General features: G+C 67.1%; 58 protein-coding genes and 2 pseudogenes (1 of these 60 cut by a window edge). 28 read left to right on the top strand and 32 right to left on the bottom strand.

Going from position 1 to position 55,780, the window contains the following annotated elements; translation table 11 throughout:
- Positions 1-243: 243 nt before the first annotated feature.
- Entirely contained in the window at positions 244-651 is a 408-nt protein-coding gene (locus OHB26_RS23235; RefSeq protein ID WP_330179373.1) for a hypothetical protein, read from the bottom strand.
- Positions 652-968: 317 nt separating this feature from the next.
- Here OHB26_RS23235 and OHB26_RS23230 point away from each other — a divergent pair, with 317 nt between their 5' ends.
- Together OHB26_RS23230 and lexA are read left to right on the top strand one after the other, a co-directional pair.
- Complete coding sequence (locus tag OHB26_RS23230) at positions 969-2,180, top strand: IS110 family transposase (RefSeq protein WP_330178653.1); 1,212 nt, start codon at positions 969-971, stop codon at positions 2,178-2,180.
- Positions 2,181-2,402: 222 nt separating this feature from the next.
- Positions 2,403-3,104, top strand: a complete 702-nt coding sequence (lexA, locus tag OHB26_RS23225; protein WP_330185756.1) for a transcriptional repressor LexA — start codon at positions 2,403-2,405, stop codon at positions 3,102-3,104.
- Positions 3,105-3,171: 67 nt separating this feature from the next.
- Here lexA and OHB26_RS23220 read toward each other — a convergent pair whose 3' ends face one another.
- The 5 genes from OHB26_RS23220 to OHB26_RS23200 all read right to left on the bottom strand — a co-directional run bounded on the left by OHB26_RS23220 (position 3,172) and on the right by OHB26_RS23200 (position 7,834).
- Positions 3,172-3,633: a DUF2231 domain-containing protein gene (locus OHB26_RS23220; protein ID WP_330179372.1), complete on the bottom strand. Its 462-nt coding sequence runs from the start codon at positions 3,631-3,633 to the stop codon at positions 3,172-3,174.
- Positions 3,634-3,765: 132 nt separating this feature from the next.
- Positions 3,766-4,398 (bottom strand): hypothetical protein, encoded by a 633-nt coding sequence (locus tag OHB26_RS23215; protein WP_330179371.1) that lies wholly within the window; start codon positions 4,396-4,398, stop codon positions 3,766-3,768.
- Positions 4,399-4,560: 162 nt separating this feature from the next.
- Positions 4,561-6,243, bottom strand: coding sequence for an alpha/beta hydrolase (locus tag OHB26_RS23210; RefSeq protein WP_330179370.1), 1,683 nt, complete (start codon positions 6,241-6,243; stop codon positions 4,561-4,563).
- Positions 6,244-6,352: 109 nt separating this feature from the next.
- The gene (locus tag OHB26_RS23205) at positions 6,353-6,661 is read right to left on the bottom strand and encodes a hypothetical protein (protein ID WP_330179369.1); all 309 of its coding nucleotides are present in this window, start codon (positions 6,659-6,661) and stop codon (positions 6,353-6,355) included.
- Between the two features lie 225 nt (positions 6,662-6,886).
- Positions 6,887-7,834, bottom strand: a complete 948-nt coding sequence (locus OHB26_RS23200; RefSeq protein WP_442943035.1) for an acyl-ACP desaturase — start codon at positions 7,832-7,834, stop codon at positions 6,887-6,889.
- Between the two features lie 432 nt (positions 7,835-8,266).
- Between OHB26_RS23200 and OHB26_RS23195 the strand changes: the two genes are divergently transcribed.
- The gene (locus tag OHB26_RS23195; protein ID WP_330179367.1) at positions 8,267-9,304 is read left to right on the top strand and encodes a lysylphosphatidylglycerol synthase transmembrane domain-containing protein; all 1,038 of its coding nucleotides are present in this window, start codon (positions 8,267-8,269) and stop codon (positions 9,302-9,304) included.
- Positions 9,305-9,350: 46 nt separating this feature from the next.
- On the opposite strand, the gene OHB26_RS23190 is transcribed toward OHB26_RS23195, so the two are convergent.
- Complete coding sequence (locus OHB26_RS23190) at positions 9,351-9,620, bottom strand: hypothetical protein (RefSeq protein ID WP_330179366.1); 270 nt, start codon at positions 9,618-9,620, stop codon at positions 9,351-9,353.
- A 103-nt stretch (positions 9,621-9,723) separates the two neighbouring features.
- Positions 9,724-10,710, bottom strand: coding sequence for an oxidoreductase (locus OHB26_RS23185; RefSeq protein WP_330179365.1), 987 nt, complete (start codon positions 10,708-10,710; stop codon positions 9,724-9,726).
- Positions 10,711-10,829: 119 nt separating this feature from the next.
- On the opposite strand from OHB26_RS23185, the gene OHB26_RS23180 reads away from it, so the two are divergent.
- Positions 10,830-11,300: a phage holin family protein gene (locus tag OHB26_RS23180; RefSeq protein ID WP_330179364.1), complete on the top strand. Its 471-nt coding sequence runs from the start codon at positions 10,830-10,832 to the stop codon at positions 11,298-11,300.
- A 4-nt stretch (positions 11,301-11,304) separates the two neighbouring features.
- Entirely contained in the window at positions 11,305-11,901 is a 597-nt protein-coding gene (locus OHB26_RS23175) for an SRPBCC family protein (protein ID WP_330179363.1), read from the top strand.
- On the opposite strand, the gene OHB26_RS23170 is transcribed toward OHB26_RS23175, so the two are convergent.
- Entirely contained in the window at positions 11,898-12,803 is a 906-nt protein-coding gene (locus OHB26_RS23170; protein ID WP_330179362.1) for an SDR family NAD(P)-dependent oxidoreductase, read from the bottom strand. The two genes, OHB26_RS23175 and OHB26_RS23170, sit on opposite strands and share 4 nt — an antisense overlap.
- Before the next feature lie 100 nt (positions 12,804-12,903).
- Here OHB26_RS23170 and OHB26_RS23165 point away from each other — a divergent pair, with 100 nt between their 5' ends.
- Positions 12,904-13,884 (top strand): SDR family NAD(P)-dependent oxidoreductase, encoded by a 981-nt coding sequence (locus OHB26_RS23165; protein ID WP_330179361.1) that lies wholly within the window; start codon positions 12,904-12,906, stop codon positions 13,882-13,884.
- A 3-nt stretch (positions 13,885-13,887) separates the two neighbouring features.
- Positions 13,888-14,010, top strand: a complete 123-nt coding sequence (locus tag OHB26_RS23160; protein ID WP_330179360.1) for a hypothetical protein — start codon at positions 13,888-13,890, stop codon at positions 14,008-14,010.
- Between the two features lie 51 nt (positions 14,011-14,061).
- Here OHB26_RS23160 and OHB26_RS23155 read toward each other — a convergent pair whose 3' ends face one another.
- Entirely contained in the window at positions 14,062-14,838 is a 777-nt protein-coding gene (locus OHB26_RS23155) for a GntR family transcriptional regulator (protein ID WP_330179359.1), read from the bottom strand.
- Between the two features lie 115 nt (positions 14,839-14,953).
- Here OHB26_RS23155 and OHB26_RS23150 point away from each other — a divergent pair, with 115 nt between their 5' ends.
- From OHB26_RS23150 to OHB26_RS23140, 3 genes are all read left to right on the top strand, one after another.
- Positions 14,954-16,402, top strand: a complete 1,449-nt coding sequence (locus tag OHB26_RS23150; protein WP_330179358.1) for an ABC1 kinase family protein — start codon at positions 14,954-14,956, stop codon at positions 16,400-16,402.
- A gap of 105 nt (positions 16,403-16,507) precedes the next feature.
- Entirely contained in the window at positions 16,508-17,674 is a 1,167-nt protein-coding gene (locus OHB26_RS23145) for a TDT family transporter (protein ID WP_330179357.1), read from the top strand.
- Positions 17,675-17,746: 72 nt separating this feature from the next.
- Positions 17,747-18,874 (top strand): serine hydrolase domain-containing protein, encoded by a 1,128-nt coding sequence (locus OHB26_RS23140; protein ID WP_330179356.1) that lies wholly within the window; start codon positions 17,747-17,749, stop codon positions 18,872-18,874.
- Between the two features lie 20 nt (positions 18,875-18,894).
- Here OHB26_RS23140 and OHB26_RS23135 read toward each other — a convergent pair whose 3' ends face one another.
- Positions 18,895-19,830: an LppP/LprE family lipoprotein gene (locus OHB26_RS23135; protein ID WP_330179355.1), complete on the bottom strand. Its 936-nt coding sequence runs from the start codon at positions 19,828-19,830 to the stop codon at positions 18,895-18,897.
- A gap of 836 nt (positions 19,831-20,666) precedes the next feature.
- Between OHB26_RS23135 and OHB26_RS23130 the strand changes: the two genes are divergently transcribed.
- Positions 20,667-21,845, top strand: a complete 1,179-nt coding sequence (locus tag OHB26_RS23130) for a L,D-transpeptidase (RefSeq protein ID WP_330179354.1) — start codon at positions 20,667-20,669, stop codon at positions 21,843-21,845.
- A gap of 169 nt (positions 21,846-22,014) precedes the next feature.
- On the top strand, positions 22,015-23,028 hold the full coding sequence (locus OHB26_RS23125) for an NADP-dependent oxidoreductase (protein ID WP_330179353.1): 1,014 nt from the start codon (positions 22,015-22,017) through the stop codon (positions 23,026-23,028).
- An 18-nt stretch (positions 23,029-23,046) separates the two neighbouring features.
- Here the strand turns inward: OHB26_RS23125 and OHB26_RS23120 are convergent, their stop codons facing one another.
- Together OHB26_RS23120 and OHB26_RS23115 are read right to left on the bottom strand one after the other, a co-directional pair.
- The gene (locus OHB26_RS23120) at positions 23,047-23,700 is read right to left on the bottom strand and encodes a hypothetical protein (RefSeq protein WP_330179352.1); all 654 of its coding nucleotides are present in this window, start codon (positions 23,698-23,700) and stop codon (positions 23,047-23,049) included.
- 70 nt (positions 23,701-23,770) lie between these two features.
- Positions 23,771-24,418, bottom strand: a complete 648-nt coding sequence (locus tag OHB26_RS23115) for a hypothetical protein (protein ID WP_330179351.1) — start codon at positions 24,416-24,418, stop codon at positions 23,771-23,773.
- A gap of 283 nt (positions 24,419-24,701) precedes the next feature.
- Here OHB26_RS23115 and OHB26_RS23110 point away from each other — a divergent pair, with 283 nt between their 5' ends.
- The gene (locus OHB26_RS23110) at positions 24,702-25,907 is read left to right on the top strand and encodes a PucR family transcriptional regulator (protein ID WP_330179350.1); all 1,206 of its coding nucleotides are present in this window, start codon (positions 24,702-24,704) and stop codon (positions 25,905-25,907) included.
- Between the two features lie 222 nt (positions 25,908-26,129).
- Here the strand turns inward: OHB26_RS23110 and OHB26_RS23105 are convergent, their stop codons facing one another.
- Positions 26,130-27,035, bottom strand: a complete 906-nt coding sequence (locus OHB26_RS23105) for a LysR family transcriptional regulator (RefSeq protein WP_330179349.1) — start codon at positions 27,033-27,035, stop codon at positions 26,130-26,132.
- 79 nt (positions 27,036-27,114) lie between these two features.
- On the opposite strand from OHB26_RS23105, the gene OHB26_RS23100 reads away from it, so the two are divergent.
- Positions 27,115-27,771, top strand: coding sequence for an SDR family oxidoreductase (locus OHB26_RS23100; RefSeq protein ID WP_330179348.1), 657 nt, complete (start codon positions 27,115-27,117; stop codon positions 27,769-27,771).
- 105 nt (positions 27,772-27,876) lie between these two features.
- Positions 27,877-28,116, top strand: coding sequence for a hypothetical protein (locus tag OHB26_RS23095; RefSeq protein WP_330179347.1), 240 nt, complete (start codon positions 27,877-27,879; stop codon positions 28,114-28,116).
- Between the two features lie 33 nt (positions 28,117-28,149).
- On the opposite strand, the gene OHB26_RS23090 is transcribed toward OHB26_RS23095, so the two are convergent.
- Positions 28,150-28,476 (bottom strand): zinc-binding dehydrogenase, encoded by a 327-nt coding sequence (locus OHB26_RS23090; protein WP_330179346.1) that lies wholly within the window; start codon positions 28,474-28,476, stop codon positions 28,150-28,152.
- A 276-nt stretch (positions 28,477-28,752) separates the two neighbouring features.
- Between OHB26_RS23090 and OHB26_RS23085 the strand changes: the two genes are divergently transcribed.
- Together OHB26_RS23085 and OHB26_RS23080 are read left to right on the top strand one after the other, a co-directional pair.
- On the top strand, positions 28,753-29,091 hold the full coding sequence (locus OHB26_RS23085) for an MFS transporter (RefSeq protein ID WP_330179345.1): 339 nt from the start codon (positions 28,753-28,755) through the stop codon (positions 29,089-29,091).
- 12 nt (positions 29,092-29,103) lie between these two features.
- Positions 29,104-30,057 (top strand): annotated as a pseudogene (locus OHB26_RS23080) (MFS transporter); the annotation flags it as partial.
- A 3-nt stretch (positions 30,058-30,060) separates the two neighbouring features.
- On the opposite strand, the gene OHB26_RS23075 reads toward OHB26_RS23080, so the two are convergent.
- A complete protein-coding gene (locus OHB26_RS23075; RefSeq protein ID WP_330179343.1) occupies positions 30,061-30,588 on the bottom strand; it encodes a hypothetical protein in 528 nt (175 codons plus the stop codon).
- 153 nt (positions 30,589-30,741) lie between these two features.
- Between OHB26_RS23075 and OHB26_RS23070 the strand changes: the two genes are divergently transcribed.
- Positions 30,742-31,200, top strand: a complete 459-nt coding sequence (locus tag OHB26_RS23070) for a hypothetical protein (RefSeq protein WP_330179342.1) — start codon at positions 30,742-30,744, stop codon at positions 31,198-31,200.
- Here OHB26_RS23070 and OHB26_RS23065 read toward each other — a convergent pair.
- The gene (locus OHB26_RS23065) at positions 31,166-31,573 is read right to left on the bottom strand and encodes a hypothetical protein (RefSeq protein ID WP_330179341.1); all 408 of its coding nucleotides are present in this window, start codon (positions 31,571-31,573) and stop codon (positions 31,166-31,168) included. The two genes, OHB26_RS23070 and OHB26_RS23065, sit on opposite strands and share 35 nt — an antisense overlap.
- A 124-nt stretch (positions 31,574-31,697) precedes the next feature.
- A complete protein-coding gene (locus OHB26_RS23060; RefSeq protein WP_330179340.1) occupies positions 31,698-32,048 on the bottom strand; it encodes a nitroreductase/quinone reductase family protein in 351 nt (116 codons plus the stop codon).
- Positions 32,049-32,203: 155 nt separating this feature from the next.
- On the opposite strand from OHB26_RS23060, the gene OHB26_RS23055 reads away from it, so the two are divergent.
- Positions 32,204-32,752, top strand: coding sequence for a nitroreductase/quinone reductase family protein (locus tag OHB26_RS23055; RefSeq protein ID WP_330179339.1), 549 nt, complete (start codon positions 32,204-32,206; stop codon positions 32,750-32,752).
- Here the strand turns inward: OHB26_RS23055 and OHB26_RS23050 are convergent.
- The 7 genes from OHB26_RS23050 to OHB26_RS23020 form a co-directional block, all read right to left on the bottom strand.
- Positions 32,734-33,246: a hypothetical protein gene (locus tag OHB26_RS23050; RefSeq protein WP_330179338.1), complete on the bottom strand. Its 513-nt coding sequence runs from the start codon at positions 33,244-33,246 to the stop codon at positions 32,734-32,736. The two genes, OHB26_RS23055 and OHB26_RS23050, sit on opposite strands and share 19 nt — an antisense overlap.
- A gap of 161 nt (positions 33,247-33,407) precedes the next feature.
- Entirely contained in the window at positions 33,408-34,553 is a 1,146-nt protein-coding gene (locus tag OHB26_RS23045) for an acyl-CoA dehydrogenase family protein (protein WP_330179337.1), read from the bottom strand.
- A gap of 160 nt (positions 34,554-34,713) precedes the next feature.
- Complete coding sequence (locus tag OHB26_RS23040; protein WP_330179336.1) at positions 34,714-35,562, bottom strand: lysophospholipid acyltransferase family protein; 849 nt, start codon at positions 35,560-35,562, stop codon at positions 34,714-34,716.
- A 146-nt stretch (positions 35,563-35,708) separates the two neighbouring features.
- Positions 35,709-37,211, bottom strand: a complete 1,503-nt coding sequence (gene hflX / locus OHB26_RS23035) for a GTPase HflX (RefSeq protein WP_330179335.1) — start codon at positions 37,209-37,211, stop codon at positions 35,709-35,711.
- A gap of 114 nt (positions 37,212-37,325) precedes the next feature.
- Positions 37,326-38,243: a diaminopimelate epimerase gene (dapF, locus tag OHB26_RS23030; protein WP_330179334.1), complete on the bottom strand. Its 918-nt coding sequence runs from the start codon at positions 38,241-38,243 to the stop codon at positions 37,326-37,328.
- Positions 38,244-38,268: 25 nt separating this feature from the next.
- A complete protein-coding gene (locus tag OHB26_RS23025) occupies positions 38,269-39,090 on the bottom strand; it encodes a TrmH family RNA methyltransferase (RefSeq protein ID WP_330179333.1) in 822 nt (273 codons plus the stop codon).
- Between the two features lie 294 nt (positions 39,091-39,384).
- Positions 39,385-39,957, bottom strand: a complete 573-nt coding sequence (locus OHB26_RS23020) for a peptide deformylase (protein ID WP_330179332.1) — start codon at positions 39,955-39,957, stop codon at positions 39,385-39,387.
- 45 nt (positions 39,958-40,002) lie between these two features.
- On the opposite strand from OHB26_RS23020, the gene OHB26_RS23015 reads away from it, so the two are divergent.
- Entirely contained in the window at positions 40,003-40,548 is a 546-nt protein-coding gene (locus OHB26_RS23015) for a PadR family transcriptional regulator (protein WP_330179331.1), read from the top strand.
- Between the two features lie 3 nt (positions 40,549-40,551).
- Here OHB26_RS23015 and miaA read toward each other — a convergent pair whose 3' ends face one another.
- Positions 40,552-41,454, bottom strand: a complete 903-nt coding sequence (gene miaA, locus OHB26_RS23010) for a tRNA (adenosine(37)-N6)-dimethylallyltransferase MiaA (RefSeq protein ID WP_330179330.1) — start codon at positions 41,452-41,454, stop codon at positions 40,552-40,554.
- Complete coding sequence (locus OHB26_RS23005; RefSeq protein ID WP_330179329.1) at positions 41,451-42,200, bottom strand: hypothetical protein; 750 nt, start codon at positions 42,198-42,200, stop codon at positions 41,451-41,453. Before OHB26_RS23005 ends, miaA begins: the two co-directional genes overlap by 4 nt.
- A gap of 176 nt (positions 42,201-42,376) precedes the next feature.
- Between OHB26_RS23005 and OHB26_RS23000 the strand changes: the two genes are divergently transcribed.
- On the top strand, positions 42,377-43,801 hold the full coding sequence (locus OHB26_RS23000; protein ID WP_330179328.1) for a DUF349 domain-containing protein: 1,425 nt from the start codon (positions 42,377-42,379) through the stop codon (positions 43,799-43,801).
- A 191-nt stretch (positions 43,802-43,992) separates the two neighbouring features.
- On the top strand, positions 43,993-44,784 hold the full coding sequence (locus OHB26_RS22995; protein WP_330179327.1) for a phosphatase: 792 nt from the start codon (positions 43,993-43,995) through the stop codon (positions 44,782-44,784).
- Positions 44,785-44,795: 11 nt separating this feature from the next.
- On the opposite strand, the gene OHB26_RS22990 is transcribed toward OHB26_RS22995, so the two are convergent.
- Positions 44,796-45,806 carry a GlxA family transcriptional regulator gene (locus OHB26_RS22990; protein WP_330179326.1) on the bottom strand — a complete coding sequence of 337 codons (1,011 nt, stop codon included), beginning with the start codon at positions 45,804-45,806 and terminating at the stop codon, positions 44,796-44,798.
- Positions 45,807-45,900: 94 nt separating this feature from the next.
- On the opposite strand from OHB26_RS22990, the pseudogene OHB26_RS22985 reads away from it, so the two are divergent.
- Positions 45,901-47,334, top strand: a pseudogene (locus tag OHB26_RS22985) (MFS transporter); the annotation flags it as partial.
- A 27-nt stretch (positions 47,335-47,361) separates the two neighbouring features.
- Here OHB26_RS22985 and OHB26_RS22980 read toward each other — a convergent pair.
- Complete coding sequence (locus OHB26_RS22980) at positions 47,362-47,943, bottom strand: Rv2732c family membrane protein (RefSeq protein WP_330185755.1); 582 nt, start codon at positions 47,941-47,943, stop codon at positions 47,362-47,364.
- Between the two features lie 363 nt (positions 47,944-48,306).
- Positions 48,307-49,872, bottom strand: a complete 1,566-nt coding sequence (gene miaB, locus OHB26_RS22975; RefSeq protein WP_330179325.1) for a tRNA (N6-isopentenyl adenosine(37)-C2)-methylthiotransferase MiaB — start codon at positions 49,870-49,872, stop codon at positions 48,307-48,309.
- Between the two features lie 220 nt (positions 49,873-50,092).
- Between miaB and OHB26_RS22970 the strand changes: the two genes are divergently transcribed.
- From OHB26_RS22970 to OHB26_RS22950, 5 genes are all read left to right on the top strand, one after another.
- Positions 50,093-50,821 (top strand): amino acid ABC transporter ATP-binding protein, encoded by a 729-nt coding sequence (locus OHB26_RS22970; protein WP_330185754.1) that lies wholly within the window; start codon positions 50,093-50,095, stop codon positions 50,819-50,821.
- 46 nt (positions 50,822-50,867) lie between these two features.
- On the top strand, positions 50,868-51,701 hold the full coding sequence (locus OHB26_RS22965) for a glutamate ABC transporter substrate-binding protein (RefSeq protein WP_330179324.1): 834 nt from the start codon (positions 50,868-50,870) through the stop codon (positions 51,699-51,701).
- Between the two features lie 86 nt (positions 51,702-51,787).
- Positions 51,788-52,468 carry an amino acid ABC transporter permease gene (locus OHB26_RS22960; protein WP_330179323.1) on the top strand — a complete coding sequence of 227 codons (681 nt, stop codon included), beginning with the start codon at positions 51,788-51,790 and terminating at the stop codon, positions 52,466-52,468.
- The gene (locus tag OHB26_RS22955) at positions 52,465-53,355 is read left to right on the top strand and encodes an amino acid ABC transporter permease (protein WP_330179322.1); all 891 of its coding nucleotides are present in this window, start codon (positions 52,465-52,467) and stop codon (positions 53,353-53,355) included. The genes OHB26_RS22960 and OHB26_RS22955 overlap by 4 nt, the downstream gene beginning before the upstream one ends.
- A gap of 151 nt (positions 53,356-53,506) precedes the next feature.
- Positions 53,507-53,779: a hypothetical protein gene (locus OHB26_RS22950; protein WP_330179321.1), complete on the top strand. Its 273-nt coding sequence runs from the start codon at positions 53,507-53,509 to the stop codon at positions 53,777-53,779.
- A gap of 18 nt (positions 53,780-53,797) precedes the next feature.
- Here OHB26_RS22950 and OHB26_RS22945 read toward each other — a convergent pair whose 3' ends face one another.
- Both OHB26_RS22945 and recX read right to left on the bottom strand, forming a co-directional pair.
- Positions 53,798-54,445 (bottom strand): hypothetical protein, encoded by a 648-nt coding sequence (locus tag OHB26_RS22945; protein WP_330179320.1) that lies wholly within the window; start codon positions 54,443-54,445, stop codon positions 53,798-53,800.
- 272 nt (positions 54,446-54,717) lie between these two features.
- On the bottom strand, positions 54,718-55,780 hold the 3' portion of the coding sequence (recX, locus tag OHB26_RS39740; RefSeq protein WP_442942705.1) for a recombination regulator RecX. The gene runs 683 nt beyond the window's last position; only the last 1,063 of its 1,746 coding nucleotides appear in the window; its start codon lies off the right edge, out of view — the gene reads right to left on this strand; its stop codon occupies positions 54,718-54,720.

Genomic DNA, 55,780 nt, shown 5'->3' with positions numbered 1-55,780 from the left:
GGAGTGTTGCGGCTGTCACACTCGAGGCACCGTAGCAACGTGTTTCAGTTTTCAATCTGCATTTACGGCCACTCGCATTGGCCGTCCACCCCTATTCGAAAATCCGGTTCGACCTGCCGGTTATCGGCGGCCGCTCCCGGCCGACGCTCCGCTAATGCGTGGTGACCGCGCCCGCAACCCCACGGCGACCGCACCGCCATCCCCTGTGGTGCGGGCCCGCCCGATAGCGCCGGGCGCACCGGACTAATGCGCGGGCGCGGGCACCACATCGACGACCGAGGTCGTCTGCGCACCGAACTCACCGGAGCGCAATTGCGCGAGGGCGACCAGCCCGGCGACCGCGAGCGCGGTCATGAGCGCGGTGATCGCGAGTGCCGCGAAGCCGATCTGCGCGCGCTGCACGCGATTCAGCGGATGCGCGCCCAGCGGACGCCCCACGGCCCGGCGTGTCACGACATGCGGGCGGCCGACGCGCGCACGGTCACGGCTCACCGGTCGCACGCGCGCACGGCACGGGCGACGATCCATCACGGGCTGCCATGTCGCCTCGGCAACATCGACCGGGGCAGGTTCGGCCCGCAGCTCCCAGGGGAGGCTGTCGAAGCCGAAATCGCTTCCGATGGTGTCGAATTCGCTGATCACAGTGCGCATCGAAGAAACCTCCTGGCTGATGTACCGGGTGACTCTGGACGGTTGACTCGCTCATGTGTTCGAAGAACTGATGTTCGAATTTCTACCACGAACCACCGACACTGATGATGTTTCAGGGCCTTGACCGCTGTATCTCTCCCACCGACTGTCGCCCTGCTGGGCTGACCATCACTTGGTCTGATCGGTAGTCAAGGCTCCCGCTCGCCGGCCGGGCGGACATGACTTAATAAGAGCCTGGCGAAGCCTCATCAATGTCCTGTCTGCTCGCCCGACCGGCGTCGACCCACCGAAGTCGTTACGGGAAGGCAGTATCAAGCATGGCAGCGTCGCGGCCGGTCACCAATATCTCGCTCGTGGCGGGAGCCGATACCCACGCCGACACCATCCACGTCGCGGCCCTGGACGCGGTGGGGCGGGAACTGGGCGATCACGAATTCCCCACCACCGCAACCGGATACCGGGACGCCCTGGAGTTCTTGGCCTCCCACGGAACTGTGGATGTCGTCGGCATCGAGGGCACCAGCTCCTACGGGGCAGGGTTCACCCGCGCGGTCCTCGCGGCGGGAATCGAGGTCCGCGAGGTCATCCGGCCCGAACGATCCGTGCGGCGGATGCACGGAAAATCCGACCCCATCGACGCCTACCAGGCCGCCCGCGCGGTCTTGTCCGGGCGCGCGAACGCCGCACCCAAGACCGAGCAGATCGAGGCGCTGCGCGCGTTGAACAACGCCCGCCGCTCAGCGGTCAAAGCCAGCACCGCCGCGATGAACCAGATCCACCACATGCTCATCACCGCCCCAGCCGCGATCCGGGAGAAGTACCGGCACCTGAAGGACAAAGCACTGGTCACCGCGCTCGCAGCCTGCCGACCAGACAGAGCTGATCCGGTCGTGCGGGCGGTGCTGACCGCGCTCAAGACCCTGGCCCAACGACACCGCTTCCTCACCACCCAGGCCGACGATCTCCAGAAACAGGTCCGCGAGCTGGCCACCGCCGCCAACCCCCACCTGATGTCTCTGCACGGGGTCGGCCCCAACACCGCCGCCCAACTGCTCATCACCGCCGGAGCCAACCCCGAACGACTTCGCAGCGAAGCATCCTTCGCCGCCTTATGCGGCACCGCCCCGGTTCCTGCATCCTCGGGCAAGACCACCCGCTACCGGCTCTCCCGAGGCGGTGACAGACACGCGAACTGCGCCCTGCACACCATCGCACTGGTCCGTATGTCCTCCGACGCCCGCACCCGCGAATTCGTTCGCGCACAACGTGATAAAGGCCGCAACCCCGCCGAGATCCTGCGCATCCTCAAACGCGCGATCGCTCGCGAGGTCTTCAAATCCCTCACCCGCGGCCTGGCCGCTCCCGGACTCGAAGACCTGCGCCCAGCACGGCAAGCCAAGAACATTCCCCTCAGCATCGCCGCAGCCGCTATGGGCACCTACGTCACCAAGATTTGCCGCACCGAACTGGGCACCTACCCCGATTACGAACTCGCCCAACGCTACCGAGCATGGCTCGCCGCAGCATGACTTGACACAAATAGGAGCATCAAGGTCACGCATTTCCACGACATGCGTCGAACAGATGTTTGATCAGTCGGGACTCTCGGTCTACAGTCGAGGCACGAGATCTCCGGAGGGCGGCGCGAGTCGCCACGGAGGCCAATTCCGGTGAGACACAGCGGTGAACGGAGGACTGCGGCGGTGAGCGAACACGGCGCTGTGGAGGGTGACAACGGTCCAGCCGACCAGATCGGAGACGGTACCGAAACATCCGGCACGGGGACGGATCTCACCGTCCGCCAGCGCAAGGTGCTGGAGGTCATCCGGAGCTCGGTGAGCGACCGCGGTTATCCCCCGAGTATTCGGGAGATCGGTGATGCCGTCGGCCTCACCTCCACCTCCTCGGTGGCACATCAGCTACGCGCCCTGGAACGCAAGGGCTATCTGCGCCGCGATCCGAACCGCCCCCGCGCGGTCGATGTGCGCGGTTTGGACGAGACGGCGATGCGCGCGGGTTCCGGTGTCGCACAGCTACGTTCGGTGAGCACCGAGCCGGACAGCACCAGCGAGCACCCGATCCCCACCTATGTACCGGTCCTGGGTCGAATCGCCGCCGGTGGTCCGATCCTGGCCGAGCAGGCGGTGGAGGATGTCTTCCCGCTGCCGCGCGAACTGGTCGGCGAGGGTTCGCTGTTCCTGCTGAAGGTCGTCGGGCAGTCCATGATCGAGGCCGCCATCTGCGACGGCGACTGGGTGGTCGTCCGCCAGCAGAATGTGGCCGACAACGGCGATATCGTCGCCGCCATGATCGATGGCGAGGCCACCGTCAAGACATTCAAGCGCACCGGTTCCCAGGTGTTGCTGATGCCGCACAACCCACTGTTCGAGCCGATTCCGGGCAATGACGCCCAGATCCTCGGCAAGGTCGTCACGGTTATCCGTAAGGTCTGACCGTGCCGGATTGCCGTGACCCGGCGCCCGCCCGCAGACCGGGCGCCGGGTCACGACATTCTCCGGCTCAGCTCACCACGCCGTTCCAGACCGCATGCGCGCCGGAGTCGCCGACACGATAGGTCTGCACCGTGGCCGCGGCGCCGGCCGCCACCGCGAGTACCGCGACCGCGACGAGCACCGCTCGCCCGATCGGTTTGCCCCGTCCCTCCCGAGTGTGGACCAACGCCAGCAGTGCGGCCGCAATCAACAGGGGGACAACGAAATACAGCATCTGACCGCCCAGCCGCACATGCTTTTCGATCGCGGGTGTTGAGCCGAGCCGCTGTTGCAGCCACTCCCCCGCCTCGGCGGTCACCGGCGTCAAGACCGTCACCAGTACCGCGAGAGCGGCCGTCGGCCAGATGAATCGGCGCCGGGCCGCGGGCCAGAGCGCGCATACGATCACCAGCGCCGCCGTCATCGGCACCAGCACGACAATGCCGTGGACGAGCAGGACATGGACGGGCAATCCGCTGACTGACCACATGAATTCGGCACCCTCGCTTCGGCGATTCGCTGTTGGTACCAGAACAACGTAGTGGGACCGTGTGCGGTTCGGCCGCAGCTCGGCACGCCCTTCCGGGAGCGCGGGTCATGCGCCGATTTCCGGCGCGTCGTATTAGAGCTGTTCTCCGGTTTCCGGAGTGTTTTCGCCGGTGGGGGCGGGCTCGCGGGTGATGCGCTGGGTCGGAGCCTCGACGCGGGAGATCAATTGTGTGGTCTCGTTGTCGGCCGGGGGTTCGATGACGGGTGCGAGCAGGACGGTCTGCTCATTCACGCTCGGTGTCTCGAATGTGCCGGGCGGCGGGACCGGGCGCAGGTAGCCGAGCATTTCGTATTGCGCGCCGATGGTCATGGCGGCCGAGGTCTTGTCCTGGGAGATGAAGCCCTGATTCGGGCCGATCACCCGGCGCAGCGACTCCAGCCAGCGGTGGTCCAGGACCCGGCAATCCGCCCACGGGAAGTACTCCAGACCGGTGCGCAGAAAGAATCGGTCGCCAATGCGGCCGTGTCGCAGCAACTCCAGCAACCAGGCGTCTATCCGATTGGGCTGGGCATTGCGATAGATACGGGTATAGGGCTCTACGGCAGCGTTGGCGAACTCTCCGAAGGAGTTCAGCAACTCTGCCGGAAACTCATCGACTCTGACAAAACCGACGACATCAAGACCCTGCAACTGCTCCGGAAGTTGCGCGGCAATCCTGCGCTCGTCATGCAGTTTGAACTTCCTGTTGATGTTCTCGGTGCGCATTTGTCTCCGATTTCCCGCCTGTACTGCCGGGAACCCTAGCATGAACCCAACCGTTTCAAACCAAGTCGGTCACCTGGCCATTTCATGCTTTACTTGCACTCCCGCAATGACTCCGCAACTGCCCTGTGCACCGCTGGCGGCCGGTATCGCGGTCGGTGGCGATCAGGGCTGATAGCGTCCGGCGATGATCTCGCCCTGAGTGCGCAGTGCCGGATTCGCGGTATCCCAATAGTTGCCATGCGCCCACGGATCGATCGGAAGTTCACGCAGTAGCGGCAGATTCAGCGTCGCGCCCGCGGAGCCGAAAACCGTTGCGCCGAAATCGGGATCGGTCGGATCGGTGCCATGAATGAAATGTCCGAATTTCGGGATGGGATCGGCCGGATCGGCGGTGGCGAAGACGTGCTCCCGATTGTGGACGGGATCGATTCCGGCCAAACGCAATTCGGTGACGCGGTCGACCTCCACGCCCGGTGAACCGACAAAGATCACATTGTCGGCGGCGAGGGAATTGCCGTGACTGGCCGCCACGCCGATCAGTGTGCTGCCGTAGCTGTGTCCGATAACGGTGATATCGGCGGGCAGGGCATCGTGGGTGGCGCGCAGTCCGGCCTCGAAATTGTCCAGGGCGGGTGCGCCGTCATCGGCGTAGCGGTTGCGCAGGGCACTGCCGAGCGCGGGCGGGGTGTCGTAGCCGTACCAGGCGATGACCGAGGTGCGGGCGGTGCGATCGGCTTTGACGGCGGCATCCAGCAGGGCGCGGGCCCGGCCGACCCCCGCGCCGATACCCGCCAGCGGTGAGCCGGTGCCGGGGACGAAGGTGGCGATATTGGCGGCCGTATCCGGATTGTTCAGCCCGACCGCGCCATGACCTCGATCGTCGACCGTGAGCAGAAACCTTGGCGGAAGACCGGATTCGGACGGCGCGATGGCCGCGGTCAGGGCCGCGTAGTCGGCGAGGCGGGTGCGGTCGCGCGTGCGCTCATCGTCCCAGTCGTCGAGTACGCGCCAACCGTGCGGGGTATCCGGGAAGCCCTTCTCCCGTGCCCAGTCCGGGTGCTGGGCATCGAGGGCGTCCAGGTCGGTGGTGGCGGCGGCGCGCAATCGCTCCAGATCGGCGCGGTTGTAGAAGTCCCGCGCCACCACGGGCAGACCGTCACGATCGCCGATCGCGGGGTCGTAGGCGAACAGGGCGTCCTGATCGGCGGGTGTGAGCGAATCCCACAGCATGGCAAGGGCTTTCGGGTCCTCGGGCAGGAAGGCATTGCCGTCGAGAATCGCGGTCACCCGTGCATCGCGCTGCCCACCCCGCGGATCCGCGCGCAGGGCGGTCAATGCCTCGACCGCGGCGGTCAGACGCGCGCCGACCCGCTGGTCGGTCGCACCCGCGCAGTCCAGGAGTGGAATGAGTCGGGCCTGCAGGGTCGAGGCCTTCGCTTCGAAACACGCTTGCAGAACGAGATCCAGTACGCCACTTCCGGTATCGGCCTTCGGGGCGGTCACGGTGCCGTCCTCGGCGATCACACAGCCGTTGGCGGTCGCATCGCTCTCGATCTCGCGGACGATCGCGCAGAGACGGGCCAGGGCCGCGCCATCGGCGAGGGCGTCGGCGATATCGACGATCGCCGCACCGATATGGTTCGCGCTCCACTGCGCCGCGAGCGCCCGCAACTCCCCCGCCGTGGCCGCGGCGCCCTGCCATCCGAGCACCACCGCATCCATCCGCCGCGCCACCGCGTACATGGCATCGGTGAAGCAGCGGTTCGCTTGCACGAGGGCGTCACCGGCGACACCGGCGCTCTCCGGATACCAGCCGCGCACCTGCGACATGGTGGCCCGACCCACCCCTGCTCCTCTCGGTACCTAGAACAACCTGCGCACCCGCCGACGAACCGCGATCGGCACCCGTTACCCGGCGATGGCTGTTCGATCCGGCAGAGCGCTACCCGCCTGGCTACGGCAGCCGGTGCGTATAGCTGTCGAGTTGGTTACCCAGCGCCGCGTCCACCTCTTCGTATGACTTCACCCCGTGCTCGACCGCACCCGATAGCGCGGTCAGCCGATCGGCGAGGTCCCGCAGCGCCGCCACAATCGGTCCACCCACTCCGGCGGCAGCCGAGCCGATCACCGAATTGGGCATGGACCGGCCGACTTTCGCGATCGGATCCACCGGGTCGATCCCGGCGATCGTCTCCGCCTCGCCCCGCACGGCCGCCGCCATGACGCGTAAAGCGTCCAGATCGGCGCGCAATATCTCCCCCATGGGCTCCCCCTCTGTCGAAACTCGACGATAGATCGCGCGGAGACAGCGGGGTGGGCGCGAATCCGGAATGTGGATAAACGATCCGCCATCCACAGGCGCGGGACGGCACGACGAACTCGGACGCGGAACGACTCGCGATTACCGTGTGGATCCCGGCCGAAACCCTGCCGGGATGACGAGGGGCGCAGCCCGAATGGTCGAGGCGGAGATGGAAGACGGGTGGGCTCAGACCGATTCGCGGTCTCGGCGAGCCGCCTCGCGGGCGAGGGCGCGATCGCGTTGTTCTTCGAAGCGGATGACGTCCTTGGCCAGCTGGTCGAGGTGCGCTGCCAGGGTTTCGCGGATTCGTTCGCCGCGCGGGGTGAAGTCGGTGCGGTCGAAGATGTTCCATTTGCGCAGGACGGGTAGCAGGACATCGTCCAGGTGCTGGCGGAGGTCGTAGATGCCGTGTTTGGCGATCAGGACGCTGTTGCGGCGGAAGTCGGGCATGCCCGCGCCGGGCATGCGGAACTCGAGGATGACGTCGGTGATGGCCTGGAGGGTGTCGTCGGGGACCAGGTCCAGGGCGGCGGCGCAGATATTGCGGTAGAAGACCATGTGCAGGTTCTCGTCGGTGGCGATGCGCGCGAGCATGCGATCGGCGACGGGGTCCTGGCAGACCTTGCCGGTATTGCGGTGTGAGACACGGGTGGCCAACTCTTGGAAGGTCACGTAGGCGACGCCGGGCAGCACACTGTGATCGCCGGTGCCGGTGGGATCGTCCACGCCCTGGGAGACGCAGATCATGCGGGCGTTCTCCAGGGCCACCGGGTCGACGCCGCGGGTGACCACCAGATAGTCGCGAATGGCGATACCGTGCCGGTTCTCCTCGGCGGTCCAGCGATCCACCCAGGCGCCCCAGGCGCGGTCGCGGGAGAACGCATCCGAGATGAGCCGGTGATAGGAGGGCAGATTGTCCTCGGTGAGCAGATTGGTCACCATGGCGGCGCGTGCGACCGGACCCAGCTTGGATTGTTCGGGCTCCCAATCGGTTCCGCCCATGGCGGCGAAATTGCGACCCCGCTCCCAGGGCACGTAGTCGTGCGGATGCCACGGCTTGGCCAGGGATAGATGCCGGTTCAGATTGTCCTCCGCAACCGGCTCGAGCTCACGCAATAGTTCCAGCGGTGTCATGGATTTGCCCACGGTGGTGGTCCTGTCATTCTCCGTTGACGGCCGAATCCCTTGTCCGCGAGCCTACCCGGATTGCGCGCCGGCTACCGCGGCCCGCAACAAGACGACCGTTACGCAGCCTTACGCCGTCGAAAGACCCGATCCCGCAGGCGCGGTCGCGGTGCGAGCCAGATCCGCACGCGCCCGAGCCTTGATTGCCAATTGTCCCAGACAGCACTACCCTGGTTGCGGCCCACGGACATCCGGTGCGTACCCCACCGAATACTCGCGGGCTATCGGGGGCGATCCGCATCGAGTACCGTTGTCCGGCAGTGCCCACTGTTGTGCCGGAATGTGGGTCGCCCCCTCCCCGAGCACGTTAATGTCGGTGGCCCGGCCCGCGATTCACAGGTCGATGACGACATCCGCAATACCGCAACACAAGGAGAGCCGATGGCCCCGGCCATTCCCGCAACCGCGAGAAAGGCGCTCCCGACCGTTATCTGCACCGTGGTGGTCATCGCCGCGGCACTCTGGCAACACGAGACGGTAGCCGCGGGAATGCGCGCACTGCTCGCCGCCGATCCGGGCTGGCTGGCCGTCGCGCTCATCGCCACGCTGGGACTCTGGCCCACCTCGGTCTGGATGCTGCGCGGATCGATTCCCGCCCAACCCTCCTCGGCCCGGCTCTTCGCACTGCAGCTCGCGGTGCCCGCCATCGGTTTGATCCCGGCCGCCTCACTGCTCATCCGGCTGCGCTTCCTGCGCCGCGAGGGCCTGAGCCACAGCGCCGCGGTCGCCTCCATGACCCTCTTCGGTTTCGCCGCACTGGTGGTGCGCATCCCGCTGGTGATCATCGCCATCCTGGCGACACCGAGCCTGATCGATCGCACCAATGGGCAACCGCCCTGGCACGATCCGGGTCCACGCCTGTCCGCCTGGTGGCAGCAGACCACCGCGAACAGCTGGCACGCCGCGGGAATCTTGGCCATTGTGGTACTGATCGGCGGTGCGCTCATCGCGGCCGCCACCATCGGGCTGCGCCGCTGGATCGCCGGGCGCGGCGGCTGGCACGGCCTGGCGCATCACGCCCGCGCGGGGCGTACCGATGCCGAGTTCGCCTGGAAATCGGTCGCCGCCACCGCACTTCGGCCCGGCCGCGCCGCACTGCTGTGGGTCTGCGCACTGGCGCAACCGCTACTGATGGTGGTCGCGCTCTGGGCGGTATTGCATGCGGTGGGCGCCGGTTTGAGTCTGGCGGACACCTTCGTGGTCCAACTGGTGACGGTCGCGCTGGCCCCGCTCATGCCCTCCCCCAGCGGGGTGGCCTCCAAGGAGATCACCCTGGCGGCCGGGCTCACCGCCCTCGCCGGCCTGACCGGTGGCGTGGCCGTCGGCGCGGCGCTCGGATTCCGGCTACTGACCTTCTGGTTCCAGATTCCGCTGGGCCTGGGCTCTTTCGCCTATCTCAATCACCGCCGCGCCATCTGACGACGGGCGCGCGGCCCGAGCTCCCCGCGGCCCGGGTCACCTCGGATCAGACCGATTTGCACTCGATCGTCGAGAACTTGGCCACACCACGCCATGAGGTCTGCGCCTGCCCCTTCGCGGCCCGGACGCCGCCGCGCGCCGATATGTTGACCGCCGGCAGCTCCTCACCGGCGTAGGTCTGACCGGTGCAGGTGTAGTTGAACGCCACACCCGGCCCGGACGGCGCCGCCTGCGCGGGCGCGGTTCCGATCGCGGCGAATACCGGCGCGACCGCCAGCACCGCGACCGGTACACCCATCCACAACCTCGAGCTCACAAGCATCTCCTCACGCGCAATCGGAAAAGCGGTAACAGCAGCCGAATTCTCGCATGGGGAGTCGGACCGCGCCCCTCGGTCGGATGATCTCGGGGCGCGTGCATCACGGCCAGTCGGGCCAGGGGTAACGGATATCGGTGAGGGTTTCGCTCAATCGCCACAGGGCCCGGGCCTGGGTTCGGCTGAAGGCGAGCGGGTTTCGCAGGGTGCGGCGCGGATAGCCGAAGGTCTCCAGTCCGGGGCCCAGATAGGCATTGCCGGGCAGGTTCGGCATGGTGGCGGCGTACAACTGCGGGAGCGCGCCCATACGATCGGATTGCGCCATCGCCACCAGTGCGCGCTGCTGCACCGCCGCGAGCGCCCCGGACAGACCCCGCTCGGCAGCGGAGTCGTAGAGGTGGGTGGCGGAGAGCCCCGGGTGCGCGGCCACCGCGGTGAGGTTGGTCCCATGCGCGCGGGCCCGGCGATCCAGCTCCGCCGTGAACAGCAGGTTGGCCAGTTTGGATTGGCTGTACGCGAGCCAGCGGACATACAGCACACGCCAATTGGGATCGGACCAGTTGATGAACCCGCCCCAGGCCGCCACCGAGGAGACCGTCACCACGCGCGGTGCGGTGGCGCGCAATAGCGCGGGCAGCAACAATCCGGTCAGCGCGTAGTGACCCAGATGGTTGGTGCCGAATTGCGCGTCGAAGCCCTCGGCGGTGCGAATATTCCTGGGCAGCGCCATGACTCCGGCATTGTTCACCAGAATGTCGATGGCATTGTCGCGGGCGTCGAGGTGATCGGCGGCGCGCCGGACCGAGCTCAGATCGGCCAGATCCAGCGGCAGCACTTCGGGTTTCGGGCCGGTGGCGGCTGCGCTCACCTGCTCCAGCGCGGTGGCGGCCTTGAGTTCGTTTCGGCAGGCCATGAGCACATGCGCACCCTTGGCGGCCAAGGCTTCGGCGGTGCGCAGACCCAGCCCGCTGTTCGCGCCGGTGACCACCGCGGTCTTACCGGTTTGGTCGGGAATATCAGCCACGCCCCAGTGTCGCGGGAGCAGCGGGAGCCGCGCCGCCTTGGTCCGGTCCGAGAGCACTTTGGCCATTCCGTTCACCCTCCTCGGGAGAATTTACCGTCTGAGACAATCTACTCGATCGTGTTAGGATGCGACAGTTCCGGCGGCAAGCGGTCGCCGACGAGGAGATCGATTCAAGGGGGCCGCGGATGGCGGACGACCAAACCGGTTACGACACAGCGATCGAGCCGCAACCCGGACAATTCCAGCAGATCGTGCGGCTGCTGCTCGCGGAGTTCACCGCTTGGGCGGGGCCCCGGCTCCACCGGGCCGGAAAACTCTTCCTCGCCGAGCTCGTGCGCGGCGTAATCGCCTTGGCCGCACTGGGTTTCGCGCTCACCGCGGCGGCATACGGCACCGTCTACTTCTTCCGCTTCCTCACCGAACTGCTGGCGCAGTGGATGCCGCGCTGGGCGGCGCTGCTCACCACCTCCGGCCTCATGCTCATCCCCGCCGGACTCGCCGCCCTCTTCGGACTCCGGCAGCTCCATCGCATGCGCAGCGTGCGCGCCACCGCCACATTCGCAGCTCAGGCGAGCAGCGCCACCCGGGCCTTCGTCCGCCGAAATCGTCATGGCGGCAACGAGTTCCGACCATACGGTCGCATCGAGAAGGAATAGCCTCATGCCCACTGCCATCATTGTCGCCGTCATCGTCATTGTCGTCCTCGGTGCGCTCGGCGCGGGTGTCATCGCGCTACTCATGCGCGGATGGACCAGGGATGTGCTGGCCGGGAAGGGTTTCCGAACCCAACCGCTGTCCTCGGATCGCATCGACGAATACCTGGCCGACAAAGGCACTTTCACCGTCACCGCCACTCGCGAGTTCGCCGCACCGCCGGCGAAGGTGTGGGATGCGTTGCAGCTCAACGGAACCTTCTCCTGGCTGCCCCTGGTCAATGGCATTCACTACCAGGACGAGGCCCGCCGCGAAGGCGCGCTGCGCATCTTCGACGGCACGCTCTTCGCGGTGCAGGAGCGGGTGGTGACCTTGGCGCCGCATCAGCGGATCACCACGAACGGCACCACGATCTCACTACCTGTTGTCGTCAAATCCTTTGTGCAGGATCTGCGACTCACCGAGACCGCGAACGGGACCGAACTGGCCTGGACCATCGCCTTCCGCCCGCGCATCGGCGCCTTCCTGCCGCTGCGCTGGGCCGCCCCGTTCGTCCGGCCCTTCGCCTCCTACGCGCTCAAAGGACTCGCCGCTCGCCTCTAACGCTCCAGTTTGCGCGCCAGATAATCGTCGATACGGGACAGTACGGCCGGGCGGGCGAGGCGGGCACGCAGTCCGGTCAGCCTGTCCGGCTTGATGACTCGCGCCGCCAGGCGCGCACTGCCGGGCGATACCCTCGCCGCCAGATACAGCGCCCGCGCCTCGATGGGCGTGGGCACCACGGCGGGATTGCGCGCGGCCACCCGCACGATGGTGCGCGCGATACTCTCCGGACCGTGCACCACGAAGGGCTCGGCGAGCGCTGGGACACGCGATGCGCGCGCGATATCCGCCTCGGCATCGAACTCATCGGCGCTGTCCTCGTAGATACCGGTGTGCACCAGTGCCGGACATACCGCGGTCACACCGACGCCGGTGCCCGCGAACTCCAATCGCAGTCCCTCGGTGAGCATTTGGGCCGCCGCGCGACTGGCGCAGTACGGCGTGCCGAGCGGAATCGGAGTGAAGGCCGCCACCGAGGTGACATTGATAATGCGCCCGCCGCGCCCGGACTCCACCATCTGCCTGCCGAAGTGGGTGCAACCGTGCACCAGCCCCCAGACATCCACCCCTAGCAGGCGCTCCCAGTCCCGCAGGGTGTGCTCCAGAAATGGTCCGGCCGTGCGGTATCCGGCATTGTTGACCAGCACCCGGGGTATACCGAATTCGGTCCGCACATCCTCGGCGAAGGATTCCATGGCGGCCGCGTCGGACACATCCACCGCGTAAGGCGTTGCGTCACCGCCGAATGCCTCGATGGACTCCACGGTCCGCACCGCGCGCGCCTTGTCGATATCGGCCGCGACGACCATGGCCTTCCGACGCGCGAAGCGCTGCGCCACGGCGCGGCCGATGCCCGCACCGGCGCCGGTGACGACCACCACCTGATGCTCGAAGCCTGACATGAGGATCCCCTGATTCCGCGGCCGCCGCGCTGCGTTCACATGCGTCTGCTGTCCCAGACAGAGTACACTCCGACGCATCAGCGGAGGAGCGGACCAGCAGATGAAACCCTTCCACCCGGAGATCGCCGTGGTGACCGGTGCGGGCAGCGGCATCGGCCGCGGCACCGCCAAGGCCCTGGCGGCCCGCGGGGCCACCGTGATCGTCGCCGATATCAACTTCGCCACCGCGAAAGATACTGCGGCGCTCATATATTCGTCGGGTGGACGGGCATTTCCGTACGCCCTCGACGTCGCCGATCCGGTCTCGCTGGTGGCACTGGCCGAGTACGTTCGGAGCATGCACGGCGTGCCCGATGTGGTGGTGAACAATGCCGGAATCGTGGTCGGCGGACCATTCTTCGACATCCGACCGGCAGACCTGCAACGAATCGTCGATGTGAATCTGACCGCCGTCGTGCACGGCTGCCGCCTCTTCGGCGCGCAGATGGCCGAGCGCGGTGCCGGCGGTCAGCTGGTCAATATCTCCTCGGTAGCGGCCTTCGCGGCCATGCGACTGGGCACCCCGTACTGCTTCACGGCGGCCGGGGTGAAACATCTGAGCCAGGCGCTGCGAGTCGAACTGGCGCCGCACGGCATCGGAGTCACGGTGGTGTGCCCCGGACTCATCGCCACCAACCTGGCCGCCACCGCCACCCTGGCCACGCTCAGTACCGAACAGGTCGCCATCACCCGGCAGATCGTGGTCAAGGGGATGACCCTGCTCGGTATGCATCCGGACAAGGCCGGGCGCAAGATCGTCGAGGCCGCGGCGGCCGATCGCGCCATGCTGCCGCTGCGATTGGAATCGCGGCTGATCCACTACTTCACCCGCGCCTTCCCGAACTTCACCCGGGCCCTCATGCGGGCCGGCAGCGGACCCGAGGTGGAGCGGGCGGCGCGCTTCGTCATCGACCATCCCGGGTTCGTCGGCGTCGCGCGCGAGGCGGCCGAGTTGATGCCGCAACGCCCCGGTTTACAGACCTATTGGGAACCACCGGAATACGATGATCCGCCATCGCCGCCCATCCCACCGAGGAGATGAATCATGGACCGGAGAGAGCCCATCCCGGCCGAGCCGCCCACCCGCCGGAATCTGCTGATCGTGGTGGCCATGGCGCTCACCGTGATCGCCGCGCTGATCGCCGCCGCGGCCGTGGTCGCGGGCTGAGCAGTCCCGGCAGACCGGAACCGAGTGTCCCATGCCGTCTCAGACGGTTGGTCAAACAGCCTCTCGCGCAGCGCTTCCGGCGCTCTCCGCATCGAGGCCGACCAGTTCGTCGAAGCGCGCCACCACCTTCTCGTGGTACATGCCGAACAGATCCTCGAACAGCGACAGCTGCGCCTCGGACGGACCGCTCCCGGACTCCCACACCGCCAGCAGGGCGCGCCAGACCAGCACGTGCATATCCGGGGACACCGCGAAGATCGCTCGTACCGCCTCGGGCACCTCGAAGAGCATCTCGCCCACCGAATTCAGCACCGCGCGCCGCATACTGTGCCCGAGCTCGGTGAGAAGGTCTCGGACCAGGCCGATTTCGATCTCGAGCAGGAGGGCGTAATCGGGTTCGGCGGCGCGCGCGAGAGATTCGAGCTCGTCGACGGTCCCGTGCAGGGCGCGGGTATCGGCCCCGGATTCCAGCTCGGTGTAGTCCAACAGCGCCTCGAGTACGATGGCGCGTTCGGTGGCGACGATATCGCGGAACATTTCGGCGGCCAGCTCCGGCTCGGGCATCGAGAGGCGGAACAATCTTCGGTAAACGTCCAGGCCACCGACCCTGCGCACATCGCGGACGGTGAAGCCGCGACCGCGGTGCGCGTCGACGAGTCCATGGGACTCGAGCCGTCCGAGCACCAATTGCGCTGTGGCCCGGTTCATCCCGAACTCCTCGGCGACCTGGCGCACCGACGGCATCAGATCACCCGGCGCGTACACCCCCGTGGCGACCCTGCGCGCGAGCTCGTCGGCGACATCGGCGACGACCGTCCGGGCACCCATCTGTCACCTTTCCACAACTTTCGGATACGTCCCAGACAGTTTATGCTCTCGTATGCCAAACTGCACGTGCGCGCACCCGCACCGTCGCGTGCCGCGCACACAATGAGGTGAGCACATGACCGAGCGGCGAACCAGCAGTCGTTCAAGGGGTACCGGCGGCACGCCGCCGGTTCGGACCGCGGTTCGCAATGCCAAAATCGCGTCACTGCCCATCGCATTCGCCGGGCGGCAGGCGGCCGGGGTCGCCAAACGGGCGCGCGGGAAATCCTCGGCCGAGGTCAATCAGGACATCCAATTGCGCACGGCCCAGCACATTTTCGAGGTGCTCGGCGAGCTCAAGGGCTGCGCCGCCAAACTCGGACAGCTGCTCGCGCTGTACGAACTGGCACTGCCGCCGGAGTTGGCCGAGCCGTATCGGAGAGCGCTCGCCCAGCTGCAGGACTCCACACCGACCATGCTGCCCGGCAGCGTGCACGCGGCCATGGCCGCGGAGATGGGCGCGAGTTGGCGCTGGCATTTCCGGGAATTCGACGATCGCCATGCCGCGGGCGCCTCCATCGGGCAGGTGCATCACGCGGTGTGGCGGGACGGCCGCCAGGTCGCGGTGAAGGTCATGTATCCGGGTGCGCATCAGGCGGTGCTCGGCGATCTGGAGCAGCTGCGACGGCTGTCGATACTGGCGACGGTGTTCGTGCCCGGGGCCGATGTGCCCGCGGTGACCGAGGCCATCTGCACCAGCGTGGCCGAGGAGCTCGACTACGCGGCCGAGGCCGAACATCAGCGGGTATTCGCTGCCGCCTTCGCCGATGATCCGGATTTCGTTGTGCCCGAGGTGATCACCCAGCGCGGGGATGTGATCGTCAGCGAGTGGCTGCACGGGACACCGGTGACACGGATCATCGAATCCGGTGCGCCACAGGAGCGTAGCCGGGTCGGGATGTTGATTCTGCGGTTCCTGCTGTCGTCCTGGGCGCGCACCGGACTGCTCTACTGCGATCCGCATCCGGGGAATTTCCGGGTGCTGCCGGACGGGCGGCTCGGTGTGGTGGATTTCGGCGCCTGTGTGGCCTGGCCGCAGGACGGATTCACCGAACTGGTCATCGAGGTGGTGGAGACCGCGCTCAATGGCACCGTCGCCGATCTGGATGCGGCGCTGCGGCGGCACGGGTTCGTCGAACCCGGCCGCTCCTACGATGTCGAGGCGATTGCCGAGGGTATCGCGGTGGTCACCGAACCGCTGGCGCAGAACGGCTTCCGTTTCACCAACGACTGGCTGCGGCGGCGGGTGCGCTATGTGATGGATCCGCGGCTGAGCAATGCGCATCGGCAGATGACGATTCCCGCGTATGTGACACCGTTCGCGCGGGCGCTGCTCACCGCCATGGGCGTGCTGTGCGCGCTCGATACCGACGGGCCGGTGCGCGGTGAGTTCGCGCGCTGGTTCCCGCAGTTGGCCCCGGCGTTCGAGCGCTATGACAATCACCGGTCCCAGCCCACCGATCTCGGGCTGGTCCGCCGGTTGCGGGCCGATCCACCGACCCGGCGGTTCTCCGTGGTCAGCTGAGATCGCAGGTCATAGGGTCACCCGGGGCCCGGCATAGAACGGCTCTATGTATCCATCGATTCATGGCCGGTACCGGGGAGTTTGCGTACGGCAGATGCTGGATTCATGACCACATTGACCTTCCGCCCCAGCGCAGACGCCCAGTCACCTGTTGTGGAGTCGCGGGCGGCCGCGCCGTCGCGCCGTGTGGTCCAGCCTGCGGGTGCGCCCGGCGACGCGCTGCGCGGGCTCGCACCCAACTGGTTCGCCGTGGTGATGGGCACCGGCATCATCGCCAATGCCGCCGCCACCCTGCCCCTGCAATTTCCCGGTATGCGCGGCTTCGCCACCATCGTGTGGGCACTGGCCGCACTGCTGCTGGTCGGACTCTCAGCCGCCTGGGTCGCCCACTGGCGGCGGCACCCCGAGGTAGCCCGCTCGCACGGTGCCAACCCCGTGATGATGCAGTTCTACGGCGCTCCCCCCATGGCGCTCATGACCGTCGGCCTCGGCACCCTACTGCTCGGCGGCGATGTGATCGGCATGTCCGCCGCGGTCACCATCGACTGGGTGCTCTGGAGCGCGGGCACCGTCCTGGGTCTGATCTCGGCCTGCGGCATCCCCTTCCGCATGATCACCCGCCACAGCTTCGACGCGGACGCGGCATTCGGCGGCTGGCTCATGCCCGTCGTACCCCCCATGGTCTCGGCCGCCACCGGCGCGATGCTCATCCCCCATACCCCCGCGGGCCAGCCCCGGATGACCCTGCTCTTCGCCTGCCTGGCCATGTTCGGACTGAGCCTGATCGCCGCCTTCATCACCATCACCATGATCTGGTCCCGGCTGATGCATCACGGCCTCCCCGCCGCGGGCATGGTCGCCACCGTCTGGATCGGCTTGGGCCCCCTCGGCCAATCCGTCACCGCCGCAGGCCAACTCGCCAATGTCGCCGATACCGCCCTGCCCGCCCGCGAGGCCGCCGGACTGGACGTCTTCGCCCTCGTGTTCGGCGTGCCCACCTGGGGCTTCGCCATGCTCTGGCTCGGTATCGCGATCGCGGTGACACTCCACGCCCGAAAGGCCATGTCCTTCAACATGACCTGGTGGGGCTTCACCTTCCCCCTCGGCACCTGCGTCACCGGCAGCACCGTCCTCTACGCCCACACCGGAGCCATCCTCTTCGCGGTGGTAGCGGTAGCCCTCTTCGCCCTGCTGCTCACCGCCTGGATCGCCGTGGCCGCCCGCACCGTGCACGGGGCCCTGCACGGCAACCTGCTGCGCCCCGCCGCCTGATACTCCGGTCCGATGCGCGGGTAGTACCCCGGTCCAATGCGTTTGCGGGACCGGGGTTTCTACCGTCGGACCGTGCGTACCCCAGCCTTCGTCATCCCGATCTGCGCAGTAGCGATGCTGCTGTCCGGCTGCTCGACCGGCACGGTCGAATCCTCCGCTCAACCGTCGGAAACCGCTCGTGTGGACAGCGTGCGCGGCGATCTCGACGCATTGATCCGCTCCGGCGCGGTCGGGGCGCTTGCCACGCTCACCGGTAACGGTGTCACGACCGTCCTGTCCGCCGGTCTCGCCGATATCGCCGCGCGGTCGCCGATTCCGACCGATCGTCCCCAGCATGTCCGGGTGGGGAGTATCACCAAGACCTTCACCGCCGCGATCGTGCTGCAACTGGTGACCGAACACCGGGTCGATCTCGATCGGCCGGTCGAGGCCTATCTGCCCGGTCTGCTCGTCGGCGACGGGATCGACGGGCGGGCCATCACCGTGCGCCAGCTGCTGGGTCATCGAAGCGGGCTACCCGAGCCGATCGAACCCGCGGGGCTGAACGAGTACGAGGCGGCGCGCGGCGGTGTCACCTACACCCCCGCGCAGGAGATCGCCCTCGCCCTACGGCGACCCGCGCGGTTCGCGCCCGGTGCCCGATTCGAATACACCAATACCAACTACCTCGTCGCCGGGATGTTGATCGAAGCGGTGACCGGGCGCCGCTACACCGATGAGCTGCGCGATCGGATCGTGACCCCGCTCGGCCTGTCCGAGACCTACCTGCCGGGCACCGGGGAAACCGGCCTGCGCGAACCGCATCCGATCGGCTACGCCACCGTCGAGGGCACCGTGACCGACGAGACGATGATGGAGCCGTCTATGCCGTGGACATCGGGTGCGCTGGTCAGCACGGGAGCCGATTTGAATCGCTTCTACGCCGCGCTGCTGGATGGCCGGGTGGTGTCACCGGCCCTGCTACCGCAGATGCTCGACGGCGTCGATATGGGCGAGGGTGCCGGGATGTCGTATGGACTCGGCATCGGATACACCCAACTGCCATGCGGCGCACAGTTTGTCGGCCACCTCGGTGGCGTCCAGGGCTTCTCCGCGATCGCCGGCGCCACCGCGTCGGGCAGGGCGATCACCTACTCCTACACCGGCACCGTCGCCGCTCCGGATCTCAGCGCTCTGCTCACCCACGCACTGTGCGGGTGAGCGCAGCGGCATTCACCCGGTCAGTGGCAGATCTTGGTCGCGATATCGGACGGGACGCCGATTTCGGTGCAGCGCAGGGCGCTGCCGAGATCCACCGGTTTCCAGCCGCCGTCGGCTGCCACGTAGTGGAACAGCACCTGGGCTCGGTTGACGGTGTTGTCATGGGTTCCGCTGTGCGCCATGGCCCAGTCACCGGAGCAGTCGATCTGGTCTTCCAACTCGATCGGCTTGGCCAGGCGGGACTCTATGTCGGTGCCCTTCAGGGCCGCGAGTAGGACCGATTTGGAGACCGGGCAGACGGGTGGGGCGGTGCCGGAGTTCGGATCCGTTGCCTGGGTGGGGAAGTCGCGGTCGGGGGTTACGGTGTGGTTGTCCGAGCCGAGGGTGAGGGTGACGACCACCGGGCCGCCCGACGGGCAGCAGCTGGCGTCCTGGCCCGCAAGCCAGCGATATTGGATCTGGACGCTGCGGTCGGAGGAGCCGACCACCGTGGTGTAGGCGGTCCAGTTCTTGGTGGCGGTGCCGAGATAACCGGCGTGGTTGAAGAGCATCACCTGCCAGGGCGAGCTGGCGGTGCCGCGCGGGGTTCCGGCGAGTACCCACAGCAGGGTGGGGCAGGAGCCGACGGCGGCCTCGGTGCCGCTGTCGGCGTAGAAGCCGTCGCCGCCGACATTGGGGCCGAGTCTGCCCAGGGCGGCGGTGACCACCGGGGAGTTCAAATCCACGCATCTGCCGTTTCCGGCGGTGGCTGGAGCATCGTTGCCGGTGGGTTGCGTAGTGCCCGGGGACTGCGGTGTGGGCTGGGTGGCCGACGGCTGAGCGGAGCCGGGCGGGGCCACCGTGACCGATGACGACGCCGACGATCCACCCGGTGCGGGCGTGGTCCCATCGTCCTGGCAGGCCGTCACCAGGGTGACCGCGGCGACCGCGGCGATGATGCCGATCATGCGTCTCATATGCGTCCTCTCGACTCGGCACTACCCAGTCTGTCGCGTCCGGGGCGAAAGGCGTTGCAACCCCGAAAGTATGGGCACGGCCGACCGGTACCGGCGATCCGCCCGCTACCTATTTTTATGAAACGGACATCTTCCAAAAGGTTGCTGGGCTAGGTTCGCCTAGGCCGGACAATCGGCTTTTGGTTATCGGAGGACACTGTGGAATTTCTAGGCTCCATCGCCGGGCTCGCCCAGATGGTCATCGGCACCATCCTCGCCAACACCGGATCGGGTGGTTCCGGCTCCGGCTGGTGAACGCGACCGTTCGGCTCGCTTCGCGGCGAGCCGAACGCTTTCGGATCGATTCCGGTGCGGGCGGCGGAGATCGATGGGGCCGAACAGAAGTCACCTCCGCAGCGCACGGTGAATCGAATTCCCCTGCGGCCCAATCGACCTTGGAACCCAATACCGGCTCCTGACGCCCGGTCGCCGCGGGTGCGGATCTCCCCGAGGGCGGCACCGTTGCCTTCGATATCGGCGCGGTCAACGAATTCATCAGGCGTGCCAACGGTATCGCGGTCGGCGTCTCCGGCGTCTACACCCATCAGGGCCGCAAACTCCGGCTGGACGCACCCGCCGATCGACTGCGCCGCCCCTGCCACTCCACCTCCTTCGCCACCGACGGACCAAACCCTGAAGTGACATAACAAGTCGGTGACGGTGTGCGCTCGCGCGTCTCGCCACGGCGCCGGAGAACGAATGCAAACGCAAGATGGTCTACTAGGCTGGGCAGTAACAAGATGGAGGGAGAGCCTGTGCCACTCCACCGTTTTCGATCATCGGCGGGTGCGTGTCTCATGGCCGCGCTGATCGTATTGATTCCGGCGTGCTCCTCCTCCACTACGCCCAATGGCACACCCGTACCGGATACGCCGGTGACACCGGCCATCACCGTCACCCCGGCGCAGGGTGCGGGCGATGTGGATCCCTCGGCCCCCGTCGAGGTGAGCACCGCCAGCGGCGTACTCACCACGGTCTCGCTCACCAATGACGAGGGCCGGGTCATCGACGGCACCTTCACGCCCGATAAGACGGCGTGGAAACCGAATGTCCAGCTCGGTTACGGGCGCACCTACACGCTGAAGGCCGAGGGTATGGCCGTCACCGGTCTCACCGGACCGGTCACCTCGACCTTCACCACCATCCAGCCCGCCAACCAGACCAAAGTGTACCTGAACACCACCGGTGGTGAGGCGCTGGCCGAGGGCGGCACCTACGGGGTCGGCACGGTGATCGTCGCGCACTTCGACGAGGACATCACCGATCGCGCCGCCGCGCAGAAACGCCTGATCGTCAAGGCCGATCCGCCGGTCGACGGGGTCTGGTACTGGATGGACAATCGTAATGCGCACTGGCGGCCGCGGGACTACTACCGGGCGGGCACCAAGATCAGCGTGGCCGCGAACATCTACGGCGTGCAGGTCGGGCCGGGACTGTTCGGACAGGAAGACAGCAGGGTCAACTTCGTCATCGGTCCCGCGCACGTCTCCATCGCCGATGACAACACCCATATGGTCGATGTCTTCGAGAACGGCAATCTGATTCGCTCCATGCCCACCTCCATGGGGCGCGGCGGCTCCGAAACCATTGCGGGACGGACGATTACCTTCTGGACCCAGCCGGGCGTCTATACGGTGATGGACAAGGCCAACCCGGTCATCATGGACTCCTCGACCTACGGGCTGCCGATCAATTCGCGGCTCGGTTACAAGGAGGCCATCGGCTGGGCCACCCGCATCAGCACCGACGGCATCTATCTGCACGCGCTGGACTCCACCATCTGGGCGCAGGGCAGCCAGGACGTCTCACACGGCTGCCTCAACCTGAGCTCGGAGAACGCGCGCTGGTTCTTCGATTACGCGCTACCGGGTGATGTGGTGGAGGTACGCAATACCGGCGGTGCGCCGCTGGAGGTCTGGCAGAACGGCGATTGGGGCGTGCCCTGGGACGAGTGGGTCGCGGGTAGCGCCAGGTAACCGTCTACGCCGCGGTCACATCATGACCGGTTTCGACACCTGGCGCGCCGCGCCCCCGGCATCGGACCGACAGCGCGGGACTCGCTGAGCGGGACACGCCTTCCAATCCGGGTCGGCGTGGGCGGTCATGTTCCACAATGAGGCCGTCGCCCATCGAAAGGTCGTGCCGATGAAGAGCACTCGCATCGTGCTGGCATCGCGTCCCACGGGTATGCCGCAGCCGGAGAACTTCCGGACCGAGACGATGGAGTTGGAGCCACCCGGGCCGGGACAGGCGTCGTTGCAGACGCTGTACCTGTCGCTGGATCCGTATATGCGCGGCCGCATGAGTGACGCGCCCTCATATGCACCGCCCGTGGAGATCGACGAAACCATGTGCGGGGCAACGGTTTCACGGGTCATCGAAGCCGACGATCCGGCGCTGCGGCCGGGTGATGTGGTACTGGGGTACGGCGGCTGGCAGACGCATTCGGTCGAGTACACACGGTATCTGCGCAAGCTCGATCCCGCCGCCGCACCGCTCACCACCGCACTGGGCGTACTCGGCATGCCGGGCTTCACCGCGTACTCGGGCCTACTCACCATCGGTCGGCCCGCACCGGGTGAGACCGTCGTGGTCGCCGCCGCCACCGGTCCGGTCGGCGCGACGGTCGGTCAGATCGCGAAGATCAAGGGCGCTCGCGCGGTCGGCATCGCCGGTGGCCCGCGCAAGGTGGCGCTGCTGCGCGAGAAGTTCGGCTTCGATGCCGCCATCGACCATCGCGCACCGGATTTCGCCGAACAATTGGCCGCCGCGACCCCGGACGGTATCGACGTCTACTTCGAGAATGTCGGCGGCGCGGTGCTCGACGCGGTGCTGCCGCGCCTCAACAAATTCGCCCGCGTCCCGGTCTGCGGCCTGGTCGCCTCGTACAACGACACCGAACTGCCGCCCGGCCCGGATCGCATGGGCCTGCTCATGTCGCTGATTCTGCGCAAGAGCCTGACCGTGCGCGGTTTCATCCAGACCGAATTCCTGGACCAGTTCGGCGAGTTCCATCCCGATGTCGCGGGCTGGATCGCGCAGGGGCGGCTCACCTATCTCGAGGATGTGGTGGACGGCCTGGACAACGCGGTCTCCGCGTTCCAGGGTCTGCTGACCGGGACGAACCTCGGGAAGTTGAGTATCAAAGTCTCGGATTGAACTGTGCCGTAATAGTTTTCACTTCATGGCTGTGACATACGGTCGCAGCCCGAGGGTGATGTCCACGCACGCCCCGAGCAGCACATCGCGTTCGGTGGCGTCCGGGGCGCGCCGCAGCATCAGCCGGGTGCCGAGAATGGGCGTGGCCAGCGGCTGCCCGGCGCGATCCCACCAGATATAGGTCTCGTTCAGATCGTTCGCGATCTGCCCGAGCGTCCAACCACCCGCGGTGCGCACCACATCGAGGCGGCCGAACTCCGCACCCATGCGATCGAGAATCCGCAGCCGGAAGAGTTCGGGAGTCCTGGGGTCGTCGGCCGGAACGAAATGCAGCAGCGTTCCGGCGGTGGCCCCCACCGCCGTGGAGGTGTCGGCACGCTCGATGGCGCCGATGGCTGTGCCGTCTTCGCGGCTCAGCACGGTCGGAGCGCTATCTTTGGACCGCACCCACACCACCGAGCCATCGGCATAGGTGATCCGGTGCCGACCCGTCCCCCCGTTCTTGAATCCGAAGAGTACGGCCATCTTGCCGCCGAGCCCGTCCCCCGCCCCCTGCACGCCGACGGCCAGCGGGTCCCCCGGTCCGGATTGGAAGGTGATCTGCAGGGCATTGGAGACTTTGTGGACGACCCGACCTTCGATCATCATCGAGGCGCCCCGCGGGGCTGACATTGGTCGATGGTAAGCCCGCGATCATGCGCGCAGGCACGGTTTCAGCGGGCGGGCCCGCGCGATACGGCGGTCACTTCCCGCCGGGATGACCGATGACGGCCAGTGCCGTGGTCCAGTCCGCGGCGATGGCACCCTGCGCATCGGTGAGCGCGACCTTGCCGGAGCAGATCAGACTGTGCAACTGGTTCTCCACGCGGTCCTTGGGATTGGCGGTGCCGCCGCCGGCCTTGTGGTCCGGGGACGGCGGTTCCACCCAGAGATTGCGCGGATCGTTCGGGTCGCCGCCCAGCTCGAGCGAGATCAGATGGTCGTACTCGGCATCCCTCGGATCACCGGTGTAGCCGTAGGACTTGATATTCGCCTCCTTCTCGCGACCGGTGATATTCGAGTTCGGCCGAATCGAGGCGGTATAGCCGGACTTGCAGATGGTGTCGGCCAGATTGGCGGCGGTCACGTTCGGGTTGGTCGCCCCGGGAGTACACACCGGGTCCGGAAGTGGTTGCCCATCAGAGGTTTTGCCGAAATGGCAGGTGCCCGGCGCGGGCTGGGCCTGCACGGTGTACCGCCCCGGGCCAGAACCGACCGGTACGGTCACTTGCTGCAGCTTCGCCGACGGCCCCGAAACCACCTGTGCCGCATGGTTCGCCGGATGAGTCGAACACCCCGCCGCCACCCCCAGGGCCAGCAGAGCGGTGATCAGCCCTTTGTACGCGTTCATAACAATCCTCTGATCCCACAGCGGAGACTCCAATTGTGCGCTATCCCTTGGGAACACGCGCAATGACGACATGCAGGGCTCCGCTAGCGGTCGAATGGTCCTACCAAACGGGGTGCGTTCCGCCGAGATAACCTCGACCGATGCGGAACTGTGCTCGCGCACAGCACAATTCGGTGACTCATGCCCGAGAACGCTCGAATAACCGCTGAATCGGGACGAATCGATCGCGGAACTATGTCCGTATTGTGCACGGCAACAATTCTGGACGGTACGATCACTTGCCATGAACACCCCGAACACCCTGCCCGGAGGGTTCGTGGCACGCGCCAGCACAGCACTGCTGGAGCGCATCGACGATGTGGTCGACCGGGTAGCAGCGGAAATCGAACGGGCCGAACCGGTCTACGGCAGTCTGCACGCGGTGACGCCGGAGGACCTGCGGCGCGCCAACCGCGCCAACCTCGAATCCATCCTGGGCCATCTGGCCGGACGCCGCGAAGCGGGTATCGCCGCCCCACGCAGCACCGGCCATCGCCGAGCCGAAACCGGTGTCCCGCTCCCCGCGGTACTGCGCGCCTACCGCATCGGCTCCGGTGTGGTCTGGGACGAACTACTCGCCATGGCCGGGGACGATCCCGTGGCCAGCCGCGAACTCCTCGATATCGCCTCCCATGTGTGGAAGCTGGTCGACGACTATTCGCAGGCGCTCACCGACGGATATCAGGAGACGGTCGCCGAACAACTGCGCCGCGATGCCCGCGCGCACGATGCCGCCCTGGACGCCCTGCTCTCCGGACAGGTGGACGGGGCCCGACTATGGGAGTTCGCGCGCACGCTCGGCATTCCCGCACAGGGCTCCTATGTGGTGGTCGCCTCCACCACCGGCACCGCGGCCTCGGAGGCACTCCCCGGGGTGGACAAGGGCCTGTCCATGCTCGGAGTCTCCTCGGCCTGGCGGGTTCGGGCCGACAGCCATATCGGAATTATCGCTCTCACAACACGTTTCACCGAACCCCGACTGCGGGCGCTGCTCGCCGAACGCAGCGTCGGCCGGGTCGGGATCAGCTCGACGTTCGGCACCCTGGTCGACGCCTCGGCAGCACTACGGCAGGCCGAATTGGCCTGTGCCGCAACGCAGCCCGGCTCCCACCAGGTACTCGGCTACGACGATGCGCTGATTCCGGTGCTGGTGGCCGGATCCCCCGAGGTCTCCAGCGCCCTGGCCCGCTCGATCCTCGGTCCGATCCTGGCTCTCCCAGAACACGATCGCGAGGTCCTGCTGGAAACCATGCGCACCTGGTTCGAGGAGGACGGCGAGGTCTCGGCCGTAGCGGCCGCCCTCTTCTGCCACCGGAACACCGTGCGCTTCCGCATCAATCGGGTAGCCGAACTCACCGGCCGCCGCCTCACCGAACCCCGCGCCGCCACCGAAATCCACCTGGCACTGGAGGCCCGCCGCATCCTCGGCGACCCCGCGACGGCGCACTGAGACAGTCTCATACACCTGCGGTGGCCCGAGTCCCGAACTCGGGCCACCGCTTCCGGACCGGCCTCACCCCGTCATCCCGGCGCGTCTTTGGCCGGGCTCCACACAGGTTATGGCCCACCAGGTTTCAATGGATCCCGGCCAAAGGCGCGCCGGGATGCAGGCACCAGGATGACCGGGTTGCGGGCGCCGGGACGCCGGGGGCGTAAGTTCATGCCGCACGGCTCAGGGAGTCAGTTTCGTGGCGATCGCCGCGGGTATCGAAATGCCGCGGCGCTGTATCGCCGCGGTGCAGGCCCGCACCAGCGGATCGCCGGGAGTGCCCAGCAGACAGACGATTTCGCGGCTCAGCTCCGGTCGCAGGCGACGCAGGGCGGCCGGGAGTCCGGCGGACACGGCCGTCGTGGGGACCAGGGCTATGCCGACACCGGCGGCGGCCAGTTGTGCGGCGGTGGCGGCCTGGCGGGTACGCATGGCGACGGTGAACTCCACCTCCCGGCGGGCGGCCTGTGCGTCCAGCCAGCCCGCCAGACCATTGTCGGGGTGGTAGTGGATGAGCGGTTGATCGCGCAGTTGCCCGAGCGTGAGGTGATCACGATCGGCCAGTGGATGATCGTGCGGCAGTACGGCCACGATCTCCTCGACGCCGACCACCTCGGTACCACCGGTCCAACGGCTCGGCCGCGGGCCGATAGCGAGATCGACCGCTCCGGAATCGATCAGGCGCGCCAGTTCGTCAGCGCTGGTCGTCTCGGTGAGCGCCAAGCGCACCAGTGGATTTCGGCGCAGCCAGCCGCGCAGGACCGGCGCGAGCAATCCGGCGGTCAGACTCTCGGCACAGGCCAGGCGCAGTTGCCCGCCCTCGCCGCGCGCGGTGGCGCGCCCGCCCGCCACGGCGCGGTCCACGGCGGCCAGCGCCAGCCGGGCATCGGCGAGCACGCTGCGGCCCACCGCGGTCGGCCGGACGCCCCGGGGCAGGCGCTCCACCACCGGCGCGCCGATCTCCCGCTCGAGGGCGGCCAGCTGATGCGAGAGCGCGGGCTGGGACATATGCAGGCGCGCCGCCGCCTCGGTGATCGATCCGGCATCCACCACGGCGACGAGGGCTTCCAGGGCACGCAGAGTTGGCATTCGTGAATTCTATGGGTTCCATGGAAAACCCTCAGATCACGACGGGATGATCGCGGCGAGCCGCAGCGCTGATCGGGGTATGACAACACTCGACAACAAGACCCTGGTGATCATCGGCGCGAGCTCCGGCATTGCCGCGCGAATCGCCGCCGATGCCACCGACCAAGGCGCACAGGTGATTTCGGTCGGCCGTCCCGAAGTCGATCTCACCGAGGAGAAGTCCGTTCGGGCGCTGGCCGAACGCGTCGGCGAACTCGACTATCTGGTGACGCTCGCCGCGGACCATGCCAATGGCCCGGTCACCGAATTGGATCGCGATGCGGTGCATCGCGCCTTCGACGCCAAGGTCATCGGCCCGATCCTGCTCGCCAAGCATTTCGCGGACCGCTTCCGCCCGGGCGGCGCCATGCTGCTCTTCTCCGGCGTGGCCGCCTGGCGCCCCGCGCCCGGACGGGCTGTCATGGCGGCCACCAATGCGGCCGCCGCCACCCTCGCCGAGGCCCTGGCCGTCGAGCTCGCACCGCTGCGCGTGAATGCCCTCTCCCCCGGCATCGTCGACTCCGGCGCGTGGGACGGGCCCACCAAGGAAGCCTTCTTCGCCGCGGTGGCGGCGCGAAATCCGGCCCGCCGCATCGGAACTCCGGCCGATATCGCCGCGGCGGCCCTGCTGGCACTGACGAATCCCTTCTTGACCGGCACCACGCTGCACGTGGACGGTGGTGGGCGCCTGGCCTGACGCGAACTCGGAACAGAATCTCCAACCGAATGGTTGCAAACGCGTGCGGAAGGTGATCTACTCACATCTGCAACCAAACGGTTGGAGTTTTGAACGGAGTCTGAAATGACCGTCACCACAACCCCCGTCGCAGCCCCCTCGGTGCATGTCCGCGCCGCGATCACCTGGCTCGCCATCTTCCCGATGGTGGCCCTGGGCATGACGGTGATGGCCCCCTTCAGCGCGACCTGGCCGCCCGTCCTGCGGGCGCTGGCCCTGACCGCGGTCGTGGTGCCCAGCGCGGTCTACCTGGTGGTGCCCCGCCTGCTGGCGGCACACCACCGGATCACCCACTCGCGCAAGTGAACTCGACGCTCGGTCGCCGGCCCTGAGCCCGGGTCAGTGACCGAGCGTCAGCACCGCCTTACCGCGCAGCGAACGATCCGCCAGCGCAACGAAGGCCTCCGGCGTTCTGATCCAATCGTCGGTTCGCCCGATATGCGGGCGCAGCCGGCCATCCGCCACCAGATCGGCGAGAATGCCGAGATCCTCCCCCAGCGTCTCCTCCGGCACCGGGCTGATGAAGCCCACGATATGGGCATTCCAACCCCGGGCATGGCCGAAGAAATCCGAAAGCCGCAGCTCCGCCGCCCCACCGACATTGCCGTACCAGGCCAGGTGACCGCCCGGGGCCATCCGCCGAATCGCCTGAATCCGTTCGACCAATAGTGCTGTGCACCCCTTGCCGGGCGCCCCCGGCAGCAAACCGAGCGGTCCGATCCTACGGTCGGCCGGGTCACCCGGCGTACCGGCGGTCACTCACCGGGTACGCGACCGATAAGCCCGCCTAACCGATCCGGCGGGATTCACGTATTGATCGCGCGCACCGCGACTTTCACGCTGGAGCGGTGAGTCTCCGATACACCCGTGATGTCCCCGCCGCGATCCCGGCCGATCCGGCCGGGGGCTTCCCAACCACCGGAAGTCCGGGAGCCTGAGACCATGCGGGACCTTCCCGAAACGACCCGCGCCACGAAAACCACAGCGCCCTACCGGATCTCGCGATCCTCGGCGTTCTGGCTGCTGTCCACGGCGCTGGCGCTGCTGCTCTTCGCCTCCGCCGCGCCCTCGCCCATGTATCCGGTGTACCAGCAGATGTGGCACTTCTCGCCGCTGGTCTCGACGGGCGTATACGCGGTCAATACCCTCGCACTGCTGGTGACACTGCTGTTCGCCGGATCACTCTCGGACCATATCGGGCGGCGACCCGTGCTCATCGCCGCCGTCCTGCTGGAGCTGGCGGGGACCCTGACCTTCGCCGAAGCACACTCGGTGACTTGACTTTTCGCCGCCCGCGCGGTGCAGGGGATCGCCACCGGACTGGCCACCGGCGCGATCAGCGCCACGCTCATCGACCTGCAACCCGCCGAATCCCGACTGGGCGCGCTGATGACCAATGCGGCCTCGGCCGGGGGTCTGGCGCTGGGGGCGATCAGTTCCGGCCTGCTGATGGCGTACGCGCCCGCACCGACCAAACTGGTGTACTGGCTGCTGGTCGCGGCGTTCGTGGCGATCAGCATCGGCGTGCTGCTGATTCCGGAGACGGTGACGCCCGACGGGCGCGCATTGGCCTCGCTGGTGCCGAAATTCGCCGTCCCACCGCAGGTTCGGGCCGCATTCCGCACGATGATGCCGTCCATCATCGCGACCTGGGCGCTGGGCGGGCTGTACCTGTCGCTCGGCAGTGCGCTCATGCGGGTGCAGTTCCATCTGAACAGCCCGCTGGCGGGTGGATTGGTGGTGGTCGCACTACAGGGGACCTCGGCCGTCACCGCGCTACTCGCCCGGGACTGGACCATCGATCAGGCGTTGGGGCGGGGTCCGGTACTGCTCGTGATCGGCGTCTCGGTGGCCATGCTGGGCGTGGCCACGCACTCCGCCGCGATCTTCTTCGCGGCCAGTGTTATCGCCGGAATCGGTTTCGGGCCTTCGTTTTCGGGTGCGCTGCGCATGCTGACCGGGTTGTCACCGGCGGAGAATCGGGCCGAGGTGGTGACCGCGATCTACGTGGTCTGCTATCTGGCGCTGAGCGTGCCGACCGTCATCGCCGGACTCTGCCAGAGCAGTCTGGGATTGGCGACCACCACCTATGGTTACGGAGCGATTCTCATTGCGCTGCAAGTCATCGCGATGATCGGATCGCTGCGGCACCGCAGTCCGCACACCGCGCTGGCGGCGGCCACCTGCCCCGCGCCCTGCCCGGGCACGGTCGCGGTCATGCCGCGGATCGCCGCGGCGCATCCGTAGCGCTCAGGTGAGGACGAAGGTCAGCAGTGCGGCCTGGCCGCCGTTCTCCCGCCACCAGGAGTAGCCGAACCAGACGCCCGGGGTGATCTCGCGAATCTCGTCATAGACCTGCGGGGTCGGCGACGGCGCGTAATTGAGCGCCCAGGTCGGGCGACCATCGAGAATGGCCGGCGCGCTGTACACATCGGCGCGCCACCCCTCGATGCCCGCGCCGGTGATGCGGTTCTGCAGATAGCCGCCGTTCGGTCCGGTGTAGAAGGTCTTGCCGATCCAGATCAGCGGGGCCCAGGACTGCATATCGATGGGGCGGACCACCCAGCCGTTCTTGACTCCCATCGGCACCGCACCCTGATCGGCATCGCGGAAGATATCGTCCTGCTGCGCGGGCGAACATCTGAAGCGCAGCGAGTCGATGGTTGCCGCACGATCGCCATCGAAGAGGGCGCACCCGCCGCCGTAATCGGCGTCAGCGCTCGCGAGGGGCGCGGTCAAGGGATTGAGCGCGAGCCCCGCACCCAAACCGGCGAGCACGGAACCCCTTATCAGGGCAGTTCGAATAGTTTCGCGGCGTGAGAACATCACTGCCTCCAGCGGTCGACCCCGACCTATCAGCGATGCTAGTTCGCCATCAGATAGCCGAACCCGAGTGCAACCGAAATGAGACCATACGGTCTCCTACCTGCGGTGGCGTCGACACAGATTGACAGCCAACTGCCAGCTGAATCACGAAACGAAACCCGCACCACCCCACAGGATGTGGTGCAGGTCCTGGAGTACCTCAACCGCACCGTCCCACTGCCCGCACGCACCCTCGTCCTCGGTGCGTCGCGCGCCACCACCCAGATCTCCGCCGACGGCACCGACCAGTACTTCGGCATTCCGGACGCGCTCACCGGCGACACCTGGGCCGTCAAACAGGGCTGGATGTTCCTGGACACCTCCACCACCCTGGACACCACCGGGCCTGGTCGCCGCCGCACCCGGCGGACCACTGCGCTATGCGGTGGTGATGCTGACCTGCCAGTCGGCCGATATCACCTGGTCCACCGCGGGCGCGGCGCTGACGGCGGGAGTCTCCCTGCTGCGCACCGTCATCGCCTGAATACCCTCATTCCAGCTCGAGGACCCGCGCCGTGCCCTTGACGACCATCTGATTCTCATCCAGCAGCCCGGCGCGCACCTGCACGGTCTGCCCCGAGGACAACGGCCCACCACCGGCCGCGGCGCTGAGACTGATCGTGGCCTGATGCCGACCGCCGTCACAGGTCGGGGTAACCGGGGTGCCCTGCGCCGACGGATGATCGGCATTGGGATCACCGACCAGCACCTGAATGGTCGTCACACCGGCATCGGCGGCACAGGAGTAGTCGACGGCTACGGCATCGGCCGAGGCGCTCTGGACCTCGATGGTATCGGCCGCGAAAGCGGCCGGAGCAGTGGATACCAGCGCCGCACCGAGAGCGGTGAGCGCGATAACGGTGCAGGCGGAACGCTGACGAATCCGAGTAGTCACCATGGATCCATGGTCCAGCCCAGCCACCGGCCCCGGTGGGACGCCCCGGTCCGCCCGGCGCGTCCCACCGGAGGCGAATCAGTGCGGCTGGCGGCAGCGAACCCCCGAAAATCCGGGTCCCGCGACCTCAGATCGCCGGGTCCAATCGCACCCGAACGCTCACCCGCCCCTTCGCATCCCGCGCTGCCGTGGCATGCCCACTCCGGTCGACCCCATTGAGATGCAACGAGATCGGACCGCCCTCGCCCAGGAAGTTGCGCCACCATTGCTTACTGTCCGGCATGGCGACACCGATGGTCACCTTGTCACCGGAGCGCTGATAGAACACCGGGGTACTGAAGGTCTTGCCGGAGCGGCGGCCGGTATAGGTCACCACCACGAAACCGCGCCGCATCAGCGCACCGATGACCGGCGCCTCGGTGAGCGCGACGACCACGCCGTTCATGCTCCGGTTGATCGAGCCCAAAGTGAGTGCCATACGGCTCAGCCTACCGACCGGCGGGCACCGAAATCGCTTCGGCGACAAGCCGGGCGAACGAGCGCCGCGACCCGGGACTTTCGGCCCTGCCGATCGAACGCCAACTGCCGCATCGTGATACGACAGGGACCCGCTCCGCTACGGAAGCCGACAGCATGCGCACGAAGCACGATCAACCCGCCCGCGAAAAGCTCACCGGCATCATGGGGCCGGTCGACTACACCGCACCTGTGCGCTATCGTCCAGGCCCCGCCCTGTATCGACGGTTACAACCGTTGGGAAGTCGGCTCACGCTGCTCGGACTCAGCCCGGATTACGCTGTGGTACTCGAAGTTCCAGGTCGCCGCAGCGGTGTCATCCACCGCACCAATCTGGTCCGGGTCGAGCACGACGGCAACGACTTCCTGGTCTCGCTGAGCGGTGAGTCGGAATGGGTCCGCAATGTGCGCGCCTGCGCCGGCCGGGTGGTCATCGGTCGCCGTCGGCGCCGCGCCGCGACCCTCACGGAGATCCAGATCGCCAATCGCCCACCCGTGATCCGCGCCTACTTGCGGCGCGCCGGGCGAACCGGCCGCTCCTGGGGCACGGCGCTCGAGGCACGACACTACTTCGGCGTCACCACCGATCCCTCCGACGCCGAGTTGCACCGAATCGCCGAGCGCTATCCGGTATTCCGCGTCGACTACTACGCCGACCCGCACTGAGCTCCACGGCCACCGCGGATCAGCAGCCAGCCGACCACGAAACCTGCCAGCAGTACGCCCGCGCCCACCCACGCGGCGGCAGCGCACCACGGCGTCGGATCGGCGTGATCGGCTTCGGCCGCAACAGAATTCGCACGCACCGAAGCGGGCACGGTGGTCGAGACGACCACCCGTACGGGCTCGTCCCTCGGACCCGGCGTCTCGACCGCCGCATCGACGGCGCCGTAGCCGAGCCGCCAGGCGTGGCAGCCCTCCAGCACCGACTGCACCCGGCCCGGCCCGATGCGAATCCACGGCGGGCGCAACTCGATCCGGACCACGTGACCGACCGCGTCGGTCACCAATGGATCGTCCCAGTCCGTCGGAATCACCAACTCACCGTCCAGGCCGAGCAGACCTATCATGGGCATCGCCGTACCGCCGTCGACAGAGATGTCGGCTACGCAGACCACGGCCGACTCCCCCTCGTTCCGCTGTGCCTCGACAACGTTCACATCGCACCCCACAAGCTCTTGAATTCACGCGGATAAGCTGGTGTGGTTAATGATTCGCAAAATCGACGACGCGGGGCAGAGTCCTTCGGCAGTTTCTCGCGCCAATAGCCGCCGGAATTCCACCGACGGCTACTCGGACGCGGATTGGAAACCGTCTGGTATCAGGCCAGTTTCAGGGAACGGCCGATGATCTCCTTCATGATCTCGGTGGTGCCGCCGTAGATGGTCTGCACGCGAGCGTCCATGTACGCCTTGGCAATCGGGTACTCGCGCATGTAGCCGTAGCCGCCGTGCAGCTGCAGGCATTTGGTGATGAGGTCGAGTTGTTCCTCGGTGCTCCAGTACTTGGCCATGGCGGCCTCTTCGACGCTGAGCTTCTCGGCGTTCAGGAGTTCGATACAGCGGTCCACGAAGACGCGCACAGCGGTGGTCTTGGTGGCCAGCTCCGCCAGTACGAAGCGCGTATTCTGCTGTGCGCCAATCGGTTTGCCGAAGGCTTTGCGGTCGCGCACGTACTGGATGGTGTTCTTCAGCGAACCCTCCATGGCGGCGGCGGCCATGACGGCGATGGACAGGCGCTCCTGCGGCAGGTTCTGCATGAGGTGGATGAAGCCCTGGCCCTCGGTACCGAGCAGGTTCTTACCGGGGACGCGCACATCCTGGAAGGACAGCTCGGCGGTGTCCTGCGCCTTCAAACCGATCTTGTCGAGGTTGCGGCCGCGTTCGAAACCGGGCATATCGCGCTCGACCACCAGGAGCGAGAAACCCATGGCGCCCTTGTCCGGATCGGTCTGCGCGACCACGATGACGATATCGGCATTGATGCCATTGGTGATGAAGGTCTTGGAGCCGTTGAGGATCCAGTCGTCGCCATCCTTCACCGCGCGGGTCTTGATGCCCTGCAGATCCGAACCGGTGCCGGGTTCGGTCATGGCGATGGCGGTGATGATCTCGCCGGAACAGAAGCCGGGCAGCCAGCGCTGCTTCTGCTCCTGGTTCGCCAGCTCCAGCAGGTAGGGCGCGATCACGTCATTGTGCAGGCCGAAACCCAGGCCCGAATACTGGCCGTAGGTGACCTCTTCGGTGACCACGGCGTTGTAGCGGAAGTCCTTCACGCCGCCGCCGCCGAACTCCTCCGGCACGGCCATTCCCAGGAAGCCCTGCTTGCCCGCCTCGAGCCAGACCGCGCGATCGACGATGCCGTCGTGCTCCCACTGCTCGTGGTGCGCGGCTACATGCTGATCGAGAAACTTTCGGAACGACTCCCGGAACAGATCGTGTTCAGGTTCGAAAATAGTGCGTTCCACGCCAACCTCCTGAGTGACCACATCGGCACATCGCCTCTGCCCATACGGTACTCGAAAGTCGAATCAGGGTTAACTTCGAACCCTGAAAAACAGGTCCGAACTGCGACTGTCGCCTTTGACAGTCCAGATCGAAGCAGCTGAACCCCGGTAAACCTAGCGGTCAGAGACCGAGGCCGGAGAGGGTGCGGCCCAGCAGGCTGCGGCCGCGATCGCGGTCCCGCTCGGCGAGCAGGAAAGCGAGCTCCTCCTCGAGGGCCTTACGGGTCACCGACTGCAATTCCAGCGCGGCGGCCTCGGAATCGGTGGCGTCACGCCACGGGGTGGTGTCGATGGGGGTGCCGAGCGAGAAGTAGAAGCGCTCCGGCTTGGGAACCAGCGTCGGACCGAGGCCGCGAATCAGCGGCGGGGTCAGATTCGCGCGCAGACCCAGACCCGTGACGACCTTGCGCAGCGGGCTCATGACCGGATGATTGCCGTCGAAGACGATGTCGTAGATGTCATCGCCGCCCACCATGGCGATCGGCACGATCGGCGCGCCGGTGGCAATCGCCATGCGCGCGAAGCCCGTTCGGCCCTCCCACAGCAGTTGGTACTTCTGACCCTTGCCGCGCATGGCCTCGCGACCTCCGCCCGGGAAGACCGCCACCGCCTCACCCTGCTCCAGCAGCGTGGTGCAGTTGTGCCGGTTCCCGCGCACAATTCCCAAGCGATGCAAGGCATCTCGCAGCACCGGCACATCGATGAGCACATTCTCGGCCAGGCCCCGCACCAGCCGGTCGTGCTTGGCCAGAATCTCCGCCGCCAGCAGCGGGGCATCCGTACCACCCGCCAGCGTGTGATTTCCCACCAGCAGCACCGGGCCGTCCAGCGGGAAATTCTCCAGACCGTAGAACCGCGGACTGAACCAGGCGCGCGAAGGCGCCACCAGTAGTTCGATGGCCCGGCGATCCGTGTCGGTCAATTCGACGTGCGATGGCGCACCGTCGGTGAGCCCCCGAGTCTCGGTCAATTGATCGTCATTTCGAGACAAGACATCCCTCCCTGCAGAGATTTCCGATAACGGCATGCTAACGAAATACCCTGCGCGGGACGGAATCACCCGGAGCAGAAGAGAGCCAGGTCACCGGGCAGAGATCGCACTGCCCGGCATGCCGATCAATCGACCGCGGATGGTTCGGTGTCTGCGGCCGCGTTCACGTCTACGCCCGCGTGGGCGTATTCGCCGAGCAGGCCCGCGAGGGCCACCGGGACCTTGGCTCGAACCAGGGTGCCGTCCGCCTCGTGTGCGGTGGTGAGGATGCGGCCGTCGGCATGGATGCGGGCCAGCAGGTCGCCTCGGGTGTAGGGCAGCAGGATGCTGACCTCCACCAGGCCGCCGAGGACCTTGTCCAGGCGTTCACGCAGCACGTCCAGGCCCTGGCCGGTCGCCGCCGAAACGAAGACGGCCTCGGGGAGCCAGCCGCGCAGCTCGGTCAGCCGCATGGGGTCGAGGGCGTCGATCTTGTTGACTACCAACAACTCCGGCGGGGCGGCGGTCTTGGTTTCGCGCAGGACGTCGGTGACGACCTCGCGGACGGCCTTGATCTGCTGATCCGGGAACGGGTCGGAGCCGTCCACCACGTGCAGCAGCAGATCCGCGCCCGTCACCTCCTCCAGGGTCGAGCGGAAAGCCTCGACCAGCTGGGTCGGCAGATGGCGCACGAAACCGACGGTGTCGGTGAAGACGACCTCGCGGCCATCCGCGAGCGCGGCCTTGCGGGTGGTCGGATCCAGGGTCGCGAAGAGGGCGTCCTGCACCAGGATGCCCGCGCCGGTGAGCGCGTTCATCAGGCTCGACTTGCCCGCGTTCGTATAGCCGACAATCGCCACCTGCGGGATACCGCTGGAGACGCGCCGATGCCGCTTGGTATCGCGGGCGGTCTTCATCTCACGGATCTCGCGGCGCAGCTTGGCCATGCGTTCGCGAATGCGCTGGCGATCGGTCTCGATCTTGGTTTCACCGGGACCACGCGTACCCACGCCACCATTGGCGCCCGCACGACCACCGGCCTGCCGGGACATGGACTCACCCCAGCCGCGCAGTCGCGGCATCATGTACTGCATCTGCGCGAGCGCGACCTGCGCCTTACCCTCACGAGAGGTGGCGTGCTGGGCGAAGATGTCCAGAATCAGGGCGGTGCGGTCGATGACCTTCACCTTGACGATCTTCTCCAGCGCGGTCAGCTGCGCGGGGCTCAACTCACCGTCGAGGATGACCGTATCGGCGCCGGTCTCGAGGACCATGGCACGCAGCTCCTCGGTCTTACCGGAGCCGATGTAGGTGGCCTTGTCCGGTTTGTCCCGGCGCTGAATCAGCGAGTCCATGACCTCCGAACCGGCGGTCTCGGCGAGCGCGGCCAGTTCGGCCATGCGCGCCTCGACCTGGGCGGTGGTGCCCTCGGTCCAGACGCCGACCAGCACGACACGCTCCAGGCGCAACTGCCGGTACTCGACCTCGGTGATGTCCTCGAGTTCGGTGGACAGCCCGGCGGTGCGGCGCAGTGCCGCGCGCTCCTCCAGCTGCAACTCACCGACGGTCGGCGACGCGGACCAACCGGTCTCGGCGTCGTCGGTGTTCTCCTCAGCGGGAGTGAACTCGTACGTCTCCTGTTTACTCATACGCCTCCATAGTCCCATGGACCAACGGAACAGCGCATTCGGTTATTTCACGGCGATTCCGCCGCGGGTGAAGAGGGGGTCTCCGGGGGCCTGACCCCCGGACCCCAAATCTCGCTAGGCGTCCTGCCACCATTTGGCGGCGATCTTGCCCGTTGCCACCAGAACCGAGGGTCCGCGGAGTGTCGCGGTGCCGTGGTCGATGCCGACGGTGACGGTTCCGCCGGGGATGTGGACCTGAATGTGGCCGGTGTCGGCGGCGAGGTCGAAGCCGTCGGCGGCCAGGGCGGCCGCGGCGGCGGCCACGGTTCCTGTTCCGCAGGAACGGGTTTCGCCGACGCCGCGTTCGTAGACGCGCATATCCACACCGCGGTTGCCATCGGAGGCGACGCCGAGGGCGGTGAGGATTTCCACGTTCACGCCCTTCGGGAAGACGGTGTGGTCGAAGGAGGGCGCATCGGTCAGATCCAGCGCGCCGAGCTCGTCATAGGTGAGGCCGGGCACCACGCAGGCCAGGTGCGGATTACCGACATCGATGCCCAGACCGGTGAACTCGCGGCCGTCGAGAGTGGCCTTCGACTCACCGAGCGTGCGCACCCGGCCCATGGCGACGGTGACCTCACCGTGCACGGGATCGGCATGGTGCACGACCACCGGGCGAGCGCCCGCACGGCTGCCGACCACGAATTCGCTGGCGGATTCCAGACCGGTGGCGACCAGGTAGTGGGCGAAGACGCGTACGCCGTTACCGCACATCTCGGCGATGGAGCCGTCGGCATTGCGGTAGTCCATGAACCAGTCTTCCGGGCTCACGCCCTCGGGAAGCACTGGGAGAGTTCCGTTTTCGATGAGCGCACCCGCGCGCGCCACCCGCAGCACACCATCCGCGCCGATCCCGCGCTGCCGGTCGCACAGCGCCGCCACCCGCGATTCGGTCAGCTCCAGCCAGGCGTCGGGATCCGGCAGTACGACGAAATCGTTCTGCGTGCCGTGCCCTTTGCCGAAGTCGATATCAGCCGCGTTCTCGTTCACCATTCGTCCTCACCCAACACCCGAGTTGTCAGCGCAACGCCCGGCGCTGCCGGGAAATTTCGTACAGGGCCACCGCCGCCGCCGACGGGGACCCGAGGGAACCGTCGGTCGGGACGCAGACCAGCTCGTCACACACCTGCTGCCAGGCCGGGGCGAGCGACACACTTTCATCACCGATGACCAGCACGGTGGCGCCGCCGAACTCGAATTCGTCGAGGGCGATCCCGCCGTGATCGTCACTGCCGACGATACGGGTGCCGATCCCCCGCATCAGCTGCCGGTCCCGGAACGCGGTCAGCTGCGCGGGACCGGAGGCGCGCAGCACCGGGACGGCGAAGAGCGCGCCATCGGAGGCGCGCACGCTCTGCGGGTCGTAATGGTCCGCACCCGAACCGGTCACAACGACTCCGCTCGCACCGAAGGCCGCGGCGGAGCGGATCAGCGCGCCCAGTCGCGCGGGCGCGCTCGGCCGATCGATGACCACCACGGTAGGCGGCTGTTCCGGCGTTCCCGGTGCGAAATCATCCAGCTCGATCCGGCGCGATATCGCCACCGCCACCACCTCCGGCACCGGCTCGGACGATTCGGCCAGCTCGGCCATCACCTCCGGCACCAGCCCGATGCTCGGCACCCCGCTGGTGTCCAGCACCTGCCGCGCCCACCCCGAGAGCTCCGGCGAACCCAGCCGATACACGAGAGTCTCCAGCGGCCAACGACATTCGAGCGCCCTCGCGATGGGCCGTCTACCGTGCACCAGGAATCTGTTGTCACGCAGGCGCCTGGCCCGATTGTTCAGATATGCCTGCCACTCCTGCACCGAGGCATTGCGAGTATTCGCACGACGCGTCACCCGAGCAACCTAGCGCGGATACCCGCCGCACAGGATTTCGCTTTGGCGCGTCGCCACCAGTGGGTCGCGTCCCGCCCTGCGCCGGATTGGCTTGTGCCGGAACTGGTTGCGCACACCGGCCGCTCCCACTCGACCGCCACCGGATTACGACGCGGCGGAACTATCGAACGCTGCGGCGTGCGGATACTCCGTCATCCCGGCGCGCTCGCGGCCGGGATCCCCCGGAACCAGTTGCGCCATGACCAGTGCGGATCCCGGCCAGACGGATGCCGGGACGGCTTCACGCATCGGACCTCAGTCACGCTGTGCGGTCGCGGAGGCGTCCGGCAGCCAGGAGTTCCCCGGTCGATTCCACTGCCGGTCCTTGATCATGCGGCGGGCTGCCCGCTGATTCCGGCCGATGAGTCGGTGCAGGTAGAGGTGTCCGGCGAGGTGATCGGTCTCGTGTTGCAGGCAGCGAGCGAAGTAGCCGGCGCCCTCGGCGATGACGGGCGCACCGGTCTTGTCGACCCCGGTGACCCGCGCCCACTTCGCGCGGCCGGTGGGGAACCACTCCCCCGGTACAGAGAGGCAGCCTTCGAGATCATCCTCCGGATCGGGCATGGTCTCCGGGATCTCCGAGGTCTCGAGCACCGGGTTGACGATATGACCGCGGCGGCGCACCCCCTGCTCGTCGAGCAGGTCGTAGACGAAGATCGCGCGCGGATCGCCGATCTGATTGGCCGCCAAGCCCGCTCCGTCGGCCGCGGTGTTGGTCTCGAAGAGATCATCGACGAACGCGGCGAGTTCGCTGTCGAAAACAGCTGCGGGCAGGGCTTTTTCGGCTAGTCGCGGGTCACCGGCGATGAGGATCGGTCGAACTGTCATGGCCGTAGGGTACTCAAAACAGAGTAGTCATGGCAGACTAGGTCCGTGAACGAGACCCGGCTGTTCGTCCTCGCGGCACTGGCCAAACGCGGTGCCATGCACGGCCATCAATTGCGGCGGGACGCCCGGTTGGACCGGGCCGATCTGTGGTCACGTGTCAAGCCGGGCTCCCTCTACAGCGCGTTGCATCGCATGGAGGACGAGGGGCTCATTCGCCCCGTGCGCACCGAACAGGAGGGGTCGCTGCCCGCGCGCACCATCTACGAGATCACCGATGAGGGACGGCGGGAGCTCATCGCGCTGCGGGACGAGGCGTTCAGCGAGGTTGATATTCGGCCCGATCCGGTCGATCTCGCACTGGCGGTCAGTGCCGATCTGGATCGGGAACTACTGCGGGGGTACCTCGAGGACCGGCTGGCGGCCCTGCGGGCGCGCGGATCCCGCATCGAACATCAGGCCGACCGGCGCTGGCCCGATCAGAACAGTGCCGACGATCTCATCCTGGACCATGCCCGGATGCGGATTCAAGCCGAGATCGACTGGCACGAAAAGGTTCTCGCAGATCTTGTCAAGGTGCGGGCGCCGCGGTGACGGTCAGGATTTCACGAGAGTCAGAGCGGTTTCGGTCAGGTGCGGGTCGGCACCGTCGACCCAGCGCACGCGCTGATCGCGGCGGAACCAGGAGCGCTGGCGGCGGACATAGCGGCGGGTGCCGATGAAGGTGCGTTCCCGCGCTTGCGCGAGATCGTATTCGCCGTCGAGGTAGTCCAGTACCTGGGCGTATCCGATTGCGCGGCAGGCGGTTCGGCCCTCGCGCAGACCCTGGGCGATGAGGGTGTGCACCTCCTCGACCAGGCCGGTCTCGAACATCTTCGCGGTGCGCAGTTCGATGCGGGCGTCCAGGGCGGCGGTCTCGCGGTCGACACCGATAATGGTTGTGCCCCAGCGGGGTTCACCGATCTGAGGGGCCGAGGCGGCGAAGGGTCTACCGGTCAGCTCCACCACCTCGAGGGCGCGAACCATGCGGCGGCCGTCGGTGGGGAGGATGGTGGCGGCGGCGACCGGATCGGCGGCCCGCAATGCCTCGTGCACGATCACGACGCCGCGCTCCTCGAGCAAGGTCTCCCATTTGGCGCGGATCCGCGGATCGGTGGCCGGGAAATCCCAATCGTCCAGCAGCGCTTGGACATACATCATGGAGCCGCCGACGATCACCGGGGTGTGGCCGCGCGCCATGATCGCCTCGACATCGGCGCGGGCGGCGGTTTGGTAGGAGGCGACCGTGGCGGTTTCGGTGACGTCGAGAACATCGAGTTGGTGATGCGGGATGCCGCGGCGCTCTCGCAGGGTGAGTTTGGCGGTGCCGACATCCATACCGCGGTAGAGCTGCATGGCGTCGATATTCACGATCTCGCCGTGGAGTCGTTCGGCCAGGTCCAGGGCCAGATCGGATTTACCGGTGGCGGTGGGGCCGACGACGGCGACGGGGGTGATCATGCGGCGCTGCCCCGATGCCAGACGCTCGCATGGTAGGCGACGCCGAATGGTGCTGCGGCATAGAGGGTTTCCACGGTAGGGCTGGCGTGATCGGCGGTGAAGAGTCCGGCCAGGACCTGGAAGGCCGGTCGTCCGGCGATATCGAGTTCCTCGCAGAGCCGCTGGTCGAGGCTCGCGAGCGCGGCCCGGTCGCCGGTCGACAGGGCGAGGTCGATATCGGCCTGCGCCGCCTCCGCGCGCGGGTCGAGGTAGCGCGGGGCCTTCAGGGACAGAGTTGCCGCGCCGTCGCCGACGACCAGCACGCCATACCGGTCGGTCGCCGAATCCACTTCGGCGCGCAACCGCGCGCCGTACTCCAGGCACTCCTTCGCGGGCGTGTCGGCGGCGACCAGACGTGCCACCGCGACGGCGTCCGGAGCGACCTGCTCACGCAACCAGCCACCGATCAACACCGGCAGCGGCAGCGCGGGATCCGGATTCTCCAGATTCGCGGCTTCGGACAAACCGATCCGCACATCCACCCCGTATCCCCGGAATGTGCCCGCCGTCTCCGCATCGAAGACACCGTCCGACTCCGCCACGCCGACCACAATCCACCGCTTGGCCTGCCCCGCCAGCTCACCGACGGCCTTCAAAACCGCGCCACGCAACACCGTCACCGGACTGTCGGCCGCCGCTCCGGCCGCGCCCCCCAGCTCGGATACCAGGGCGGGCGGTGAGGGGACCAGCGACGCAACACAGAACACGCCGACAACCGTAGCGCTACCGCGCCTCACCAGCCCCACCCCACCTGGGTCGCCGCGCCACGGAGGTGGCCTCAAAGACAGCATTTCGCATCCCAGCCTGGTTGAATGGGGGACAGCCAGACAGATGAGCTAGGGCGTAACCAGGCAGCCGTGACGCGCGGCAGGGACGAGGAGCAATGAGCGACAACAGCGGAAACGAGAAGGCGACCCAGTCGGAACCGACCTCGACGCCCCAGCCCGGCGCCGCCCAGCGTCCGTCTCCGGCCACCGCCGCCGGTCCCCGCCCGGGGCCCGCACCGCGTAAACCGGAAGCCCCCAAGCCACACGCCGTCAAGCCCACTCCCGGCCCGGCGACCCCGCACCCGCATCCCGTCGTGGTGCCCAGTATGAGCGACCCCAGCCAGTGGGGACGAGTCGACGAGGACGGCACCGCCTGGGTCAAGACAACCGACGGCGAACGCGTCATCGGCTCCTGGCAGGCCGGTGACGCGGCCGAGGGCCTGGCGCACTTCGGCCGCCGCTTCGACGATCTCGCCACCGAGGTGGCCCTGCTCGAAGCCCGCCTCGCCGCCGGCACCGACGCCCGCAAGACCAAAACCGCCGCCACCGCGCTTGCCGAAACATTGCCCGAAGCCGCCGTCATCGGCGATATCGACGGACTCACCCAGCGCCTGCGGGCCATTATCGAACACTCCGACGAGGCGGCCGCGCACGCCAAGGAGGAGAAGGAACGCTCCCGGCACGAGCAAACCGAGCGTAAGGAAGCCCTGGCCGCGGAGGCCGAGCAAATCGCCACCGACTCCACGCAGTGGAAGGTCGCGGGCGATCGGCTCCGCGAGATCCTGGACGAGTGGAAGACCATCCGCGGCGTCGATCGCAAGGTCGACGACGCGCTGTGGCGACGCTTCTCCAAGGCCCGCGAGGCCTTCAACCGCCGCCGCGGGGCGCACTTCGCGGAGCTGGATCGGGAACGGGCCTCTGCCAAGACGCGCAAGGAAGAACTCTGCGTGCGCGCCGAAGAACTGGCCGGATCCACCGACTGGGCGGGGACGGCCGCGGTCTTCCGCGATCTGCTCGCCGAATGGAAAGCCGCCGGGCGCGCGCCTCGTGAGGCCGACGAACAGCTGTGGAAGCGTTTCAAATCCGCCCAGGACATCTTCTTCGCGGCACGGAATTCCGCGGCGTCCGAGCGTGATGCGGAGTTCGAGCAGAACGCCACCGCCAAGGAAGAACTGCTGCTGCATTACGAAAACCTCAATCCCGAGACGAATCTCGATGCGGCACGGGCGGCTTTGCGCGATCTGCAGGAGAAGTGGGATGCCATCGGCAAGGTCCCGCGCGAGCGCATCCACGATCTGGAGGCGCGCCTGCGGGCCGTCGAAAAGCGCGTCCGGGATGCGGTGGATGCCCAGTGGCGACGCAGCGATCCGGAGGCCATGGCTCGCGCCGCGCAATTCCGTGAGCGCGTTGCCCAGTTCGAGGAGCAGGCCGCCAAAGCACAGGCCGCGGGCAAGACCCGCGACGCGGAGAAGGCCCTGGAGCAGGCCCAGCAGTGGCGTGAGTGGGCCGAAGCCGCCGAGGGCGCCGTCAGCCAGCGCTGAAAGCACCCTCACCCGGTCAAGTGATCACCAGGAACCAGTGGCGCGAATTCGGACGAACAGCCGCCACCGGTTCCTGGTGATCGATCGTCCGGCCCGGGTACCCATTTCGTCGGGGCGTGGGTGCTGGGGTGAATTGTGTTGGGGGGCAAGGGGAGCGGGGCGGGTGGGGCGGGATGTGGTTAGTGTGGGGTATGGGACCTACTCGGGAGCAGGTTGTCGCGCATTTGATGGCGACGGGGATGGCGGGGCAGGTTGCTACGCCGCGCGAGAACAATTTGGATCATTTTCAGCGGCTGGCCTATCGGGATCCGCATTACATGTTCGGGTTGAATCCGGGGCGCGAGTGGGATCAGGCCGCGATTCTGGATTTGATGGCGCGCAAGGTGGGGGTGGATCCACGGGCGAGTTTTCAGCACGGGGTGGACACCATTGATCCGGAACTGACCGTGGCGGCGCTGGATCGGTATGCGGCACGGTTCGACAAGGCCTTACGCGAGAAGCAGCGGGTGCTGTTCGCGACCGGGCATCCGGAGCGGCTGACTCGGCTGTATCAACGGTTGGCAGCGGCGTTGGCCGAGGCCGGAGGGACCGTGGTCGAGGCCGGGGCGGGCTCGGGATATGACGGCTATACCCGGCGCGGGTGGCAACGGCTCGAGATCGATTTCTCACTCGGGGTCGCGACGGTCGGGGATACCGGCGGGGCGGTGCACACGCACTCCGATCGGCCCATCCGGCTGGTATTGGCAGCCTTGGCGAAGGCGGGCCAGGTCCGGCCGGATCTTGTTGTCGCGGATCATGGTTGGTGCGGTGGCGCGGCATTCGCGGGAATCGATGCCATCGGATTCGCCGACTGCAATGATCCGGCGCTGTTCGTCGGCGAGGAGGAGGGAACCGTCGCGGTCGCGGTGCCGCTCGACGACGGGCTCGATGCGGAACATTACGACCTGCTCGGCGAATACATCCTCGGTAGCCGACTGGCGTAGTAGCCGAGTGGTCAACTGGTGATCACCTCGTGGCGGGTACTGCGGTGGGAGCGGCGGTATTCGCTGGGCGACACTCCTACCTCACGGCCGAAGTGAGTGCGGAGGTTGGCCGCGGTGCCGAGGCCGCAGCGGTCGGCTACCACGTCTACCGGTAAATCAGTGGCCTCCAACAGTTCTCGGGCGCGGATTACGCGCTGGGTGAGGAGCCATTGCAGCGGGGTGCCGCCGAGTTCGGCGTGGAAGCGGCGGGCCAGGGTGCGTTCGCTGGTGTTGGCGTGCCGGGCCAGATCGGTGACGGTGAGGGGTTGGTCCAGGCGGTGGATGGCCCACTGGAGCGTCGCCGAGAGGCCGGAATCGGCGGGGTAGGAAGGGACGGGCGATTCGAGGTATTGGGCTTGGCCGCCCGCTCGATGCGGGGGCACCACCAGGTAGCGGGCGGCGGCATTGGCCGCGCCCGAACCCAGATCCTTGCGAATCAGGTGGATGCACAGGTCCATTCCGGCCATGGTGCCCGCGCTGGTGAGGATGCGGCCGTCGTCGATGTACAGGACGGTGGGGTCGATCTCCAAGTGCGGGAAGCGTTCTCGCATCGCGGCGATATGCCGCCAGTGCGTGGTCATGCGGCGGCCGTCGAGCAGGCCCGCCGCGGCGAGCACGAACGCGCCGGTGCAGAGCGAGGCGATGCGGGCGCCCGCCTCGTACGCGGCGCGGACCGCCTCCACCAGATCGGCGGGCGGGGCTTCGCGCACGCTCGGGGTGGATGGGACGATCACGGTATCGGCGCGAATCAGATCGTCGTAGTCGTGAGCGGTCAAGGCCACGAAGGGATCTCGCAGTTCGGCCGTATCGGTGTCACGCGGGCCGCAGAGTTGGAAGCGGTACCAGGTATCGGGATCGACGCCGAGCGGCGGCTCGTAGAAGACCTGGTACGGAATCGCGACCTCGAAGATCGGCATACCCGGAGCCACGGCGACCGCGATCGTCCCCGCCGAGGGGGCTGCCTTCGAACCTTCCGACGCCATATTCCCACGCTAACCCCGGCCCTGTCAGAAATCTAGCGCATCATGGCATTTCTGCCACTGGTTGGGCGAATGCCGAGGTCGGATAGTCGAACCCATGACTACGACGACGGAAAACGAAGCAGCTCAGCGGCTCGAGGCTCCGCCGGACGGACGGCGCTGGCGGGTGCTGGCAATCGCCGGGGTCGCCCAATATCTGGCCATACTCGATCTCTTCGCGGTCACCGTCGCGTTTCCGACACTGCGAGACTCGTTCGACAGCTCCACGAGCGCGGTGTCCTGGACGTTGAACGCGTACACCATCGTCATGGCGGCGCTGCTGGTGCCGGCGGGGCGGCTGGCCGACGACACCGGGCGTAAGCGCGGATTCCTCATCGGCATAGCGCTTTTCGGGTTGGCGTCGATCGCCTGCGGGGCCGCGCCGAACCTGACGACGCTGATCATCGCGCGGGTGGCGCAGGCGGTGGCGGCGGCGCTGCTGGTGCCGACCGGACTCGGACTGGTACTGCCGAGCTTCCCGCGGCGGGAGCATGCGACCGTCATGGGTATCTGGACGGCGATCGCCGCCGCGGGCGCGGCGAGCGGACCGGTGCTGGGCGGATTGCTGTTGCAGGCCGGGTGGCGGTGGATCTTCTTGCTGAATGTGCCGTTCACGGTGGCGGCCTTCGCACTGGGCCTCCGGGTGCTGCCGGATATCGCACCGGGTGTGCGGCGGCGACTGGATCCCGTTGGCGCACTGCTGATTCTGGGTGCGACGGCGGGCTTCACCACGGTATTCGTGCAGGCGGCGGAGTGGGGTCACACCGGTCCCGCCACGCTCGGCATGCTGGCCGCCGCCATCGCGCTCGCGGTATGGTTCGGCTGGCACATCAGGCATCATCCGGATCCGGTGGTGAGCCCGGTTGTGTTGCGGCACAAGCTGTTCCGAACAGCCACACTCGGAGTGTTCTGCTACTACCTGGCTTTCGCGGCCATGATTCTGGAGATCACGCTGTTCCTCACCGAGCGCCTGCACTACTCGGTGCTGGCCGCCAGTCTCGGTGTCGCGCCGCTGCCGATCAGCTGCCTGCTGATGTCACCGTTCTCGGGCCGATTCATCGCCCGATTCGGTGCCCGCGCATCGGCGGCGCTGGGCGGGGCGTGCCTGGCGATCGGCTGCGCGTGGTGGGCGCTGGCCAGTGGATTCACCGACTCCTACGCGGTGATCATCCTGCCCGGCGGGATCCTCGCCGGAGCCAGCACGGCGCTCTTGCAGCCGCCCCTGTTCGGATCGGCCGCACTGCTGCCCGCCGACCAAACCTCGCTCGGCTCAGGCACTCTCATGATGGCCAGGCAGACCAGCTCCGCCCTCGGCGTGGCCGTGCTGACCGCCATCCTCGGCGCCGGCACCCACCACACGCTCGGCGAGTACCGCGCGGGCTGGATCTTCATGACGATCGTCGGCATCGCGGCGATGTTCGCCGGACTGGCCTACCGCCCGGAGCGCCCGCGCGAACCGGCCCCTCGACGAGAAGAGCCCGGTCGCGACCTGGTGCGACCGGGCTCCACGAGCAGCGGGCTACTTATCGCCGAAGAGTCGGCGATGATCGCGTTCCTCGGCCTCGGCGGCGGCGATGCGGCGCTGCTCCTCGGCGGCCAGGTGCACCGAGGTGCGACTCCAGACCACGCGAATCCAGTGGAAGGTCAGCACCATGATCGCGATGGTGGACAGGATCAGGCCGATGCCCGGACCCGCGCCGTGGTAGTTACCCAGGCCGGGGGTGTTCCGATGCCAGATCGAGAAGACGCCGAAGACGCTGCCGATGGCCGATCCCGCGACCGCGATCCAGGCCAGCACCCAGCGCCGGGTGGTCAGCGCGAGCAGTGAGAAGCCGATTCCGAAGACCACCACGAACCACTCGAACACCCGCGAGGGCAGTCCGATGTGCTCGGTCTGCGCGGCCGCGTCGTACAGGATGACGTCGAATCCACGCGCCTTACCCGCATGCGGCAGCACCAGCGAGAACAGCAGCGCGAATACCGCACCGGCGACCACCAGGGCGCGCACACCCGGATCGATCTCCCCCGCGATCTTGCGCTCGACGGCCTCCAGATCGGCCCGGAACTGCTCGAAGTCCTGACTGTCCTCGGCCGACTTCATGTTCTCCTCATTCGCCTCGGGCACGCCGTCACGCGCCGAATCTGATTGTGCCGCCGCATCTTCCGCCCGCTCCCCCGCGTCGGCGGCTGCCGACGCGGACTTCGCCCCATCGTGCCCGCTCGGGACGGTATCGCCGGGCGCACCGGGATCTGACACGGACGCGCCGTGCGACTCCGCACCCTTGACCTCACCCGACTGACGCGCGCCCTCGCCGCCCGCCGCACCGGGATCTGGAACGGGGCCGCGGGAGTCGTCGGGGCCATTCGATTGCTGCTCGGTCATTTGTGGTGATCCTGAGTCATGCGGGAGTGGTGTCGCCCCATCATGCCCCGCCCCGGTTTCCGACTACTACGCGGTGTCGGATTATGCGCCGCATTCGGTGCCGCAGCCGGCGGTGGCGGTCTCGACGACGAGGGGTTTGCCGATGCTCGGCAGACCCAGGCCGACGCCGATCGGGGCCGTCTTCGGGGTGATGCCGCGTTCGTGGGCGTCCCCCGCGCGGGTGCGGCGGTGGGATTGGATGGGGGCGTCGGCGATGAGGTGGTGCGGAGCCGCCTCGGTGACCGCCACCGTGACCACATCGCCGGGGCGAATTTCGGAGCCGGGCGGCAGGTCGGCGGGCGGACGGAAGTGGACCAGGCGCCCGTCGCGGGCGCGACCGCTCATGCGCGCGGTGGCGGCGTTCTTCTTGCCCGCGCCCTCGGCGACGAGCAGTTCGACGGTGCTGCCGATGAGTTCCTGATTCGCCTCCAGCGAGACCTGCTCCTGCAGGGCGATCAGTCGCATATAGCGCTCCTGCACCACTTCCTTGGGCAGCTGGTCGGGCATTTCCGCGGCGGGGGTGCCGGGACGGATGGAGTACTGGAAGGTGAAGGCGCTGGTGAAGCGCGCCTGCCGGACCACATCCAGGGTGGCCTGGAAATCCTCCTCGGTCTCACCCGGGAAGCCGACGATGATGTCGGTGGTGATGGCCGCGTGCGGCATGGCCGCGCGCACCTTCTCGATGATGCCGAGGAATTTGGTGCTGCGGTAGGACCGCTTCATCGCCTTGAGCACGCGATCCGAACCCGATTGCAGCGGCATATGCAGCTGCGGGCAGACGTTCGGCGTCTCGGCCATGGCCTCGATGACGTCATCGGTGAACTCCGCGGGGTGCGGGGAGGTGAAGCGCACGCGCTCCAGGCCCTCGATGGCGCCGCAGGCGCGCAGCAGTTTCGCGAATGCGCCGCGATCTCGCTCCTCGGAGGGATCGGCGAAGGAGACACCGTAGGCGTTGACGTTCTGCCCGAGCAGCGTCACCTCCATGACGCCCTGATCGACCAGCGCCTGCACCTCGGCGAGCACATCACCGGGCCGTCGATCGACCTCTTTACCGCGCAGCGCGGGCACGATGCAGAACGTGCAGGTGTTATTGCAGCCCACCGAGATCGACACCCACCCGGCGTACGCGGATTCGCGCTTGGCGGGCAGCGTGGACGGGAATGCCTCCAGCGATTCGATGATCTCGACCTGCGCTTCGGCGTTGTGCCGCGCGCGCTCGAGCAACACCGGCAGCGAACCGATGTTGTGGGTGCCGAACACCACGTCCACGTACGGCGCCTTCTTGACCACGGTGTCGCGGTCCTTCTGCGCCAGGCAGCCACCCACGGCGATCTGCATACCGGGCCGCTCGGCCTTGATGGGCGCGAGGTGGCTGAGCGTGCCGTACAGCTTGTTGTCGGCGTTCTCGCGCACCGCGCAGGTATTGAAGACGACCAGATCGGCGGTGTCACCGGTGCTGGCCTTCACATAACCGGCGTCTTCGAGCAGGCCCGAAAGTCGTTCGGAGTCGTGCACATTCATCTGGCAGCCGTAGGTGCGCACCTCATAGGTGCGCAGATCGTGCTCGGCCACCGCGCCATGTGCTGAAACCTGCCCCAACGAATTCACCCAACCAGGGTAATGGCTGGGCTCTCGGGGCCATAAACCCCGTCCGGTCGCGGTGACCTGCGTCTCCGCGATCACTGCGGCGTCAATCCCCGGTTACAGGAGTATGTCGAGTGAAGGCACAGTACCCGCGCTGGGACCAAAGACGAGCATTTCGGGCACAGTGCCTCTAAGGTCACAGGTCATGACCGACGCGCCTGTATCCATCAGCAAGTCCGCGCCGATGATCTCGATGCGGAGTGTGGACAAGCACTTCGGCTCGCTGCACGTGTTGCGTGACATCAATCTCGAAGTGCCCTCCGGGCAGGTCGTGATCGTGGTGGGACCATCCGGCTCCGGCAAGTCGACCCTGTGCCGCACCATCAATCGGCTGGAGACCATCGACTCCGGGGAAATCGCCATCGACGGGGTGAAATTGCCCGATGAGGGCAAGGCACTCGCCAAACTGCGCGCGGATGTGGGAATGGTGTTCCAGTCCTTCAATCTGTTCGCACACAAGACCATTGTCGAGAACGTCATGCTCGCGCCGGTGAAGGTGCGCGGCACCGACAAGACCTCCGCGCGAGCGCACGCCATGGAATTGCTCGAACGCGTCGGTATCGCCAATCAGGCGGACAAGTATCCGGCGCAATTGTCCGGTGGGCAGCAGCAGCGCGTGGCGATCGCCCGCGCGCTGGCCATGAATCCGAAGGTGATGCTCTTCGACGAGCCCACCTCCGCCCTCGACCCGGAGATGGTCTCCGAGGTGCTCGAGGTGATGGTGCAGCTGGCCAAGGACGGAATGACCATGGTCGTGGTCACGCACGAGATGGGCTTCGCGCGCCGCGCGGGCAATCGGGTGCTGTTCATGGCCGACGGGCAGATCGTCGAGGACACCGACCCGGACGCCTTCTTCACCGCACCCAAATCCGATCGCGCCAAGGACTTCCTCGGCAAGATCCTCAGTCACTGATCCATTCGCAACAGAGCCTGATCTCCCTACACAAGAAGGACTCCCGATGCGTTTCAACAAGGTACTCAAGGTCGCGGCCGGGGCCATCGCCCTAGCCGTCGTCGCCACCGGATGTGGCGGGGGCAGCGACAAGTCGGCCGGAGAGAACGCCGCCAGCGGCAAGCTCACCGTCGGTATCAAGTACGACCAGCCGGGTCTGGGCCTGCACAACAAGGACGGCTCGTTCAGCGGTTTCGATGTGGACGTGGCCAAGTACATCGGCGCGAAGCTGGGCGTGAAGCCGGAGAACATCACGTTCAAGGAGGCGCCGTCCGCGCAGCGCGAGACGCTCATCCAGAACGGGCAGGTCGATTTCATCGCCGCGACCTATTCGATCACCGATAAGCGCAAGGAGAAGGTCGACTTCGCCGGTCCGTACTACGTGACCGGGCAGGCGCTGCTGGTGCGTTCGGACAATACCGATATCACCGGTGCGGATTCGCTGAACGGCAATAAGAAGCTGTGCTCGGTCAAGGGTTCGACCCCCGCGCAGAACATCAAGGACAAGTACGCCAAGGATGTTCAGCTGCAGGAGTACGACACGTACTCGCTGTGCGTGGAGGCGCTCAAGTCCGGCTCCGTGGACGCGCTGACCACCGATGACATCATTCTGCGCGGTTACGCGGCCCAGTCGCCGGGTGCGCTGAAGGTGGTCGGTGCGCCGTTCACCACCGAGAAGTACGGAATCGGCGTCAAGAAGGGCGATGCCGAATTCCGCAACAAGGTCAATGACGCCATCGAGGCCATGATCGCGGACGGGTCCTGGAAGGCCGCGCTCGAGAAGAACTTCGCCGGAACGGGTTTCCAGATCCCGGCGCCGCCGCAGGTGGACCGGTACTGAGTTGAAACGGTGTGCCGGGCGGTGAAACCGCCCGGCACACTTCGTATTTCACTGAGAAATGCTGTGAAGGGAAGGACGCGCGCGCCGTGTTCAACTTGATCTCGGACTACCACACCCAGTTATTGGACTCGTTCTGGGTGACCATCAAACTGACGCTGTACTCGGCGGTGCTGGCGCTGGTTCTGGGCACGATCGTGGCCGGAATGCGGGTCGCGCCGGTACCTGTCGCGCGGTGGCTCGGCACGGCGTACGTCAATATCTTTCGCAATACCCCGCTGACGCTGATCGTCATCTTCTGCTCGATCGGGTTGTACTCCACACTCGGCATCAAACTCGCGGCGGCGGGCACGAATGACATCGCGGAGAACAACTTTCGCTACGCGGTACTCGGATTGGGTATCTACACGGCGGCTTTCGTCTGCGAATCACTGCGCTCGGGCATCAATACGGTGCCGCTGGGACAGTCCGAGGCCGGGCGTTCACTCGGCCTGACCTTCCTGCAGAATCTGCGACTCGTGGTGCTGCCGCAGGCATTTCGCGCGACCATCGGCCCGCTCGGCAGTGTGTTCATCGCGCTGACCAAGAACTCCACCGTGGCCTCGGTGATCGGTGTCGGCGAGGCCGCGCTGCTGATGGACACCATGAACGAGAACGAGGCCATGCCGCTGGCCATCGGCGCCATCTTCGCGCTCGGCTTCGTGGTGCTGACCCTGCCCACCGGCCTGCTCTTCGGCTGGCTGGCCAAACGATATGAGGTTGCGCGATGAGCTCGGCATCGGTTCTGTACGACGCTCCGGGACCCCGCGCGCGGCTGCGGTATCGGATCTACTCGGGCGTGGTCGTCGTGATCGCGGCGGCGGTGCTGTGGTTCATCTACAGCGCGCTCGACAACAAGGGGCAATTCGCGGCCGATAAGTGGAAGCCGTTCCTGGAAGAGGACATCTGGTCCACCTATCTGCTGCCGGGTCTGCGCGGGACCATCGAAGCGGCGGTGCTGTCCATTGTCTTCGCGCTGGTGATCGGCATGGTCTTCGGCATTCTGCGCTTGTCCGATCATCGCGGTGTGCGGATTTTCGCCGGGGCGGTCGTGGAGATCGCACGGGCCATTCCGGTGCTGATCCTGATGATCTTCCTGTTCGCGGTGTTCTCGCAGAACAACGTATTCCCCTCGGATCAACTGGCTTTGGCCGCCGTGGTGATCGCGTTGACCATCTACAACGGATCGGTGATCGCGGAGATCGTGCGCTCGGGCATTCGCTCGCTGCCGCGCGGACAATCCGAGGCCGCCGTCGCACTGGGTCTGCGCAAGAACCAGGTCATGCGCATCGTGCTGCTGCCGCAGGCGATTACCGCCATGCTGCCCGCACTGGTATCGCAAATGGTTGTGGCGCTGAAGGACTCGGCCCTGGGCTACCAGATCACCTATGTGGAGGTGGTGCGCGCCGGTAAACAGCTCGGCGCGGCCGAACAGAACACCATCCCCGCCCTGCTGGTGGTCGCCGCCATCATGATCACCCTCAACTACACCCTGAGCGTGGTCGCCACCCGCCTGGAGCGCTGGCTCCGCACCCGCAAACGCGGTTCCCGCGCAGCACTTCCCGCCAACGCCGTCACCGCGGCGCCCGGCGTGAACCGGACCGGCAACCGCCCCTGATTTCAGACACGTTCGGCCTGGGCGAATTACTCGCCCAGGCCGTTCGTCGTCTCGGACCAGGGCGCTTCGGTGCGGCCATCGGATTCCGACTTCGGGCCAATGTCTCCCGAGCCTCGGACAGCGGGCATCCCGAACTCGCATACTGGCGTACATGACCGAAGCGGACAGTGCCCGAAGACAATTCCGCCTGGGCCTGCTCCTGCTCGCCTGCGCCACCCCCTTGGCCGCCCTCTGCACAGCCCTGGCCGCCGCCCTCGGCGCGGTCATGCTCACGCAAGCCCGCGCCCGCCAACGCCAACCGGCCCCGCCCCGAACACCCTCCCGCACCTCCCTCCCCCGCCTGGCCACCCCCCGCCCGGCCCCACGCGCCGACACCCGCCGCCCCCGCCGCGGCCCCCGACATCACGGCCGAATCCTGCACTGACACAGCATCACCGCGTAGTCAGAGCATTGCGGAAAGATCGAATGCCCGCGCGAAGTCGTCACCCCAGGCCCCGGCGTGATCGCGCTCGAACGCCCGGAAAAGGCGTTCCCGCACCGGTTCACACCGCAGCCACGCAACCGTCGCCGCGTCCGGCCTCCGCTGATACACCGTCTCGATCACCAGTTTCGCAAGATGCCGATCGGCGGCCGACCCTGTATCCGACTCCCACACTCGCAGGTACCGAGCAGGTTCGATGTGCGCCGCCGCGATCGCACGCAGGAATTCCCGCGCCGAAGTGAACGCGCCCACCCGGGAAGGGAACTCGGCCAGCAGCCGCCCCCACACCGCATCGAGGTAGTCCTCGACGGCCCGCCGCTCCGCCTCCGGCCAACTCCCCCACTCGTGCTGGGCCAACTTCCCCAGCACGAGTTCGGGATCGAGCGCCTCGGCGGTGACCAAGCGCTCCAACAACATCGGCAGCAGCGCTTTCACATCGTCGCGACCGCCGACGGTATTGCCGAGCTTGAGCGCCAGCCAATACAGATCCGCCTCATCGACCCGGACCGGCGGTCCGCAATGCGGACACCGCTCGAGCGTCTGCCGCCGCGGATATGCCACGAACGCACTCGCAACTCCCGCCAGCGCCAGAGCGACCTCATCACCCATCAGGCAATCCTCCTTGCCGAGTCGCCTACCGACCGGCAGGGTGCTTCGACGTTCCTGCGATTATGCGGGAATTCGTCGAGTGACCTCCTGCGTAATGACATGCACGTGGATTCCCGTATGGGGGATGAGGATTCCACTCGGGGCCTTCTCAGCAGAGACTGGCAGAAGCCTCCGGGTGCGAATCTGGATACGATCCGCGGCCCGTCGGCCAGGCTGGGTCGTGAGAGTGCGGCTCCCAAAGGGGAGTGAAAGACGCCGGACCGAACCCGCCGCTACCGGTCGAGATCGGCGGCGGCGAGTTCGGCTTTGACGAGTGAGTAGGCGTCGGATTGGTTGTAGCCCCTCCGAGCGAGCATGCCCACCAGACGAGTAATCACCTTCTGCCGGTCCAGGTTCGGGGGGAAAGTCCGAAGTTTGCGGCGAACCAGTTCGGCGCCCGGATCGGAATCAGCCCCCTCGAACTCGTCGAGCGGCCCTTGGGAGGGTTCGGGCGCGGCCGGGCCGGAGAAACGCGGTGCGGGTTTGGCGGCTGCGGTGAAACCGGCGGCGTCCACCTCGGGGGTGACTATCGCAAAGGCGGTCGATGAGTTGTAGCCGCGCCTGGCGAGCATGCCCGCCAGGCGGGTGATCGCCTTCTGGCGGTCCAGAGTTGAGGGGAAGGTGCGGAGTTTGCGTCGGACGAGTTCTGTCGCGGCGTCCATGTCAGGTTCGGTGGGCTCGGTTGCGGCGGAGTTCGCCGCGGTGGGGTCGAGATGTGCGGAGCCTGAACCGGACTCCGCGGCATGGCGACCGTCGTCGACTACGTCCTCGGCGCCCGAGGCCCCGCGCTCGGGCGGGCGGTGTCGCGGCGGGTCCGGGAGGTCGACGGACTTCAGGGCGGTCGCCACTACCCCGAACGCGGTGCCGGGGTCATAGCCTTTGCGGGCCAGCAGGGAGACCAGGCGGCGGGTTGCCTTGTCGCGGTCCATGGTTGGGGGCAGTGAGCCGAGTTTCTGGCGGACCAGCTCTTCGGCGCGCGAGGACTCGGCCTCCGGTGTGAGGGAGGCCAGCGCTTCGTCGGCGTGCTGCGGGGAGATGCCTTTGCGGCGGAGCTCCTCGGCCAGGACCTTCTTGCCCTTGCCGGAGTACGTATGGCGGGAGTACACCCACTGCTGGGCGAAGGCGGCGTCGTTGATGAGACCGACCTCGGTGAGGCGGTTCAGGACTCGGTCCGCCACCTCGGTGCTGTATCCCTTGGCGGCCAAACGATCCGCGAGTTCGGCGCGGCTGCGATCGCGGTCGGTGAGCAGGCGCAGGCAGATCTCCTTGGCCTGGGCATCTTTACCACCGCCGGGC

The organism is Nocardia sp. NBC_01503, assembly GCF_036327755.1.
Classification (GTDB): domain Bacteria; phylum Actinomycetota; class Actinomycetes; order Mycobacteriales; family Mycobacteriaceae; genus Nocardia.
The sequence above is the reverse complement of the archived record's forward strand: the minus strand, read 5'-3'. Positions and strand labels throughout refer to the sequence as shown.

What these genes read in the sequence shown, in the direction of transcription:
- OHB26_RS22950 (WP_330179321.1), top strand. Translation starts at nt 53,507, where the DNA reads ATGACCGAAGCGGACAGTGCCCGAAGACAATTCCGCCTGGGCCTGCTC.
- OHB26_RS23060 (WP_330179340.1), bottom strand. Translation starts at nt 32,048, where the DNA reads ATGGCACTCACTTTGGGCTCGATCAACCGGAGCATGAACGGCGTGGTC.
- OHB26_RS23115 (WP_330179351.1), bottom strand. Translation starts at nt 24,418, where the DNA reads ATGAACGCGTACAAAGGGCTGATCACCGCTCTGCTGGCCCTGGGGGTG.
- OHB26_RS23230 (WP_330178653.1), top strand. Translation starts at nt 969, where the DNA reads ATGGCAGCGTCGCGGCCGGTCACCAATATCTCGCTCGTGGCGGGAGCC.
- OHB26_RS22965 (WP_330179324.1), top strand. Translation starts at nt 50,868, where the DNA reads ATGCGTTTCAACAAGGTACTCAAGGTCGCGGCCGGGGCCATCGCCCTA.
- OHB26_RS22945 (WP_330179320.1), bottom strand. Translation starts at nt 54,445, where the DNA reads ATGGGTGATGAGGTCGCTCTGGCGCTGGCGGGAGTTGCGAGTGCGTTC.
- dapF (WP_330179334.1), bottom strand. Translation starts at nt 38,243, where the DNA reads ATGGTGAACGAGAACGCGGCTGATATCGACTTCGGCAAAGGGCACGGC.
- OHB26_RS23095 (WP_330179347.1), top strand. Translation starts at nt 27,877, where the DNA reads ATGACCGTCACCACAACCCCCGTCGCAGCCCCCTCGGTGCATGTCCGC.
- OHB26_RS23085 (WP_330179345.1), top strand. Translation starts at nt 28,753, where the DNA reads ATGCGGGACCTTCCCGAAACGACCCGCGCCACGAAAACCACAGCGCCC.
- OHB26_RS23055 (WP_330179339.1), top strand. Translation starts at nt 32,204, where the DNA reads ATGCGCACGAAGCACGATCAACCCGCCCGCGAAAAGCTCACCGGCATC.
- OHB26_RS23170 (WP_330179362.1), bottom strand. Translation starts at nt 12,803, where the DNA reads ATGTCAGGCTTCGAGCATCAGGTGGTGGTCGTCACCGGCGCCGGTGCG.
- OHB26_RS23155 (WP_330179359.1), bottom strand. Translation starts at nt 14,838, where the DNA reads ATGGGTGCCCGGACGGTCGTCGCCGATGTCGCCGACGAGCTCGCGCGC.
- OHB26_RS23125 (WP_330179353.1), top strand. Translation starts at nt 22,015, where the DNA reads ATGAAGAGCACTCGCATCGTGCTGGCATCGCGTCCCACGGGTATGCCG.
- OHB26_RS22955 (WP_330179322.1), top strand. Translation starts at nt 52,465, where the DNA reads ATGAGCTCGGCATCGGTTCTGTACGACGCTCCGGGACCCCGCGCGCGG.
- OHB26_RS23100 (WP_330179348.1), top strand. Translation starts at nt 27,115, where the DNA reads ATGACAACACTCGACAACAAGACCCTGGTGATCATCGGCGCGAGCTCC.
- OHB26_RS23205 (WP_330179369.1), bottom strand. Translation starts at nt 6,661, where the DNA reads ATGGGGGAGATATTGCGCGCCGATCTGGACGCTTTACGCGTCATGGCG.
- hflX (WP_330179335.1), bottom strand. Translation starts at nt 37,211, where the DNA reads ATGAGTAAACAGGAGACGTACGAGTTCACTCCCGCTGAGGAGAACACC.
- OHB26_RS22970 (WP_330185754.1), top strand. Translation starts at nt 50,093, where the DNA reads ATGATCTCGATGCGGAGTGTGGACAAGCACTTCGGCTCGCTGCACGTG.
- OHB26_RS23235 (WP_330179373.1), bottom strand. Translation starts at nt 651, where the DNA reads ATGCGCACTGTGATCAGCGAATTCGACACCATCGGAAGCGATTTCGGC.
- OHB26_RS23195 (WP_330179367.1), top strand. Translation starts at nt 8,267, where the DNA reads ATGGCCCCGGCCATTCCCGCAACCGCGAGAAAGGCGCTCCCGACCGTT.
- OHB26_RS23150 (WP_330179358.1), top strand. Translation starts at nt 14,954, where the DNA reads ATGACCGAGCGGCGAACCAGCAGTCGTTCAAGGGGTACCGGCGGCACG.
- OHB26_RS23105 (WP_330179349.1), bottom strand. Translation starts at nt 27,035, where the DNA reads ATGCCAACTCTGCGTGCCCTGGAAGCCCTCGTCGCCGTGGTGGATGCC.
- OHB26_RS23065 (WP_330179341.1), bottom strand. Translation starts at nt 31,573, where the DNA reads ATGGTGACTACTCGGATTCGTCAGCGTTCCGCCTGCACCGTTATCGCG.
- OHB26_RS22995 (WP_330179327.1), top strand. Translation starts at nt 43,993, where the DNA reads ATGGGACCTACTCGGGAGCAGGTTGTCGCGCATTTGATGGCGACGGGG.
- OHB26_RS23120 (WP_330179352.1), bottom strand. Translation starts at nt 23,700, where the DNA reads ATGTCAGCCCCGCGGGGCGCCTCGATGATGATCGAAGGTCGGGTCGTC.
- miaA (WP_330179330.1), bottom strand. Translation starts at nt 41,454, where the DNA reads ATGATCACCCCCGTCGCCGTCGTCGGCCCCACCGCCACCGGTAAATCC.
- OHB26_RS23165 (WP_330179361.1), top strand. Translation starts at nt 12,904, where the DNA reads ATGAAACCCTTCCACCCGGAGATCGCCGTGGTGACCGGTGCGGGCAGC.
- OHB26_RS23135 (WP_330179355.1), bottom strand. Translation starts at nt 19,830, where the DNA reads ATGAGACGCATGATCGGCATCATCGCCGCGGTCGCCGCGGTCACCCTG.
- OHB26_RS23175 (WP_330179363.1), top strand. Translation starts at nt 11,305, where the DNA reads ATGCCCACTGCCATCATTGTCGCCGTCATCGTCATTGTCGTCCTCGGT.
- OHB26_RS23130 (WP_330179354.1), top strand. Translation starts at nt 20,667, where the DNA reads ATGGCCGCGCTGATCGTATTGATTCCGGCGTGCTCCTCCTCCACTACG.
- OHB26_RS23220 (WP_330179372.1), bottom strand. Translation starts at nt 3,633, where the DNA reads ATGTGGTCAGTCAGCGGATTGCCCGTCCATGTCCTGCTCGTCCACGGC.
- OHB26_RS23200 (WP_442943035.1), bottom strand. Translation starts at nt 7,834, where the DNA reads ATGACACCGCTGGAACTATTGCGTGAGCTCGAGCCGGTTGCGGAGGAC.
- OHB26_RS23020 (WP_330179332.1), bottom strand. Translation starts at nt 39,957, where the DNA reads ATGACAGTTCGACCGATCCTCATCGCCGGTGACCCGCGACTAGCCGAA.
- OHB26_RS23145 (WP_330179357.1), top strand. Translation starts at nt 16,508, where the DNA reads ATGACCACATTGACCTTCCGCCCCAGCGCAGACGCCCAGTCACCTGTT.
- OHB26_RS23160 (WP_330179360.1), top strand. Translation starts at nt 13,888, where the DNA reads ATGGACCGGAGAGAGCCCATCCCGGCCGAGCCGCCCACCCGCCGGAAT.
- OHB26_RS23000 (WP_330179328.1), top strand. Translation starts at nt 42,377, where the DNA reads ATGAGCGACAACAGCGGAAACGAGAAGGCGACCCAGTCGGAACCGACC.
- OHB26_RS23185 (WP_330179365.1), bottom strand. Translation starts at nt 10,710, where the DNA reads ATGGCCAAAGTGCTCTCGGACCGGACCAAGGCGGCGCGGCTCCCGCTG.
- OHB26_RS22990 (WP_330179326.1), bottom strand. Translation starts at nt 45,806, where the DNA reads ATGGCGTCGGAAGGTTCGAAGGCAGCCCCCTCGGCGGGGACGATCGCG.
- OHB26_RS22980 (WP_330185755.1), bottom strand. Translation starts at nt 47,943, where the DNA reads ATGAAGTCGGCCGAGGACAGTCAGGACTTCGAGCAGTTCCGGGCCGAT.
- OHB26_RS23180 (WP_330179364.1), top strand. Translation starts at nt 10,830, where the DNA reads ATGGCGGACGACCAAACCGGTTACGACACAGCGATCGAGCCGCAACCC.
- OHB26_RS23215 (WP_330179371.1), bottom strand. Translation starts at nt 4,398, where the DNA reads ATGCGCACCGAGAACATCAACAGGAAGTTCAAACTGCATGACGAGCGC.
- OHB26_RS23110 (WP_330179350.1), top strand. Translation starts at nt 24,702, where the DNA reads ATGAACACCCCGAACACCCTGCCCGGAGGGTTCGTGGCACGCGCCAGC.